The sequence below is a fragment of the Paenibacillus sp. 2TAF8 genome, assembly GCF_052114825.1.
Classification (GTDB): domain Bacteria; phylum Bacillota; class Bacilli; order Paenibacillales; family Paenibacillaceae; genus Paenibacillus.
Map to the genome: position 1 here is coordinate 1 of NZ_JBFRFN010000020.1, position 57,455 is coordinate 57,455.

The 57,455-nt window shown below is 45.6% G+C and carries 57 protein-coding genes, 1 riboswitch and 1 other annotated feature (1 of these 59 running past the window's edge); of the genes, 37 read left to right on the plus strand and 20 right to left on the minus strand.

The window, feature by feature from the left end:
* Positions 1 to 293: 293 nt before the first annotated feature.
* Positions 294 to 614 carry a winged helix-turn-helix transcriptional regulator gene (locus AB4Z30_RS23230; protein WP_441929823.1) on the minus strand — a complete coding sequence of 107 codons (321 nt, stop codon included), beginning with the start codon at positions 612 to 614 and terminating at the stop codon, positions 294 to 296.
* A gap of 425 nt (positions 615 to 1,039) precedes the next feature.
* On the opposite strand from AB4Z30_RS23230, the gene zwf reads away from it, so the two are divergent.
* The 3 genes from zwf to yunB all read left to right on the plus strand — a co-directional run bounded on the left by zwf (position 1,040) and on the right by yunB (position 4,968).
* Positions 1,040 to 2,494, plus strand: a complete 1,455-nt coding sequence (zwf, locus tag AB4Z30_RS23235; RefSeq protein ID WP_441929824.1) for a glucose-6-phosphate dehydrogenase — start codon at positions 1,040 to 1,042, stop codon at positions 2,492 to 2,494.
* A 370-nt stretch (positions 2,495 to 2,864) separates the two neighbouring features.
* Positions 2,865 to 3,758: a phosphogluconate dehydrogenase (NAD(+)-dependent, decarboxylating) gene (gene gnd / locus AB4Z30_RS23240; RefSeq protein WP_441929825.1), complete on the plus strand. Its 894-nt coding sequence runs from the start codon at positions 2,865 to 2,867 to the stop codon at positions 3,756 to 3,758.
* A gap of 250 nt (positions 3,759 to 4,008) precedes the next feature.
* Positions 4,009 to 4,968, plus strand: coding sequence for a sporulation protein YunB (yunB, locus tag AB4Z30_RS23245; RefSeq protein WP_441929826.1), 960 nt, complete (start codon positions 4,009 to 4,011; stop codon positions 4,966 to 4,968).
* A 237-nt stretch (positions 4,969 to 5,205) separates the two neighbouring features.
* On the opposite strand, the gene AB4Z30_RS23250 is transcribed toward yunB, so the two are convergent.
* Complete coding sequence (locus AB4Z30_RS23250; RefSeq protein WP_441929904.1) at positions 5,206 to 6,234, minus strand: M23 family metallopeptidase; 1,029 nt, start codon at positions 6,232 to 6,234, stop codon at positions 5,206 to 5,208.
* 242 nt (positions 6,235 to 6,476) lie between these two features.
* Between AB4Z30_RS23250 and lipA the strand changes: the two genes are divergently transcribed.
* Together lipA and AB4Z30_RS23260 are read left to right on the plus strand one after the other, a co-directional pair.
* A complete protein-coding gene (gene lipA, locus AB4Z30_RS23255) occupies positions 6,477 to 7,376 on the plus strand; it encodes a lipoyl synthase (RefSeq protein ID WP_123064726.1) in 900 nt (299 codons plus the stop codon).
* A gap of 14 nt (positions 7,377 to 7,390) precedes the next feature.
* The gene (locus AB4Z30_RS23260) at positions 7,391 to 7,795 is read left to right on the plus strand and encodes a YutD family protein (protein WP_441929827.1); all 405 of its coding nucleotides are present in this window, start codon (positions 7,391 to 7,393) and stop codon (positions 7,793 to 7,795) included.
* A 53-nt stretch (positions 7,796 to 7,848) separates the two neighbouring features.
* Here AB4Z30_RS23260 and AB4Z30_RS23265 read toward each other — a convergent pair whose 3' ends face one another.
* Both AB4Z30_RS23265 and ylbJ read right to left on the minus strand, forming a co-directional pair.
* Complete coding sequence (locus AB4Z30_RS23265; RefSeq protein WP_090919650.1) at positions 7,849 to 8,652, minus strand: NAD kinase; 804 nt, start codon at positions 8,650 to 8,652, stop codon at positions 7,849 to 7,851.
* A 102-nt stretch (positions 8,653 to 8,754) separates the two neighbouring features.
* Positions 8,755 to 9,996, minus strand: a complete 1,242-nt coding sequence (ylbJ, locus tag AB4Z30_RS23270; protein ID WP_441929828.1) for a sporulation integral membrane protein YlbJ — start codon at positions 9,994 to 9,996, stop codon at positions 8,755 to 8,757.
* Positions 9,997 to 10,553: 557 nt separating this feature from the next.
* On the opposite strand from ylbJ, the gene AB4Z30_RS23275 reads away from it, so the two are divergent.
* Entirely contained in the window at positions 10,554 to 10,931 is a 378-nt protein-coding gene (locus AB4Z30_RS23275) for a globin domain-containing protein (protein WP_441929829.1), read from the plus strand.
* Between the two features lie 42 nt (positions 10,932 to 10,973).
* Entirely contained in the window at positions 10,974 to 11,705 is a 732-nt protein-coding gene (locus tag AB4Z30_RS23280; RefSeq protein WP_441929830.1) for a DUF2225 domain-containing protein, read from the plus strand.
* Between the two features lie 18 nt (positions 11,706 to 11,723).
* Here AB4Z30_RS23280 and AB4Z30_RS23285 read toward each other — a convergent pair whose 3' ends face one another.
* Both AB4Z30_RS23285 and AB4Z30_RS23290 read right to left on the minus strand, forming a co-directional pair.
* Positions 11,724 to 11,954, minus strand: a complete 231-nt coding sequence (locus AB4Z30_RS23285) for a hypothetical protein (protein WP_441929831.1) — start codon at positions 11,952 to 11,954, stop codon at positions 11,724 to 11,726.
* Positions 11,951 to 12,121 (minus strand): YycC family protein, encoded by a 171-nt coding sequence (locus tag AB4Z30_RS23290; protein ID WP_441929832.1) that lies wholly within the window; start codon positions 12,119 to 12,121, stop codon positions 11,951 to 11,953. Before AB4Z30_RS23290 ends, AB4Z30_RS23285 begins: the two co-directional genes overlap by 4 nt.
* A 119-nt stretch (positions 12,122 to 12,240) precedes the next feature.
* Here AB4Z30_RS23290 and AB4Z30_RS23295 point away from each other — a divergent pair, with 119 nt between their 5' ends.
* Both AB4Z30_RS23295 and AB4Z30_RS23300 read left to right on the plus strand, forming a co-directional pair.
* On the plus strand, positions 12,241 to 14,040 hold the full coding sequence (locus tag AB4Z30_RS23295) for a M3 family oligoendopeptidase (RefSeq protein WP_441929833.1): 1,800 nt from the start codon (positions 12,241 to 12,243) through the stop codon (positions 14,038 to 14,040).
* 298 nt (positions 14,041 to 14,338) lie between these two features.
* Positions 14,339 to 14,749 carry an O-methyltransferase gene (locus AB4Z30_RS23300; protein WP_441929834.1) on the plus strand — a complete coding sequence of 137 codons (411 nt, stop codon included), beginning with the start codon at positions 14,339 to 14,341 and terminating at the stop codon, positions 14,747 to 14,749.
* A 120-nt stretch (positions 14,750 to 14,869) separates the two neighbouring features.
* Here the strand turns inward: AB4Z30_RS23300 and AB4Z30_RS23305 are convergent, their stop codons facing one another.
* Together AB4Z30_RS23305 and AB4Z30_RS23310 are read right to left on the minus strand one after the other, a co-directional pair.
* On the minus strand, positions 14,870 to 15,103 hold the full coding sequence (locus AB4Z30_RS23305; RefSeq protein WP_090919627.1) for an alpha/beta-type small acid-soluble spore protein: 234 nt from the start codon (positions 15,101 to 15,103) through the stop codon (positions 14,870 to 14,872).
* A 202-nt stretch (positions 15,104 to 15,305) separates the two neighbouring features.
* A complete protein-coding gene (locus tag AB4Z30_RS23310) occupies positions 15,306 to 16,283 on the minus strand; it encodes an aldose 1-epimerase (protein WP_441929835.1) in 978 nt (325 codons plus the stop codon).
* 249 nt (positions 16,284 to 16,532) lie between these two features.
* Positions 16,533 to 16,796: a binding site (T-box leader), on the plus strand.
* A 202-nt stretch (positions 16,797 to 16,998) separates the two neighbouring features.
* On the opposite strand from AB4Z30_RS23310, the gene trpS reads away from it, so the two are divergent.
* Positions 16,999 to 17,991 carry a tryptophan--tRNA ligase gene (trpS, locus tag AB4Z30_RS23315; protein WP_441929836.1) on the plus strand — a complete coding sequence of 331 codons (993 nt, stop codon included), beginning with the start codon at positions 16,999 to 17,001 and terminating at the stop codon, positions 17,989 to 17,991.
* Between the two features lie 175 nt (positions 17,992 to 18,166).
* Here the strand turns inward: trpS and AB4Z30_RS23320 are convergent, their stop codons facing one another.
* On the minus strand, positions 18,167 to 18,364 hold the full coding sequence (locus tag AB4Z30_RS23320) for a hypothetical protein (protein ID WP_441929837.1): 198 nt from the start codon (positions 18,362 to 18,364) through the stop codon (positions 18,167 to 18,169).
* A 119-nt stretch (positions 18,365 to 18,483) separates the two neighbouring features.
* Here AB4Z30_RS23320 and AB4Z30_RS23325 point away from each other — a divergent pair, with 119 nt between their 5' ends.
* A complete protein-coding gene (locus AB4Z30_RS23325) occupies positions 18,484 to 18,705 on the plus strand; it encodes an alpha/beta-type small acid-soluble spore protein (protein WP_056702318.1) in 222 nt (73 codons plus the stop codon).
* 100 nt (positions 18,706 to 18,805) lie between these two features.
* On the opposite strand, the gene AB4Z30_RS23330 is transcribed toward AB4Z30_RS23325, so the two are convergent.
* Positions 18,806 to 19,786, minus strand: coding sequence for a metal-dependent hydrolase (locus tag AB4Z30_RS23330; protein WP_441929838.1), 981 nt, complete (start codon positions 19,784 to 19,786; stop codon positions 18,806 to 18,808).
* A 469-nt stretch (positions 19,787 to 20,255) separates the two neighbouring features.
* Here AB4Z30_RS23330 and AB4Z30_RS23335 point away from each other — a divergent pair, with 469 nt between their 5' ends.
* Positions 20,256 to 20,864, plus strand: coding sequence for an SCO family protein (locus AB4Z30_RS23335; protein ID WP_441929839.1), 609 nt, complete (start codon positions 20,256 to 20,258; stop codon positions 20,862 to 20,864).
* A 62-nt stretch (positions 20,865 to 20,926) separates the two neighbouring features.
* On the opposite strand, the gene AB4Z30_RS23340 is transcribed toward AB4Z30_RS23335, so the two are convergent.
* Positions 20,927 to 21,274 carry a toprim domain-containing protein gene (locus tag AB4Z30_RS23340; protein ID WP_441929840.1) on the minus strand — a complete coding sequence of 116 codons (348 nt, stop codon included), beginning with the start codon at positions 21,272 to 21,274 and terminating at the stop codon, positions 20,927 to 20,929.
* A 115-nt stretch (positions 21,275 to 21,389) separates the two neighbouring features.
* A complete protein-coding gene (locus AB4Z30_RS23345) occupies positions 21,390 to 22,607 on the minus strand; it encodes an MFS transporter (protein ID WP_441929841.1) in 1,218 nt (405 codons plus the stop codon).
* A gap of 214 nt (positions 22,608 to 22,821) precedes the next feature.
* On the opposite strand from AB4Z30_RS23345, the gene AB4Z30_RS23350 reads away from it, so the two are divergent.
* From AB4Z30_RS23350 to AB4Z30_RS23400, 11 genes are all read left to right on the plus strand, one after another.
* Positions 22,822 to 23,277, plus strand: a complete 456-nt coding sequence (locus AB4Z30_RS23350) for an ATPase (RefSeq protein ID WP_441929842.1) — start codon at positions 22,822 to 22,824, stop codon at positions 23,275 to 23,277.
* A gap of 181 nt (positions 23,278 to 23,458) precedes the next feature.
* Positions 23,459 to 24,604 carry a transglutaminase domain-containing protein gene (locus AB4Z30_RS23355; RefSeq protein ID WP_441929843.1) on the plus strand — a complete coding sequence of 382 codons (1,146 nt, stop codon included), beginning with the start codon at positions 23,459 to 23,461 and terminating at the stop codon, positions 24,602 to 24,604.
* 111 nt (positions 24,605 to 24,715) lie between these two features.
* Positions 24,716 to 26,746, plus strand: a complete 2,031-nt coding sequence (locus AB4Z30_RS23360) for a peptidoglycan D,D-transpeptidase FtsI family protein (protein ID WP_441929844.1) — start codon at positions 24,716 to 24,718, stop codon at positions 26,744 to 26,746.
* A gap of 262 nt (positions 26,747 to 27,008) precedes the next feature.
* Positions 27,009 to 28,985, plus strand: coding sequence for a peptidoglycan D,D-transpeptidase FtsI family protein (locus tag AB4Z30_RS23365; RefSeq protein ID WP_441929845.1), 1,977 nt, complete (start codon positions 27,009 to 27,011; stop codon positions 28,983 to 28,985).
* Between the two features lie 248 nt (positions 28,986 to 29,233).
* Entirely contained in the window at positions 29,234 to 30,178 is a 945-nt protein-coding gene (locus AB4Z30_RS23370) for a metal ABC transporter solute-binding protein, Zn/Mn family (protein ID WP_441929846.1), read from the plus strand.
* A gap of 25 nt (positions 30,179 to 30,203) precedes the next feature.
* Positions 30,204 to 31,034, plus strand: a complete 831-nt coding sequence (locus AB4Z30_RS23375) for a metal ABC transporter ATP-binding protein (protein WP_441929847.1) — start codon at positions 30,204 to 30,206, stop codon at positions 31,032 to 31,034.
* 3 nt (positions 31,035 to 31,037) lie between these two features.
* Complete coding sequence (locus tag AB4Z30_RS23380) at positions 31,038 to 31,997, plus strand: metal ABC transporter permease (RefSeq protein WP_441929848.1); 960 nt, start codon at positions 31,038 to 31,040, stop codon at positions 31,995 to 31,997.
* Positions 31,998 to 32,870 (plus strand): metal ABC transporter permease, encoded by an 873-nt coding sequence (locus tag AB4Z30_RS23385; RefSeq protein ID WP_441929849.1) that lies wholly within the window; start codon positions 31,998 to 32,000, stop codon positions 32,868 to 32,870.
* A 403-nt stretch (positions 32,871 to 33,273) separates the two neighbouring features.
* A complete protein-coding gene (locus AB4Z30_RS23390; protein ID WP_441929850.1) occupies positions 33,274 to 34,023 on the plus strand; it encodes a Cof-type HAD-IIB family hydrolase in 750 nt (249 codons plus the stop codon).
* A 54-nt stretch (positions 34,024 to 34,077) separates the two neighbouring features.
* Positions 34,078 to 34,518, plus strand: a complete 441-nt coding sequence (locus AB4Z30_RS23395) for a DUF456 domain-containing protein (RefSeq protein ID WP_145336354.1) — start codon at positions 34,078 to 34,080, stop codon at positions 34,516 to 34,518.
* A gap of 63 nt (positions 34,519 to 34,581) precedes the next feature.
* Positions 34,582 to 36,210 carry a putative polysaccharide biosynthesis protein gene (locus tag AB4Z30_RS23400; protein ID WP_441929851.1) on the plus strand — a complete coding sequence of 543 codons (1,629 nt, stop codon included), beginning with the start codon at positions 34,582 to 34,584 and terminating at the stop codon, positions 36,208 to 36,210.
* Positions 36,211 to 36,311: 101 nt separating this feature from the next.
* On the opposite strand, the gene AB4Z30_RS23405 is transcribed toward AB4Z30_RS23400, so the two are convergent.
* Positions 36,312 to 37,601, minus strand: coding sequence for a DUF2515 family protein (locus AB4Z30_RS23405; RefSeq protein WP_441929852.1), 1,290 nt, complete (start codon positions 37,599 to 37,601; stop codon positions 36,312 to 36,314).
* A gap of 142 nt (positions 37,602 to 37,743) precedes the next feature.
* Here AB4Z30_RS23405 and AB4Z30_RS23410 point away from each other — a divergent pair, with 142 nt between their 5' ends.
* The 6 genes from AB4Z30_RS23410 to AB4Z30_RS23435 all read left to right on the plus strand — a co-directional run bounded on the left by AB4Z30_RS23410 (position 37,744) and on the right by AB4Z30_RS23435 (position 44,120).
* On the plus strand, positions 37,744 to 38,088 hold the full coding sequence (locus AB4Z30_RS23410; protein WP_111269516.1) for a thioredoxin family protein: 345 nt from the start codon (positions 37,744 to 37,746) through the stop codon (positions 38,086 to 38,088).
* 1,123 nt (positions 38,089 to 39,211) lie between these two features.
* Entirely contained in the window at positions 39,212 to 40,099 is an 888-nt protein-coding gene (locus AB4Z30_RS23415) for a COX15/CtaA family protein (protein WP_441929905.1), read from the plus strand.
* Positions 40,100 to 40,393: 294 nt separating this feature from the next.
* A complete protein-coding gene (locus AB4Z30_RS23420) occupies positions 40,394 to 41,113 on the plus strand; it encodes a Cthe_2314 family HEPN domain-containing protein (protein ID WP_441929853.1) in 720 nt (239 codons plus the stop codon).
* A 177-nt stretch (positions 41,114 to 41,290) separates the two neighbouring features.
* Positions 41,291 to 41,428: riboswitch (SAM riboswitch) on the plus strand.
* A 121-nt stretch (positions 41,429 to 41,549) separates the two neighbouring features.
* Entirely contained in the window at positions 41,550 to 42,584 is a 1,035-nt protein-coding gene (locus AB4Z30_RS23425) for a methionine ABC transporter ATP-binding protein (protein ID WP_441929854.1), read from the plus strand.
* Positions 42,584 to 43,243: a methionine ABC transporter permease gene (locus AB4Z30_RS23430; protein WP_090919566.1), complete on the plus strand. Its 660-nt coding sequence runs from the start codon at positions 42,584 to 42,586 to the stop codon at positions 43,241 to 43,243. The genes AB4Z30_RS23425 and AB4Z30_RS23430 overlap by 1 nt, the downstream gene beginning before the upstream one ends.
* A 40-nt stretch (positions 43,244 to 43,283) precedes the next feature.
* On the plus strand, positions 43,284 to 44,120 hold the full coding sequence (locus AB4Z30_RS23435; protein WP_441929855.1) for a MetQ/NlpA family ABC transporter substrate-binding protein: 837 nt from the start codon (positions 43,284 to 43,286) through the stop codon (positions 44,118 to 44,120).
* 70 nt (positions 44,121 to 44,190) lie between these two features.
* Here AB4Z30_RS23435 and AB4Z30_RS23440 read toward each other — a convergent pair whose 3' ends face one another.
* The gene (locus AB4Z30_RS23440; protein ID WP_441929856.1) at positions 44,191 to 45,063 is read right to left on the minus strand and encodes a DUF2167 domain-containing protein; all 873 of its coding nucleotides are present in this window, start codon (positions 45,061 to 45,063) and stop codon (positions 44,191 to 44,193) included.
* Positions 45,064 to 45,316: 253 nt separating this feature from the next.
* Between AB4Z30_RS23440 and AB4Z30_RS23445 the strand changes: the two genes are divergently transcribed.
* Positions 45,317 to 46,081 (plus strand): SDR family oxidoreductase, encoded by a 765-nt coding sequence (locus AB4Z30_RS23445; protein WP_441929857.1) that lies wholly within the window; start codon positions 45,317 to 45,319, stop codon positions 46,079 to 46,081.
* 75 nt (positions 46,082 to 46,156) lie between these two features.
* On the opposite strand, the gene AB4Z30_RS23450 is transcribed toward AB4Z30_RS23445, so the two are convergent.
* Positions 46,157 to 46,402, minus strand: a complete 246-nt coding sequence (locus tag AB4Z30_RS23450) for a NifU family protein (protein ID WP_053783253.1) — start codon at positions 46,400 to 46,402, stop codon at positions 46,157 to 46,159.
* A gap of 80 nt (positions 46,403 to 46,482) precedes the next feature.
* Here AB4Z30_RS23450 and AB4Z30_RS23455 point away from each other — a divergent pair, with 80 nt between their 5' ends.
* Complete coding sequence (locus tag AB4Z30_RS23455) at positions 46,483 to 46,737, plus strand: YuzB family protein (RefSeq protein ID WP_441929858.1); 255 nt, start codon at positions 46,483 to 46,485, stop codon at positions 46,735 to 46,737.
* A gap of 6 nt (positions 46,738 to 46,743) precedes the next feature.
* On the opposite strand, the gene AB4Z30_RS23460 is transcribed toward AB4Z30_RS23455, so the two are convergent.
* Positions 46,744 to 47,805, minus strand: coding sequence for an NAD(P)/FAD-dependent oxidoreductase (locus AB4Z30_RS23460; RefSeq protein WP_441929859.1), 1,062 nt, complete (start codon positions 47,803 to 47,805; stop codon positions 46,744 to 46,746).
* 264 nt (positions 47,806 to 48,069) lie between these two features.
* Positions 48,070 to 49,176: an aminofutalosine synthase MqnE gene (gene mqnE / locus AB4Z30_RS23465; RefSeq protein WP_441929860.1), complete on the minus strand. Its 1,107-nt coding sequence runs from the start codon at positions 49,174 to 49,176 to the stop codon at positions 48,070 to 48,072.
* 444 nt (positions 49,177 to 49,620) lie between these two features.
* On the opposite strand from mqnE, the gene AB4Z30_RS23470 reads away from it, so the two are divergent.
* On the plus strand, positions 49,621 to 49,977 hold the full coding sequence (locus tag AB4Z30_RS23470) for a HesB/IscA family protein (protein ID WP_434749531.1): 357 nt from the start codon (positions 49,621 to 49,623) through the stop codon (positions 49,975 to 49,977).
* Between the two features lie 222 nt (positions 49,978 to 50,199).
* Here the strand turns inward: AB4Z30_RS23470 and AB4Z30_RS23475 are convergent, their stop codons facing one another.
* The 3 genes from AB4Z30_RS23475 to AB4Z30_RS23485 all read right to left on the minus strand — a co-directional run bounded on the left by AB4Z30_RS23475 (position 50,200) and on the right by AB4Z30_RS23485 (position 52,385).
* Complete coding sequence (locus AB4Z30_RS23475) at positions 50,200 to 50,541, minus strand: nuclear transport factor 2 family protein (protein WP_441929861.1); 342 nt, start codon at positions 50,539 to 50,541, stop codon at positions 50,200 to 50,202.
* A gap of 28 nt (positions 50,542 to 50,569) precedes the next feature.
* The gene (locus AB4Z30_RS23480) at positions 50,570 to 51,373 is read right to left on the minus strand and encodes an SDR family oxidoreductase (protein WP_441929906.1); all 804 of its coding nucleotides are present in this window, start codon (positions 51,371 to 51,373) and stop codon (positions 50,570 to 50,572) included.
* Positions 51,374 to 51,470: 97 nt separating this feature from the next.
* Entirely contained in the window at positions 51,471 to 52,385 is a 915-nt protein-coding gene (locus AB4Z30_RS23485) for a helix-turn-helix transcriptional regulator (protein WP_441929862.1), read from the minus strand.
* A 253-nt stretch (positions 52,386 to 52,638) separates the two neighbouring features.
* On the opposite strand from AB4Z30_RS23485, the gene AB4Z30_RS23490 reads away from it, so the two are divergent.
* The 5 genes from AB4Z30_RS23490 to AB4Z30_RS23510 form a co-directional block, all read left to right on the plus strand.
* Positions 52,639 to 53,280 carry an NAD(P)-dependent oxidoreductase gene (locus AB4Z30_RS23490; RefSeq protein WP_441929863.1) on the plus strand — a complete coding sequence of 214 codons (642 nt, stop codon included), beginning with the start codon at positions 52,639 to 52,641 and terminating at the stop codon, positions 53,278 to 53,280.
* 153 nt (positions 53,281 to 53,433) lie between these two features.
* Positions 53,434 to 54,876 carry a stalk domain-containing protein gene (locus AB4Z30_RS23495; RefSeq protein WP_441929864.1) on the plus strand — a complete coding sequence of 481 codons (1,443 nt, stop codon included), beginning with the start codon at positions 53,434 to 53,436 and terminating at the stop codon, positions 54,874 to 54,876.
* Positions 54,877 to 54,955: 79 nt separating this feature from the next.
* Positions 54,956 to 55,837 (plus strand): EamA family transporter RarD, encoded by an 882-nt coding sequence (rarD, locus tag AB4Z30_RS23500; protein ID WP_441929865.1) that lies wholly within the window; start codon positions 54,956 to 54,958, stop codon positions 55,835 to 55,837.
* Positions 55,838 to 56,007: 170 nt separating this feature from the next.
* Positions 56,008 to 56,460 (plus strand): NUDIX hydrolase, encoded by a 453-nt coding sequence (locus AB4Z30_RS23505; protein ID WP_441929866.1) that lies wholly within the window; start codon positions 56,008 to 56,010, stop codon positions 56,458 to 56,460.
* A gap of 18 nt (positions 56,461 to 56,478) precedes the next feature.
* On the plus strand, positions 56,479 to 57,455 hold the 5' portion of the coding sequence (locus tag AB4Z30_RS23510) for an MFS transporter (protein WP_441929867.1). The gene runs 301 nt beyond the window's last position; 977 of the gene's 1,278 nt are visible here — the first part of the coding sequence; the start codon lies at positions 56,479 to 56,481; the stop codon falls past the right edge of the window.

Here is a 57,455-nt window from a genome sequence, read left to right on the forward strand (position 1 = left end):
TTTCCCCTGCTTGTGGAGGATTTCTAGCTTGCTGCGTTCGATTATGCTAAGATGTGTGTAGCTCATGGTGGATTCTCCTTGTGTGAATGTGGTGTAGGAACCTTCATTCTACACGAATCCGGCCATGGGCCATTTTTTATTTATTTCCATTAGGTGTCGCACTTCATATTACAATCTGTCGTTTTGAAAAGGGGCAACACTTGGATTTTATATTTTTATCATTCGGGTAACATGTATATTAATGCATATACTACAAAATAATAAATTTTATATTAGGGAATATTTTATATCCTTTAAAGCCACTTCTCCGCCCATCGTTCTACCGCGCTTAACGCGCGCCCCAATTCGCTTCCTTTGCGAGACAGCATATATTCAGTCCGAACGGGACGTTCAGTAACGACATGCCGCACGACCAGTCCCTCTTCTTCCAATTCCTTCATACGCTCATTTAATACACGTTTGCTCAGATCGGGAATATAAGCATGAATTTCACTGAAGCGTTTAGGTTCATCCATTAACGCATGGATAATTAAAGCTACCCATTTTCGACCAATGATCTGATAAGATTGTTCCACTTTTGAGCACATTTGCTTAGCATTCTCATCATCGTTCATAACTGTACTCCTTTGATTTAGTATCCCTTGTACTATAATTAGTATACTTATTGTAACCTTCTTGTCCACAGGTTATATGTATAAAATGTCACAATCCAATTGCTATTAAACTTACCACATAAAGCGTTAACATTCAACAAAACCCCTGTAAACACTGGGGTTCACAGGTTAGACATGAATGTTGACGAATTGTGACGACAGGTGTAATATGGGTAACGTTAATTCTTAAGGTTACAATTTATAACCTAATCAAAGATGATTAAGGTTGTGGAGAGAAGGAATGTTCCCATGGTTGGATTGAGGCAACGTTAATAAACGGAGGCAAGGCGGGCGACGTGCCCACTTATTCCGTCTTTTGTCATGCTTGGATTCGACCATTTTGCAACATCATATACTATACTGCACAGATCATAGGAGGCACTCCAATGGATGCAATGACATTTGTCCTGTTCGGGGCAACAGGCGATTTAGCCAAACGTAAAATTTACCCTGCATTATACAATCTGTACGTAGACCAAAAAATGCCGAAGGCATTCTCCGTCATCGGTTTGGGCCGTCGTGAACTGTCGGATGCAAACTTCCAGGCGAATGTGGAAAAGTCACTGCAGGAATTCTCTCGTCAAAAGCCGGAGGAGGCAGCACAAGTACGTGATTTCATCGAAGCCTTCCGTTACTGTTCGCTGAACAATACGAAGCCTGAAGATTACAGCCGTTTGCTTCAACTGGTGCAAGAGCGTGAGCAAGAATTGAATATCCCGGAAAACCGTATGTTCTATATGTCGGTTGCACCAGAATTTTTCGAGCCAATCGCACTAAATATTCAAGAAAGCGGTCTGGGTAACACGAAAGGCTGGAAGAAACTGATTATCGAAAAACCATTTGGACATGATTTGCAATCTGCTCGTGAGCTGAATGAGAAGCTGAGTAATACCTTTGCGGAAGAAGAAATTTATCGAATCGACCACTTCCTAGGAAAACCAATGGTACAAAACATCGAAACACTGACGTATGCCAACCCGGTGATTCAGGCACTCTGGTCTAACCGTTACATTGCGAATGTACAGATCACAGCCAGTGAAATTGTAGGTGTTGAGGAACGTGCTGCGTACTATGATCAAAGTGGTGCTCTTCGCGACATGTTCCAGAACCATATGCTTCAACTGCTGATGATGATTGCATTGCATCTGCCAAAACGCTGCACACCGCAAGAAATTCAGTATAAAAAGAAAAAAATTGCTGAGTCGCTACGCCCATTAAACAAGGAGAATGTAGCATCAGAAGTAGTTCGCGCCCAATATGGTGCAGGCGAGCTTCAAGGCTCCGCAGTCGTTGGTTATTTGGACGAGCCAGGTATCCCTGCTAACTCTCAGAATGAGACCTATGTAGCTGCAAGACTGTGGCTGGATGATCCGTTCTGGGATGAGGTTCCTTTCTATATTCGTACAGGAAAACGCATGGCTGAGAAATCAACCCGAATTGTCGTTGAATTTAAGGCTCCGCTCAAAACAGGCCATGAATCCGAAAATACGATGGCTCCAAACCTGTTGACATTGGAAATTGGTCCCGGAGAAAGTATCTCTCTTCAATTGAATGCGAAAAACCCACTGAATCACGGTGAGGTAGAGCCGATGCATATGACCTTTAACTCAGGAGAACGTAACGTTCCTGAAGCGTACGAGAACTTGATCTTTGACGCGATGCGTGGAGATTCCACTTTCTTTGCACACTGGAACGAAGTTGAACTGGCATGGCAGTGGGTACAACCGATTCAGGAGGCCTTTGCGGCAGGTAGCATTCCTCTGGATACGTACAATGCAGGTTCGAATGGACCTGAATCAGCAGATCGCCTGACTGCGGAGAATGGATTCCGTTGGTGGTAAGAGAGGAAACATTCCTCGAGTATTTTTAATATTTCCATTGCTCTAAATTATACCGTTCCAATTTTGCATAAGCCCTTCTGGCTCATTCAGCCAGAAGGCCGCAAACATTTTATATAGATGGCAGAAGCATCACGGCTTAAGCACACATAATCATTGACCACGTAGTGGAGGGGACGGAATCGATTCTGCAGAAACGAAGTGTTCGCCTTTGTAGTCCAATTTTACCCGTACAGCTAGGAAATTCAAAAAAATTGGAATACAACAGCGATCGAAAGAACGATCCGTAACCGGAACGGTTGGTAGGCAACAGCGGGATGTGTTCTGTATCCTGATTCTACTCAAAACAATCGCAAAACAGGAGGATTTTATCATGAAACTTGGACTTATCGGACTCGGAAAAATGGGCTTGAACCTGGGCAGAAACTTGATTGATCACAAACACGAAGTGGTTGCCTTTGACCTGAATGCAGAAGCGGTTAAAGAAATGAAAGAATACGGCGCTCAAGGCGTTTCCTCATACAAAGAAATGGTTGAATCCCTGGAGTCTCCACGTGTGCTGTGGATCATGGTTCCTCACAACGTTGTGGATGCTGTACTGTCTGAAGTGAGCCCATTGCTGTCCAAAGGTGACATTATCATCGAAGCAGGCAACTCTCACTACAAAGAGTCCATTCGTCGTTATGAACAGTTGAAACCACAAGGCATTCACTATATGGATGCAGGGACTTCAGGCGGTATGGAAGGTGCGCGTAACGGTGCATGTTACATGATCGGTGGAGATCCGGAAGCTTGGGCGATCGTTGAGCCGGCTTTCAAAGATACTTCCGTAGAAAACGGTTATCTGTATGCAGGTAAAGCAGGTAGCGGTCACTTCCTCAAAATGGTACACAACGGAATCGAGTACGGTATGATGGCTTCCATCGGTGAAGGCTTCGACGTATTGGAGAAAAGCGGATTTGACTTTGACTTTGAACAAGTTGCGCGTGTATGGAACAACGGTTCCGTTATCCGGTCTTGGCTGATGGAATTGACAGAGCGTGCGTTCTCCAAAGATGCTAACCTGGATGAAATCAAAGGGGTTATGCACTCTTCCGGCGAAGGCCGCTGGACCGTTGAAACAGCATTTGACCTTCAAACGGCTACGCCGGTTATCGCGCTTTCCTTGTTGATGCGTTATCGTTCCCTGGAAACTGATACGTTCACGGGTAAAGTCGTTGCGGCACTGCGTAACGAATTCGGTGGACATGCGGTGGAGAAAAACTAATTCCCTCATTTGGACAATCCTAAAGATTTCTCTAGTGTGAAAAGTAAACCTTTCGCCTGGGCAGATGGCATATCTGCTTCGGGCGGAAGGTTTTTTTGCGCCTGCCGTAGCCTTATTTGTACATCCTGCGGATTTACCGATCAGGCCACTCCGTCATGCCATGCGGTGTGCTGTCCTTCTTTTTCAGGACAACATTGCATATGCATATCATATAAGCCTATGGCTCATCCCGCAGGGGAGGGACGCTCCGATGATGCGAAAGAGATGGCGAAGCCGAAGACGGCGGCCGCCGAAACAACCTAGTGGCAGGCGCAAAATATGGTTAATTGCTTTGCTCATAGCTATATTTTGTCTGATGCAGGGTTTTGCTTACGTGGACAAAAAGATGAAGCCGCCGATTATGCACTTGGCTAAGATCAGGGTGAAGCAGATTGCAACCGAAGCGATTAATAAAGCCATTACGGCTCAGGTTGCTGAAGGCAAGGCAACGGAAGGTTTGATTGATTGGAAAACCGACATGGCGGGCAAAGTTTCGGGTTTTATGTTGAACTATAACGAACATATGCGCATCACGGCAAGTACGATGAATGTCGTGCAGTCTACCCTTCAGAATGTGCATATGTTGAAAGAAAAAATTCCGCTTGGTCAGGCGCTGGGCAGTCCCGTATTGGCCTCGTTTGGCCCTAGCATACCCGTTCGTATTGAACCGCAGGGGGCGGTCAAGGTTGACCTGAATACCCGTCAGCAGAATGCAGGCATTAACATGATTCTGGTCGAGGTATACATCCACATTATTGCCGAGGTTGCCGTGGTTGTGCCTTTTGACATGGAACCAGAAACCGTTGATACGGAAATCCCGATCTCCTATCTGCTCGTTGTTGGTGACGTACCGATGTATTATTACGATAATCAAGGCAAACCAGTTGGCAGCAATGGCAGTAATGCTCCTGCGATTGCACTACCTTCGGGGCAGGCAGGCGTATCAAATGGCGGTAATGGTCACACAGGGAACGGCGGTGGAGGTACTAGCAGTAACAACGGGAGTGGTACAGGTACGAATCATGGCGGCGAGACATCTGGCAATCAGCCACAGATACAAAGCCCGCAGCAAGCTACGGAAAACCATACACAGCAGAACGGGCTTGAGCTTGAACTGGATCCGCCTGATCTGAACGGAAACTTCCAGTCTGGACAGAGTGGCCATCCTTAAACATAAAACTAATGGCATCACTAGATAAGCGAAATAGCAAATTGCAATTTGCAATAGTAAGGCATGTCCGGTAGAAACGGACAGTAAGAGTATATGAGTTGTGAGTATCAAGCGCATAACTATACAAAAGGGGAACCTCCGCAATTACAGAGGTTCCCCTTATCCTATGCTTAGATATGTCTTGAAACCAGCGGAAGTACATCTTTTACTGGCTTTTCGCTCCCAGCTGCGTGCCCTTTATTTACTCTTTTTCTTTCTCAGGCTGCGCTCTTCCTGCTCCCAATGTCTAAGCAGTGGGTACGGATCGAATGACCATTCATGCAGACCGCTGTCCCGGTAAATGCCGTAATGAAGGTGCGGAGGAAATTTGCCTTGAGTTCCCGGCTTGCCGTAGCCGGAGCTGCCGACCCAGCCTACAACCTGACCAGGAGTAACTACATCACCGATTCGAACCCCTTTATCAAAGCCAGATAAGTGAGCGTAATAATGATAATGATTGTTCAAATCCCGGATACCAATCCGCCATCCACCGAATGGATTCCAGCCTTTAATCTCGACAATGCCGTAACAGGTACTGCGTACCGGCAATCCGTGTGGAGCAAAGATGTCGGTTCCTTCATGAATGCGGTATCCACCCCAGCTGCGTTTTGTTCCCCATGTGCTGCGATAGGAATAATTGGTGCCGAGTGGAACAGGAAAGGCGTGCCCATACAGGTCCAGATTGTCAAAATGCTCATATAGTTTCGCAAATTGCTGGATTCGCTGCACCGCTCTCGAATTGTGGTAGTACTCCCAGAGACCAATGCCAAAATCCTCTGGTTTGTTTCCATACTGCTGTATGAACGACGCCATGCTGTAGAGCACATCCAAATCATTGTTAGAGTCCGCAATCCCGTCTCCTGATCCATCTCGGCCTTTGCCATTGAAGAAAAGAATAGATTGAGGATGCTGGTCTGTCTCATTCGGATTCAGCCAGCCTCTCCAGGCCGGAGAGGTCATGAAAATACCCGTTAAACGATCAGGATGTTTACGATCCTTAGGGTGCGCGCGTGTAATGGTTCGTTCATACTGATCAATCGCGGCCAATCTGTACCATGGTATTTGGGTCATCTGGCCAATACTATCATATAGATGACGGCGTGCAGCGAAAATGTCGGCTGCTTTTGGCTCCACAGTCTGTGCTTGGATATCCTTTTGAAGAGATTCACTGTAAACATCAGCAGGCAGGAATGGGAGAAGCAGAGCGCCTGCGAGTAAGGTTTTAATGCAAAAGCCGTAGGTGTTACGGAGTGACCAGTGCTGTTGCACAGGGAAGCAGCCCCTTTCCATTGAGATGATGCATGTATGCCCGATAAATCAAGCTATACCTTAGCGTTCTTCAAACGTTCTGTTTTTATCCATTTCGTTGTGCATGCACAAGATGTGACAAATGGGGGTTTTTCCAAGCCTTTCATGGTATAATATGTTCCGAGCAACAGCCTAACTTCAGTAGAAAGAAGGTTTATGCATTGGCTAAACGTGTTAAAGAACCGAAACCGGACTGGATTCGGATCAAATTGACAACCGGAGATAACTATCAGGAAATTAAAAACATGATGCGTTCCAAAACATTGCATACGGTATGTGAGGAAGCACGTTGTCCGAATATTTATGAATGCTGGGCGAATCGAACAGCTACTTTTATGATTTTGGGCGATATTTGTACAAGAGCATGCCGATTTTGTGCGGTCAATACCGGTCTGCCAACGGAACTTGATTTACAGGAACCGGAACGCGTAGCAGAAGCAGCAGAGCAGATGAACCTGCAGCATTGCGTAATTACAAGTGTAGCTCGGGATGACTTGAAAGACGGAGGAGCCACAATTTTTGCTGAGACGGTGAAAGCAGTACGCAAGCGTTTGCCGCTATGCAGTGTGGAGGTACTTATTCCGGACTTTATGGGCGATCGGGATTCGCTGCAAATCGTTATGGATGCCAAACCGGATATTTTGAACCATAACATCGAAACGGTTGAACGGTTGTCAGATAAAGTGCGTGCCAAAGCAAAGTATAAACGTTCACTGGAATTGCTTGCTCGTGCCAAAGAGATGCAGCCTAACATCCCAACGAAATCAAGCATTATGCTGGGTGTGGGTGAGGAATATAACGAAATTTTAGCAACGATGGATGATCTTCGCGCGGTGAACTGTGATATTATGACGATTGGTCAATACTTACAGCCATCCGAGAAACATCTCTTTGTTGAGAAGTATTATCCGCCTGAAGAATTTGCAGCATTGAAACAGGAAGGATTGAAGCGTGGATTCAGTCACGTTGAATCCGGCCCGATGGTACGCAGTTCTTATCATGCACATGAACAGGTAAAATCAGCGAACCAGCATACGGAACAGGCGGCAACACACGCGTGATGGAGGAGTCCGGATTGGAACAGGATAAAACTATGGAAGAACAGCAACAAAACGAGCAGCAGATACAAGAAACTGTGCAGGAATCCGTTCAGGAGAAACCCAACGAGCCTGTCATTGTACAGGTCGGTTCTAAAAACTACGAAATTGTTCAAAACCACAAGCAGGCCTGGAACCCTGAAGTGTTTCGTGATCGTTACAGCGAAGTGTTGGAGCGTTACGACTATATTATTGGGGACTGGGGATATAGTCAGTTGAGACTCAAAGGTTTTTATCGGGACAATCACCCCAAAGCAACAAAGGATTCAACCATCTCTTATTTGGTGGATTACATCAATGAATACTGTAACTTTGGCTGTGCATACTTTGTGCTTCAGAAGTGCAAAGAGCAGCCTCAAGCGAAAGCAAAAAGCGGTTCCTAAAAAGGACCGCTTTTTTGGTGTGTATTGCGTTTAGTCAGATGTACTGGCTTGGCCTAGTCAAGAAAGGCAGTGCGTACCCGGTTCCAGAAAGGATAGGGCCGAAAACGCGCAAAGCTGACCTTTTGCTCAGAGACCTGACAGCGAACGGAGATCAGATCCTCTACCATCACATTGACATGATCAATGGTCAGCAGAAGACGCTGATCTTTACGTGAGAAAATATCACAGTGATGATGCTTGGGCAAAATGACGGGTGAACCGAGTGTTCGGTACACACGGTTGTTGATAGAAGCAATCTCGGCAATCTGAATCGCTTCAATCGTTGGATGTACCATGGCCCCGCCAAGCGCCTTGTTGTAAGCCGTACTGCCGGAAGGTGTGGATACACAGATACCATCGCCCCGAAACATCTCAAATGTAACGTCGTTGATGTCCACCTGTGCCACAACTGTACCATCTACCCCTTTTAACGTAAATTCATTCAGAGCGATGTAAGAGGCGTTGCCTGACTTTTTACGAATCTCCAGTTCCAGCAATGGATACTTCACAATACGCGGTTTAAGGAGATCAGGATCGCCTTTACCGCTCATAAGTCTAACCAGTTCCCGTAATTCTTCCTTCTTCCAGTCGGCATAGAAGCCAAGATGGCCTGTATGAACCCCAACAAAAGCAATATCTGGAATGCGATCGATGAAATTGTGAAAAGCTTGAAGCATCGTTCCATCGCCTCCGATGGAGATGACAATCTCCGGCGATTCTGCATCCAGCTTGAATCCTTCTTCCTTTGCCAGCGCATGAAACTGCTGACTAAGATCAATGGATAACTGGTCTCCGCGGTCTTGAACATAGTATCTCAAGATGAAAGCTCCTTTGTGGTCATTATACTACCGATGATAATCAATTCCGCGCCATAACACAATGTCCGATTCAACTTCAGGGCAAACTATTTGCACGAGACTCTATTTTTCACCTCGTTTTGGGATTAGATGCGAATGAATCCAGGCAAGACACAACAGAATGAAGAGTATGCAAACGAACACCATTATTCCTGTTGTCCCGATGAGCATCCATCCTGGTGTATATGTAGAGAGTGAAGGGATATACGTGGTATCCAAAAATGAAGGTAGAGTGATTTTTCCCATGAAAAGTGGCCATAACGCGATAACAAGTAACGGTGCAATTGCGGCATGAATCGCTCGGGCTAGTAAAAACGGACCGTACCGCATTGGGGTGTTACTTAAGACGCTCATAATCTGTGCATGGACGGATAGTCCGCCCCAGGAAAGTACGAAGGAAGCAGCAGCAACTTTGAAAACAAGAGGTACGGTGCTAGCTGCAACTCCGGCTTCCTTGGATCCAAGCGTCACCTCAAACAATCCGCCAACGAGGCTATGGGACAAGGAAGGTGGCAAACCGGCATGTTGAAGTCCTTGTTCCGTCAAGGTATATAATACTCCAAGCCAGCCGGTCTGCACCAATAATTCCATAATGACGGAGAAGAATACAACCAGTCCTCCTACGATAATAATAAGCCTGAGGGAAGAGGATACGGCGTGCCGTAATAATTCACCAAATGCCCGTCCGTCTGCTTGTCTTGCTTCGTGCATTGAATAGATCGCTCGCAGGAAACGACTGCGATGCTCTCCGTGAGCAGGAGAAGGTTCGGAGGACAGATCTGCAGCGGAACGACCATGAAAACGCATGAGCACACCTACAAGAAAAGCAGCCGAATAATGCGATGCCACAAGAATTGGGGCGATGGATGTATTGTGAAAAAAACCAACGGACACGGCTCCAATCATAAAGATTGGATCAGATGACGTGGTGAATGCGACCAGCCGCTCACCTTCCTCTCGTGTGACCAGTTTTTGTTCCCATAATTGTGCCGTCAGTTTAGCGCCGGTGGGATAACCTGAAGCACAGCTTACTGCAAAGACAAACCCTCCGCTTCCAGGAACGCGGAATATCGGACGCATGAGTGGATTAAGCAACGTACCCAGAAAATGCACAATACCAAAACCGAGCAACAACTCGGATAATACCAGAAAGGGAAACAGGGAAGGGAACAGAACATCCCACCAAATCGATAGCCCCCTCACGCTGGCATGCCAGGTCTCGGATGGATACAAAGCCATTAGCACGCAAATGATAAGGAGAGTGAGGATTACCGAAGTTTGCATAATGCGCCGAGGAACGTTCATGAAATTCTCTCCTTTTATGATTAAAATGCATGATCTGCAATCCATGATGTAGCTTTGCCATCAATATATGAAAAACAATGGACAAACAGTACAAAATAATATCTGGAAAGCGCTTGCAAAGGTAGCTGTGTTTTTGAATGATGTATGCTAAAATGGTAAAAACGCCTGAACGTCACCTAATGGTTATAGAGGTGGAATCAATAAGGATGGAGTGATGATCATGAGTCTTGTCGCCGGAGTCTTGGTCTGTGCATTTGTGTATGTGATACGTGCCTCGCTGGTGCGTACTGAAGAGGAAGATTGGCGAAGTTATTAATGAAATATGTGATGCGCCAGCCCTTAAGGTTGGCGCTTTTTTTGTCATCTTCAATCCGAAATTCCTTGGTACATAAGGCTCTGGTCAAATCTGATCTTTCATGTAATATAGGACTTTTTGTTTTTTTTTGATAGAATGAAGATGCTGGCCTTTAGGGTCCAGGTTTGTTGATCTGTTGTTGAGCATGTTCATGTGACATGTACTATATTACAAAATTCGACATATGAAAGGGGGAAGAAGCATGAATCAAAGTTTAAGTATCTATGACAATCTTGGCGGGGAGCAAGGCGTTCGTGCATTGGTGGAGGCTTTTTATCCAATTGTAATGCAAAATGAAAAGCTAGCACCGCTCTTCCCGGAAGATATCAGGCCGGTGATAGACAAGCAATACATGTTTCTGTCTCAATTTTTTGGGGGTCCAGCGCTGTTCTCTGAGGCTTTTGGACATCCGATGATGCGTGCTCGTCATATGCACTTTGAGGTGACGGTGGAGAGAGCAGAGGCGTGGCTTGCCTGTATGAATCAGGCGTTAACACAAGTTGGCGTGGAGGAACCGTTGCATTCGTTTATTTTGCAGCGTTTATCCGGGCCTGCTCACCATTTTGTAAACACACCATAGTTCCAATTATACGACAAGCCTTACGGGAGAGGGATGGAACAAGTGGAATTAGAGCCGTTGTATAAGGTGAAGGTGACATGTAATTACTGCGAGAAAGAGTTTGAAACGTCACGAGTGAGACCAAGTTTGAAACGGCCTTACCGAACGGATTCTGATTTTTGCGCGTATTACAAACAGGAGAATCCGGATTTTTATGTGGTCCGAATTTGCCCTTCATGTGGATTTGCTTCAACCGAAAATTCATCAGTCAATCTGAATGAGATGCAGCGCAAGGCGTTTATCGAACAAATCGGAAACCGCTGGCTTAAGCGGGATTATAGTGGGGCAAGAAATTTGGAGCAGGCACTGGCTACATACAAGTTAGGTTTGCTGTGTGCTCAGGTTATTCAGGAAAAAGATCGTGTTGTTGCTGGTCTGCTTCATCATATTGCCTGGTTATACCGGTATATGGAAGATCATACGCAGGAGCATCGTTTTCTCGAATTCAGCCTGGAGGCTTATGTTAAGGTGTTTGAACGGGAAGGAACAGGTGGCAATGAAGCCAAATTGCTATATCTGCTGGGAGAGTTGAATCGCAGAGTAGGAAGGTTCCATGAAGCGGTCCAGTGGTTCGGCCGGGTCATTCATGACAAGCGGATTACGGATGCAGCGATGATTCGTGCTTCGAGAGAACAATGGGCGCTACTGCGTGAACAGATGATCTCGGGGAAAATGGAATTACCTCAAGAGATGCTGGAAGCAGACAAAGGGGCTGCGAAGCGCAGCCCCTTCTAGACTTAAGTGCTAACATATTTATCGGACAGGGCGACTGGACAACAGGTAATCGTTATCGGTATCAATGACGGTCATGCTGCTATTACAGCACGGAAAGACAAGTAATTTCTTTTTTCCTTCACGGATACGGATGAGTTCCTTGGGCTTGAGGGGGAGGAGTACGTTGTTTGCACTGCAATAAGGGCATTGCTGTACATAAATATCCCCCATAATCACATCATATGGCCAACTATTTTCAAAAGGGATCATTCGGACTTGTCTTCCTGATCAGAAGGTTTAGCTGCCTCTTCCTTGGCCAGTTCTGCAATCTTCTGCATGAGAATATGTTGAGGCATGTGCATTAAATGTTCCAAAGGCATGCCCAGAGATGCTGCTAATTTGACGGCTGTTTCGGCCGATACTTGTAAAGGTTTCATACACTTACCTCCTGAAAAAGTTGCTGCATTATTTCTCTAGTATAGAGATACGTTGCGTATAAAACCAGTTTTTAATTCAATTCTTTATATCGAATCTATAGAAAGAGGTGCCTTATTAGATGAAAATGCCATTACATCCTGTATGGGATCTGGAGTCCATCTTTAGTGGAGGTTCTTCTTCCGAAGCATTCGCTGCATATCTGAATGATCTGGAAACGGATGTAAGAAAGCTGCAAGAAACATTGAATCAGACGGCTGCTCCAACGACATTGGGAGACACGGAGGCTTTTGACTCTATTCTCGAACTGCTACAGAGCTGTTATGTCCGAATTTCTGAAGGTTCTGCATTTGTATCCTGTTTGTCCGCTCAAAACCAGCAGGATAAAAAAGCGGCTCAACTTCAGGGGGCTGTAAGTTCTATTGCAGCGATGCTGAACAGCAGTAAATCCAAATTCGACAATACACTTAGCCTGATGCCAGAGGATGTATGGACTGAATGGCTTGAACGTCCGGAAATCAAACCACTGTCTTTTGTGTTAAACGAGAGTCGTACACAAGCGAAAGAAAAATTGTCACCGGATCTGGAGGGGCTTGCTCTAGATCTGGGTGTGGATGGTTATCATGGTTGGGGCAAATTTTACAACACGATTGTAAGCAAAGTGAATATCCCGTTTGAACAGGATGGAGATACGGTTATGCTGTCCGCAGGACAAGCTGCTAACAAGCTTAGTGACACCGATCGTGGAGTGCGTGAGCAGGTATTTGCGTCATGGGAGCAGGCCTGGACAGATGTGGAGGATTTCTGCGCAGATACATTGAATCATCTCGCAGGTTTCCGCCTGAAGCTGTATGAGAAGCGTGGATGGCATGATATCTTGAAGGAACCTCTCTCGATTAATCGGATGTCACGCCAAACGCTGGATACGATGTGGGAGGTCATCAACGGAGCCAAGCCGGTACTTGTAAAGTATTTGGAGCGAAAAGCCCAATTGCTTGGTGTCGATAAGCTGAGCTGGAGCGATGTAGAAGCACCGGTGGGCAAGTCTGTTGGCAAAGTGACCTATGACGAGGCAGCCCAGACGATCGTGGAGCAATTTGCCAAGTTCAGTACTAAACTGTCGAGCTTTGCAGAGATGGCTTTTGAGAACCGATGGATTGAAGCCGAAGATCGTCCGGGCAAACGTCCAGGTGGATTCTGCACTTCATTGCCACTAAGCAAAGCGACTCGGATCTTTATGACCTTCTCTGGAACGGCGTCGAATGTATCCACACTCGCGCATGAACTTGGTCATGGATACCACCAGCATATCATGGAAGAACTGCCAGCGCTGAATCAGCGTTACGCGATGAATGTGGCTGAGACGGCTTCTACATTTGCAGAGATGATTGTTGCTGATGCATTAGTCCAAACTGCGAGTGATGAGCAGGAGAAGCTGGCGTTGCTTGAAGATAAAATACAACGCAGTGTTGCGTTCTTTATGAACATACATGCTCGTTTCCTGTTTGAGAATCGTTTCTATGAGCAGCGTAAGAAGGGCCTGGTAAGTGCGGATGAGTTGAGCAGATTAATGGTGGAGGCTCAAGAAGAGGCGTATTGCGGTGTTCTTGCGTCAAATCATCCTCATTTCTGGGCATCAAAGCTACATTTCTATCTGACAGGTGTACCTTTCTATAATTTCCCTTATACCTTCGGGTACATGTTTAGTGCGGGAATCTATGCTCGGGCACAGCAAGAAGGTGCCGCTTTTGCGGGGAAATATGATGATTTGCTACGTGATACTGGACGAATGACTGTTGAGGAACTGGCTCAGAAACATCTGGGTACAGATTTGACACAAGCGGACTTCTGGCAAAATGCTGCGAATCTGGTTATTGCCGATATAGAGCAATTTTTAGAGATGACCTCAGACGTGCAATAGCAAAACATTTGAATTCGAATGAACGAGAAAAGAAGCTATCATTGACTGTCTCATACATCAATGGTGGCTTCTTTTTCATTTTCGTATCTCTTTTGTGGTGTATGTATTTTTTGTCGTAAATAACGGAAAAAGCTCACTTTTAGGAAGGGGGGTGGCAATTAATTGTGCAAAACATAGGGATAATTACCCAAAAATGTTTATATTTGTTGAGTAAGCGTATATGATGTCATATAATGAGTCGTAAGTCCTTGTGTTATAGGACTTAAAGCATAAAAAACATAGTAGGAGGAGTGTTAACGTGAAAGCAGAGCAACTTTCATTAGCAAGACAGTTGGATTTGGTGTTCAAAGAACTAGATCAGGAGTTATCAGGATTAGATTCAGGAGTAGTTTTTGTGCAAATACGAAATAACGTTATTGGAAAATTTGGTATTCGACATAATCCGATAACGGGGAGAGAGGGGCGGATCGAGATGGAAAGTGATGGACTTAATCATGCGCAAAGGACTTCCTTTCGCGCCATGGCATTGGAAACGCTGAAATTCAAACGAAATTGGACACATGGTGAAATCAGCTATGACTTCACGGTAAGACAAGGCATGATTATGATTGATGCCACGATGGAATCCAACTACAATATGGCGAACTTGATGATTCGCTACCCAAGAACGAATACATATCTAGACTCGGGTACGGGATCTGGCTCATAATGTACCCAAAACTAGATATTGTTTTGTTTATTAGAAATAGAAATAAAGCGGCACCTCCGAAGAAGGCCGCCATTCATTCAATCCAATTCATCAAGCAACACTTAAGCAATAATTACGAGCTTACGAACGACCCGATAATTGCTGCTCAGCGATTTGTACCAGACGTTTCGTGATGTATCCGCCCAGAGATCCAGTCTCACGGGAAGTATAGTTACCGTAGTAACCATCTTGGGGGATTGTTACACCCAGCTCTTGCGCAGCTTCCATTTTCAATTGTTGCAATGCTGCGTTCGCTTGAGGAACAACCAGATTGTTGGAGCGGCTTCCGCCACCTTGGTTTTGACTTCCGTACATATGTCTCACCTCCTTGTGGGTTGGTGATGTTAGTATGGATCGAGAATGAGGAAATATACATGATATGGCGTAAGGGAATATATGGATGATCAAACGAAGACATGTCAACTCAAAAAGCCGATCCAGTGCGGATCGGCTCGTTTTGTGCAGGGTCCAGAATATCAACGGATGAGATTTTACATATCGTAAAAATAGGGCTTGCCTAGTCGGTTGGTGATACAACCTCGATATGTGTAAAAAGCTCTACAGGTTGCTCGGGTTCGAGTCGGATCAGTCCGGTTACATCGTCGGTCATCGGCAAATTCGGTGCATCCGGCAACCAGGTATAAGGTTCGATACACAAAAACTGATCGGATTCACCTTTGGTATATAAAACCCAGTGCTTAAAAAAAGCTTCATCCACTGAATATTTCAGTGTATATCCATCTTTTCTCCGTAAATGCGCAACAGCAGGTTGGCCTTCCGCAGCACGAAGCAGTGTGTCCCAGTCCCGTCCTTGCATGCTGATTCCTTCGCTAATGGAGGACCATTCGTCATGTAGCGCCTCGATTTCACCCGTAGGCAGTTGCTCTTCATTTTGCGCGTACAATCCAGAAACAGGTAACTGCAATGTCCAGTCAGCAGGTTTACCGTCTAGCAAAAACCATGTATGATATCCCATCCCGAAGGGAGCGGGTGTTGAACTCAGATTAGTGACACGCAGTCGCTGGGTTAATACTGAATTTTGCAAACTGAACGTCATTTCAAGTTTCAGAGGAATAGGGAATTGTTCCATCCAATGCTTTTCATTTTCGGTTAATAATTCAGTCGTGATTGCACATCCGTCTTCGTCTTCTTCAATATCACTGACACACCAGGACTGGCTGCGATGGAGCCCGTGAATATGGTTGCCATTCGCCGTATTCTGATCGAACTGATAACGTACACCTTCATACTCGAATTGTCCCTGATGGATACGTCCTGGCGGTATGAGTAACGGGACTCCAAAGTGATAAGGCTTCTGTAAATAGAAAGCCAGATCGTCTTCGTCGGGACGGCGAACGATATCCCTGTTCTGCGCCAAATCACGAATCGAGATGATGTTATTTCCCAGACGAGGTAGCAGGGTGATTTCCAATTCACGGCTATGTAGGATATACGTGTCGTAACCATTCCATTGACCTTTGGTCACTTGTTTCATATCGATGCTCCTTTTCCCACTTGAAATCTGTCTGCAGGCAGTCAGGCTTGCTGAAGCTGCTACAGGCGTGTCATTGTCATCATGCCAACTTTTTTGTGACTCCTGCAAGCTTCTTCAAAGCCTTCACAGGATAAGCAATACCATCATAACAGATTTTCATGCATCGGGAAAAAAAACTCATTCCATTTTGACATTCAGGCTTGGGCGGATTAAGATGGAATTCTGGAAGTCTTTTATCAACTGAATGATATCAAAGCGATGACGGGGACAAGTAGGCAAAGAGTATTCTCTTCAGAAAGCCAGTGGCTGATGCGAACTGGTGTGAACTCTTTGTTGAATGGACCCTTGAGTGTATAGCTGAACCAATCGAGCTTGTGCAGGCGATTCCAGTAGGTTATACCGGTTATTCCACGTTACGGAACAATGAAGGCTTTTTCTTTTCTGCTTTCCTGCATGTCAGGGTAGCGAAGAGGAGAGCGAATAAGGGTGGCACCACGGTCTCACGTCCCTTGCGGATGTGGGGCTTTTTTGCGTTCGCAGAGCGGGAATATTTCCATGTACAAGCAAGTTTAAAATTCTAAATTCTATATAAGTTGAACGATTCATTTACATCATAACGGAAAGGACAGAAACTAATTCTGTCATTGAAGTGGGTTGTGTAAAATCTGGAGTTCAATGTATATAGGATTCATGTGGATTAGGGAGGCGTATTCGTATGAAAACAGTATTATCAGGTATTCAGCCGAGCGGTAAGCTTACATTGGGCAATTATATCGGTGCAATTAAAAATTTTGTGAAATTACAGCATGACTACAAGTGTCATTTCATGGTTGTAGATCTGCATGCCGTCACGGTGGCACAAGAGCCGGCAGCACTGCGTGAACAATCCGAGGCTGTAGCCGCATTATTTATCGCGGCCGGAATTGATCCAAGCAAGTCAAATGTATTTTTGCAATCGCATGTACCACAACACGCTGAACTTGGCTGGTTGATGACAACGCTGACCTCGATGGGTGAGCTGGAACGGATGACTCAGTTCAAAGACAAGTCTTCAGGCAAAGATTCAGTAGGCGCCGGTTTGTTTGTATATCCATCTCTGATGGCAGCAGATATTTTGCTGTACAATGCAGATCTGGTACCTGTCGGGGAAGATCAGAAGCAGCATCTGGAGCTGACGCGTGATCTGGCAGGGCGCTTTAACCATCGTTACGGAGAATATTTCACCATTCCTGAGCCTTATATTCCACAGGTCGGTGCTCGTGTCATGTCACTGGATGATGCCTCCTCGAAAATGAGTAAAAGTAATCCCAATGCTGGCAGTTATATCGCTCTCTTAGATCCGCCGGATGTCATTCGCAAAAAAATAAGCCGTGCCACAACGGATTCTGGTCGAGAAGTTGTCTATGATCCGGCAAATAAGCCGGAAGTCAGCAATCTGATGAGCATCTATGCGGAATGTGCGGGTATGACATTGAATGAGGTCGCAGAGCGTTATGAAGGAAAAATGTACGGTCCATTCAAAAAGGAACTCGCTGAAGTGGTTGTCTCTGTAATTGAACCGCTTCAGGCAAGATACAACGAAATTCGTGAGTCTGGTGAACTGGCCGATGTATTAGAGACTTCCGCACGTCGTGCTGAAGAGGATGCTGCGAAGACACTGGATGCGGTGAAAGAGCGCATGGGCTTTGTTCCTAGACGCAAATCGTAATGATAAATCCAGTCATGGCTTAGAAACATTTTGTTCTGGCCTGACGTGATCTTGATTGTTGTTTATTTGTTTATGATGAAGCTCGTGAATTGTTCAGGATGTGAACGAAAAAGGAGACGGATGAATGCATCCGTCTCCTCTTTTTTTGAATTTGTAACTATTGCGAATGCACGGCTCAGGAAGTTGATTCGGAAGCCGAGCGGGCTTCCAGACGTTCTTTTTTAGACCGAATGACAAATCCCCAAACGATATTAGCCATGGATAAAACAAACAGCAGGGCGGCAAGCCAGCCATTGTATGAGATCGAGATCGCTGTAATCGTTAACAAAACAATGGAAGAGAATGCAAACCAAAAGGATAAACCTTTGCTCATTGGGAAAAACCTCCATGTACAAATTTAATGAATTCTCGTATAACCTGAAGCGAGCGAGCCATAATAATCTTGCAAGCTTGCAATACATTACAGACACAGATTGAAAGGAGATTTTAAATATGGCTCAAGGATCTCGCTCTTCTAACAACTTGGTGGTACCTCAAGCGACAGCAGCCCTGCAACAATTGAAAATGGAGGCTGCACAAGAACTGGGTGTTACCATTCCACAAGACGGATACTATGGTAACTACACTTCCCGTGAGACTGGATCTTTGGGTGGATATATCACCAAACGTCTGGTACAGATCGCTGAGCAGTCTCTGGCTGGGTCTGGCAAATAATTTATATACCAAAGCAGTGAAAGCCCGGAGCGATAACGCTCCGGGCTTTTTCCCGCGCAATCATTCCTATATCTGATTGTGCCCTCAATCCATACCTGCGTCAAGGGCGAGCAGATAAAAGTTTTTTATCCATTTTCTCGTCACTCAGCCAGCCTACATAGGTATCAATCGTTTTAAAGTTCCGATCCATAACCACGACGGCAACAAACGGATATTGCTTCCGGTGCCGATACCGGACATCGGCCCAGCGAACTTTATATCCGGCGGGAAGTTCCTCTACTTCTGCTACAGCATAAGAAGTGAAGTATAGAAATGCACTAACCTCTGGTGCTTTGCGTGAAGCCACCACAGCTGCATGTGTGGATGATGTGGCATGAAGACTCCATGTCAGATCAGATCCATCCATTTTCCCAAGCTCGTAGCTTCCATCCTTATTCGTTTTGACAACATGCCATCGGCTCCAGGAAATCGTCGGAATGACGATGTATTTGGCTGGTTCCGAACTGTTATCCATACGTCTCACCTTGCAAACCACCATCGCACGAGCAATGGTACGCCATATATAATACATTCCGATCAGGATATACAGGGTCGTAAAGAGTGGGGCCGGTGCAATGAGATCGAAAGCCCATAACAGGATCGCAATGACATGCGTTGTAAACAGGAACGGATCAAAAATATGAATAATGTTCCAGGCAATCCAGCGTTCTGTAAAGGGGCGTGCGGCCTGGGTTCCATACGTATTGAACAAGTCGGTGAATACATGTACGCCTACAGCTACGGCTGTCCATAGAGCGACATGGCCCAGCGAGACTCCCGAAAAAATTAATCCAATCACACCGGTAAGCAGCAGTACCCATAACAGCAGAAACGGCAGCGAGTGGGATAATCCCCGATGATTTCGAATATAGAGCGAATTGCTTTTGAAACGCAGTGCAGTATCAATGTCGGGGGCCTGGGAGCCAGCGATCGTACCCACCATGACTGCGGCTGCGAGCATCGGATCGGCTGCAACGACAGGATCAACATAAGCGAGACCCGCCAAACCAATGCCCATGACAAAATGTGTAGAGGTATCCATAAATGTCTCCTTTGTAAGGTGTATCGTCTTTAAACATTAACCTTCTCTATCTAGGTGATACCCATATCTAGTGTATATTATCCACGTGCATGGATGCAAAACATGCGGAACACTGGTAACAATCTGTCCATTTCCCAACAAATGTACGAACATTGTCAAACTATTCTACGAGTTCCTGTGATAAACTTTATATCGGAAGTGCCGTGAGAAGATTAAATATTTCTCGAAGAGCCTTTTTCTGAAAACATCATACTTGTTATAACCGCAGCAAGTTGGCAATGAAGGCACTATTCTATACATATGTATCACTGAACCAGAGCGATAACGCAAATTGAAGGTAAACTTCAACGGATTTCACTGTGTTTTTTAGAGGCAAGTGATATGCAATCGAAAAGAGGGCTTATATGCATCAAATATGTATGCGTATTCACCAGTATATTGTTGGGGGGATGGAAAAAGGATGCAGGTCATGAAGAAGTATAAATGGACATGGATATTGCTTGGTATAGCACTGATTATGGCAGTATATTTAATGTGGAACACGGTATTTGCCAGCAAGGAGAAATTACCCGAGATTCGTGAGATCCAATCGTTCTCTATGGAAAATGTAGACGGACGTAATGTATCTCTTGAGGATACACAAGGCAAAGTACGATTGTTCTACTTTTATTTTACCAGCTGCCCTGATGTGTGTCCGATTACGACATTTACACTGTCGCAGGTGCAGGACTTGTTGAAAGAGGATGGAACTTTTGCAGATAAAGCCTCCTTTGTATCGATTTCCTTTGACCCGAAGGTGGATACGCGGGAGAAAATCAAAACATTTGCTGATCGCTTCCATGCGGATTATTCCGGCTGGTATTTCCTGCGAGGGGATATGGATAAAACCAAACAATTCGCCAAAGAATCTTTTCAGATTCTGATCGAAGGCGAGAATAAGGATGATTTTGCCCATATGAACATGATTGGTCTGGTAGATGAGAATAATCAGTTGCGTAAGGTGTATAACGCTTTTAATTCCGAAGATGTGCAGCCAGAAGCCATTGCCGAGGATATTCGCAGACTGATTAAAGAATAACTATAAATGAAAGGCTGTCTCCGGTAGATTTAACTGGAAACAGCCTTTATTTTTCCCTCTTTTTAATACGAAGGTTGGTCAGGATACTGGATATACTCCTCCAGTCCGGCCTTTTCCAATTGAGAAATGATGTATTCATCAGGTGTACCTTCAACCCCTGCATAGCCACGTCTCGTATACATTTGTACCGCATCTGGGAAAGCGTCACGCAGTACACCTCTTATTTTTTTGCCTGAGCTGTCATTGTCCATGAATAAATAAACTTCATCATACCCCACTTGCTTGCGCAGCGTCTCCAGTTTGAGGGAGTTCAGCGTTCCAAACGTGCACAGAATATTGATCTCTGGTCCAACCAAACGTTTGAGTTTACTGCGATCATTCTTACCTTCCACAATGACATGAATAGGCATCTTATTCACCCCTGATTCGAGAGCTGATGTCGACATTCCCCGGGAAATGTTACAGCGAAAATCGACTGAATGTACTTATAGTGTATCTGGAAATGGGGGATTGATGCAAAGTTTGTTACCCAAGAACGCTTTTGGCATCGGAAGATGAGAGTGAGGCAGCGTGTCTGGACGTATAATATGGCAGCAGCAGAATTCCAACCATTAGCAAAATAAAAGCAATGAAATAAGGGGAAACGCCGAGCCTCAGTTGTCCCGCCGTAATCGGACCAATGAACGAGCCAATAGAGGTCGCAATCGATTGCAGAGAGAAAATACGTCCAAGCTTGCTGCCGCCACTTAAGTGAATAAAAAGTGTAGCCATCGCTGGGAAAATAATGCCTTTGGACATCCCGAGCACAAATAATACGATGGATATTGAGATTTGTGGTACGGCTGCCATAACGAAAAAGCTCAAGGACATCAGAAGCACACCAGCAACCAGACGTAGTTTGGGTGAATAACGGTTAAGGAACAGCATGCTGAGTGTGAACAATGCACCGATGCTAATGATGGAAAACAGTAAACCCGTAGACATCATGGAAGAATGCCCGCCTCCCCGCAGAGGGAGTTCGAAGAATAGAATCCCTTGAGCGCAGGCAATGACCAAGGGCAGAATAAAATAACGCCAGGACACGGGTAGAAATGTTTTAGACGCTTCTGCTGGAATACGACCGGAATTGGTCGAAGCTTGGTTGGATGATCCCGGCGCAGGCTTCGCTGGTTCTGTCAATGGCTGTGGCTGGGGAGCAAGGCCTCGTGGCATGGTCAGTAGGGCAATGACACCAGTCAGGATAAGCAAATAACCAAGACCCGAGAACGTCGAGGAAAAGCCCATAGCACCAACGATTATCGCACCTGCAGCTGGTGATACAACGGAGGCCAGCGTATGGACAACGCCATGACCCGACATATATTTCCCCTGTTTCACAGGATCACTGGAGAGTTGTGCGAGTAGCGCCAGACATGCGGGAGACAGAAAGGCTAATACGAATCCGCTGATGGAACGTAGTGCGAGCAGCTGCCAAGGAGTATGAATATGAGCCTGCAAGAGAAGGATAATGCCCGCGCCTACCAGACTGAATACGATATATCTGCGGCTGCCATGTTTATCGATCTGTGTCCCGGCAATTAAGTTGCCAGGCAGATGGGTTAAGGAATATATGCCCATCATCCAGCCGATAAAAGTGGGTGCTGCACCGAGCGATATGGCAAACGGCGTCAGGATGGGATATTGAGCATGCAAATCGAATACAGCTAGAAACAAAAACAGGTATAGCCAGATAGCCGTTTTCACTAGAGCCCCTCCTTGTTAGGCGATGCATGTTCATTCACGGGTCTGGAACGTGTCCACGTTCGTTGGATGAAACCTCATGGTACTACTTGTACGCCCCGCTGGACGAACTTAGACCGTTTATTTTTGCCGAAGAGGGCTTAGCTGACAGCAGGATCGGAAATCATGTATAATATTCGGGAAGTCATAAATGAACTCTAATACGGAAGGTGTAATCATGAACATAGAAGTAATCAAAGAGTTTGTGATGCAGAACTGGCTAGTGATCGTCGTTGCATTGATCATTTTGTTCCTTGTTCTGAATGTGGTCAAAACGATGTTAAAATGGGCGATTGCCATCATCATTATTGCGGCTCTGCTGATATACAGCGGCATCTCCATTGAACAGATCAAACAGACCGTCACAGACGTGCAATCCAGCACGATGGACACGCTCAAAAAAGAAGCAACAAGCATCATGCTCAAGGAAGCTTCCAAAGCAACCTATTCGGCTGGACAAAATGGTGAATTTACGATTACCAGTCCTAATGTTGAGCTTAAGGGTAACACGAAGTCGGATAAAGTCGATGTGACGTTCCGCGGTATTTCTGTTGGTGAGTGGAAGCTCGACAACGATACGATCCGTACATTTGTCGAACAGGCACAAAAAAACAAAACAGCACCTGCTTCGTAGGGCATATCTGAAAAATCCGAAGGAAGCAGATTTTGCGGGATTTTCGTTCCAAGCAAGGAAGTTTACCGCAGGCGTGCCGGGGCACGTCAAGGGAAAGTGACGCAGCAGGGGGCGAAAAGACGGTAAAAGATGCACTTCAGCGAGTTTTAAGACAGGCCCTAGTTAAAGGAGGAATAAAGACGTGCTGCAAACTTGGCTGGACAGCCTGAAGGAGTTTAATGGGATTACTATTTTACTGCTGCTGATCGTAGCGGCTTCCTTATTGCAGGGTTGGGCCAGAGGGGCTTCACGTTCTGCGGGGAGACTCTTTGGTTTCCTGATGGATGGTATTATGGCGGTCATTGGTATTTTGTTATCCATCGGTTTAACGTTATGGCTCGCACCATATGTGCAGCAATGGTTGTCTGTACATGCTGGGGCCATGCCTAATCGTGAATTAAACCGGTGGGAGCAATTGTATTATACGTTGGTAACTGCGATTGCGGATTTCCCACTCATGCGGTTCGCTGTATTATTTGTACTGAGTTACGGCGTGATTCGCATGATTCTTGGTTTTGTATCATCCTTCCTATTCAGAAGAAGACACGCAGAAGATGAGCAAGTTGCACCCAAAGGTTTCATTAGCCGCCTAACAGGCGCTGTGATTGGAACCGTGATTGGCTCCGTCCGCGGAATGATTGTGATTGCAGTATTATTCATGATCGTCAGTCTCTATCCGGGCAGCATGTTCAGCAGATATGTGGAGGCTTCCCCGATCTACATGCAGGGGGCCAAATCGGTCATTGAACCTTTGTCTGGTACCTTTATTAAAGACAAGCTTCCCGTATTTACACAGGCCGTACAAAAGGAACTCGGAGGCATTCTGCAGCGGAAATATGAAGTGATTGATCACAATATTCCGGCAGATATTGAGCAAGCTGCGCAGGAGATTGTCAAAGGTAAAACTTCGGATGAAGCAAAAGCCAGAGCTCTGTATGACTGGGTTGGGAGCCGGGTTCAATACGACTATGGGAAAGTGGATGATTATGAACAGAAGGGAATATGGCATGAACAGACCCCACAGAATACGTTTGATACACGCAAAGGGGTATGCATCGATTATGCTCGTCTATATTCGGTGATGGCTCGTTCCCAAGGGCTTGATGTGAAGGTGGTTACAGGTCTGGGATATAACGGTCAGGGAGGCTACGGTCCTCACGCGTGGAATGAAGTCTATTTGAGTGATTCCCAAAGCTGGGTTCCGCTTGATCCAACGTGGGCCATTAGTGGAGACTGGTTTAATCCACCTAACTTTGCCGACACCCATCTGAAAGATCAGTCAGCTTGATTTTACACCGGACACGGACAAGGTTCGGAATATGACGACGTTGCCAGGTTATCATGCCGGGAATCGAATTTTTTCTGCGGTATGCATCAAGTCATGAAAGAGGTAGGATGAATGAAAAAGCATTCCAATGAGAAGGATGAACTTGCGGACAAACGGCGCTTTAGTTACCGGATGAACGTATTTTTCTTCGCTTCCTTTGTTATTTTTAGTGTGATTATTGTGCGTTTGGCCTATTTACAGTTCGTCGAAGGGCCTGAACTTAGCCAGGAAGAAGCGAGTAACATTACGAAGGATGTGCCGCTCGCTCCTGTGAGAGGAACCATCTATGACTCTACAGGCACGGTGAAGCTGGCGTATTCCAAACCGATTCAATCGTTGTATCTTACATTGTACAAAAACTATGGCGATGTGGATGGTAAGCCTAACCCCAAAATTGGGGAAGTCCAGGAGATGGCCGGGCATCTACATGATGTGTTTGAAAAGTATAAAGCCCCCAATTCTGAATCTCTGACCGTGGATCAGATTATGGAGGAAATGGATTTGAATTCACGCAAGGCGAACGGTTTTATGCCGCGTCTGATCAAGAGTGATTTGTCTGAAGGCGAGGTTGCTTATTTTCTCCAGCATAAGGATGAATTCAAAGGTATTCAGATCGTGGAAGAAAGTGTACGTTACTACGATCCGGACACAGTGGCTGTTCAATCCATTGGTTATTTGAAAAAATTCAAAAGCTCCAAAACATTGAACAAGTATAAAGAAGTGGATGAAGCGAACAAAACACAGACTGATCCAGGTTTGGTTTACACGGAGAATGAGTTTGTTGGATTTGATGGGCTGGAGTTACAGTATCAGGATAAGCTGCGAGGCAAAAGTGGTTATACGTCGGTTGACGTTGATCTGCGTAACCTTCCTGAAGGGGTAGCGGGTACAACCCCGCCGCAAAAAGGGTATGACCTGATCTCCAGCATCAACAAAAACGTACAGGTGAAAACCGAACAGGCGATTATGGATCAGCTCAGCTGGTTACATCGCAATCCGGTATCCGGTAAATTGCATCCCAATGCCAAAACAGGCTTTGCCGTAGCGATGGAAGTGGATACAGGCAAAGTTGTAGCTGCAGCCAGTATGCCTGATTATGACACCAATGTGTGGAGAACGGGCAGCATCAGCACAGAGGATTACGATAAAATCAAATATATTTACCAGAACGGTACAATCCGAGGTTTCCTGCCTGGTGAGTCCAGAAAAAGGGCTGAATCCGTCGTGTTGCTCGGCTCAACGATTAAGCCACTGAGTGTGTTGATCGGTTTGAAGGAAGGTTTCTTTACCACCAATTCGGTGTATATCGACCGAGGTTCAACCACATTTGGCGGAGATAACCGCCGCGTACAGAACTCATCGGGGCATGTTTACGGTGCCATGTACCCTCGTGATGCCATTCGTCATTCCTCCAACGTATTTATGATTGACGAGATTGGTAAGAAGCTGTACTCGCGATATGGTGCTAAGGGCGTTGACGTGTGGGATAAGTATATGGAGCAATTTGGTCTTGGTATAAAAACAGGAGTGGACTTGCCGAATGAGTGGCCTGGACGTAAAGAATATATCGAAAGTTCTGAAACCTCATTGACTAAACTAGTCTATGCTTCCTTTGGACAACAAGGAAAATATACAACCATGCAACTGGCGCAGTATACCGTGATGCTTGCCAACAAAGGAAAACGCATGGAACCACAGCTTGTTAAAGAGTTCCGGGATTCGGAAGGCAATGTGGTGGAGAAGGTGAAACCGAAGGTACTCAGCACAGCAGACTTCAGTGATGCATACTGGAATGAGGTACAGCGTGGTATGGCTACCGAGGTTTCTGCCTTTGGCGGGTTCCCTTATGATTTTGCCAGAAAAACAGGTACGTCGACACAGAGTATTGGAGGCAAACCGGTCGATAACGGGGTGTTTATCGCTTATGCCCCACGTAACAATCCAAAGCTGGCTGTTGCTGTCATGATCCCTGAAGGGGGCTTTGGTTCCAACAGTGCCGCTCCGGTTGCACGCGCGATTTTCGATGCTTACGATCAGGAATTCGGTCTCGATGGTATTCCGAAAAAGGATAAAAATAAAGACACAGAAACGAGTACGCCGTAATGCAGTGATGGAGATCTTACACGCCATACACCAAAAGGCCCCGAGAACGGGGCTTTTTTTGTTGTACTTTATGGAACCCAATCATTCCTCTTACGTTATATACAGAGGGAAGAGGGTTAGCCAAGAGCTAGGGAAGGCAATGTTGTATTATTTATGGTTGGATCATATTACGAGAATGTAACCAAAAATAGAAAGACGTTACAGTCAGCTTTTGCTAAAATTAAGAGGTGAAAGTTTGCTAACGAACGGAGAGGGGCATTACATGTTTAAACGACTGAAGAATAAACCGCCGAATGAGGACGAGAGAGCGGTAAATACAGCTTCCAGCGCCAGGCTGAATATATTTTTTTTCGTGGCTTTTGTTATATTCAGCATTCTGATCTTTCGGCTGGCATTTATTCAGTTTGTCGAAGGGCCTGAACTGACTTATATGGAATCGACACGCAATACTAAAGATATTCCGTTAGCCCCTGTGCGCGGACCGATCTATGATGCGACCGGAAAAGTGGCACTTGCTTATTCAGAACCGGTACAGTCACTCTATGTACTGCTTTATGAGGATTATCGTAATGATGACCGCAGACAGGAAGCGGAGGAACTGGCTCGTGAACTGGCGGATATATTCAAACGATTCAATCCGGGAGACGAGAAGCAGCCGGATGCAGAGGAAATCGTTAAACGGCTGGATCTGGATCATCAGAAAACATTCGGTTATGTGCCAAGACTGGTCAAGTCGGATCTGACAACCCAGGAAATTGCTTTTTTTCTAGAGAAAAAAACGGAGTATCCCGGTGTTATGGTGCTGGAAGAGAATGTACGGAGATATGACCCCGATCGTGTTGCTGTGCAGGTTGTTGGTTATACACGGGAATTTAAGGGAGCAGGTGCATTAAGGCAATACAAAACGATCATAGAGCAATCGGCATCGCAGCGTGATCCGGGATTGGTATACTCACAGGATGAGAAGGTTGGTTTCGATGGGTTGGAGTTACAGTACCAGCAGGAGCTTCGAGGACGAAGCGGATATCATTCCATTGATATTGACTCTCGCAATTTACCAACGGGCACAATGGAGCTGACTCCACCAGAGAAGGGTTATAGTCTGATCTCCACCATCGACAAGGAGGTTCAGCTTGCGGCACAAAAGGCCATTACGGATGAATTACGAAAGCTGCCGAAGGCTATTACGGGCTACGCCGTAGCTATGGAAGTGGACACAGGCAATGTGGTAGCTATGGCAAGTATGCCAGATTATGATCCGAATGACTGGGATTATGACAAAATCAAGTATGTTTTCCGTAACGGGACGACAGAGTCTTTTCCGCCTAACGATAATAAGCCAAGCCGCGCAGAGTCCGTTGTGCTTCTTGGGTCGGTCATTAAACCGCTGAGTGTTCTCATCGGTCTGAAAGAGGGACTGTTCACTGCGGGAAGTACTTATCCTGATAAAGGTTACGCTGTATTAGGCAAGGATGGAAGACAAGTAAAGAACTCACATTCGGCCTACAACGGTAATATTACCGCACGGAGAGCGATTGAAAAGTCGTCCAATGCTTTTATGATTGATATGGTGGGCAAGCGTTTGCTGAATAATTATGGTGCCACAAAAGCCCTTGCTAAGTGGGACGAATACATGAAGGATTTTGGTTTGGGTGTCTCTACAGGCATTGATCTGCCCAAAGAATTCCTTGGTCAGTTGGAGTATAAAGCAGACAATAATGAGTCTGCACTGACACGTCTTGCGTTTGCGTCATTTGGTCAGCAAGCCAAATATACGACGATGCAACTTGCCCAGTACACCACTATGCTGGCAAATAAGGGTAAGCGGATGGAGCCACACCTGGTGAAAGAAATCAGGGACGCAGAGGGCAATGTGGTGAAGAAATTCAAGCCAAAGGTGCTTAATGAAGTACAGTTTGCCGATGCACACTGGAACGAAGTGCATAAGGGGATGGTCACCAAGGTGAGTGCCTTTGACGGGTTCCCTTATGATTTTGCCAGAAAGACAGGAACATCCGAGCAAGGAACCGGGCCGAATAAAAAGGAGAACGGTGTCTTTATCGCCTTTGCCCCGCGGGAGAATCCAAAGCTGGCTGTAGCAGTCGTCGTGCCTGAAGGTGGGTTTGGATCGGTGAGTGCTTCGCCTATCGCACGCAAAATTTTTGATGCATACGATCAAGTGTATGGATTAGACGGCGTTCCGAAGGGCAAGAAGGATCAGAATCAGGAGCAAAATTAAATATCGGAGCTTTTAAAACAAGAAGAACAAAGACAGGATCATAGAAACGTTTGATAAACAGCATCATACTGTACTTCATAAACTTTTGGACAGGCGAGGGGAAATATCCCTTGCCTTTTATTTTTTCATCGGATAAAATTTGCACAAKGGAAACATTATTAGACGAACTTAAAAATTAGTACCTTGTACAACTTAATTAGTTATGGACAAATATTTTAGGATAGGGAAAGGGGAAGGTTGAATTGTTAATGGTGAAGATGAGGAGCATTCATCGTGGGTTCATTACGATGGCATGTCTTGTACTTATTATTGTGCTTACCGCTTGTTCTAGTACTCCGGAAACAGATGCTAACGGCAAAGTGCAGGTCACGGCAACAACAGGCATGATTGCGGATGTAGCACGAGAGGTGGGCGGAGCATATGTTGAGGTTACCGGATTGATGGGACCAGGTGTAGACCCGCATTTGTATAAAGCATCCCAAGGAGATATTCGCAAACTGGAACAAGCCAAGGTCATCTTCTATAACGGCCTGCATCTGGAAGGAAAGATGACAACTATATTGGAGAAAATGTCCAAAAGTAAACGGGTCACTGCGGTTGCCGAAAAAATTCCGGTAGAGGAGTTACATTCCGGTCAAGCGACAGGCGGTACGGAGTATGATCCGCATGTGTGGTTTAACGTCAAACACTGGATGCGTGCTACTGAAGCTGTCCGTGACACGCTGATGGAAGCAGACCCGGATCATGCACAGCAGTACAAGACACAGGCGGAAACGTATCTGGAGAAGCTGGGTGCATTAGATAAGGAAGTGCGTGAGAACATTGGACAGATTCCTGAAGCGAGCCGTGTACTGGTGACTGCGCATGATGCATTTGGCTATTTTGGTCAAGCCTACGGTATTAAAGTAATGGGACTTCAAGGCATCAGCACAGCAGCGGAATACGGAGCCAAAGATGTAAGTGAATTACGGGATTTTCTGGTAGGAAATCAGATCAAAGCGGTATTCATTGAATCAAGTGTACCTGCTAAAGCGATGGAAGCGATTATTGCTGGTGCAGCTGAGAAGGGCCATACCGTGAAAATTGGCGGCGAACTATTCTCTGACGCTATGGGGGCTGAGGGAACCGTTGAGGGCACCTATATCGGAATGGTGCGGCACAATGTCGAAACGATCGTGGCAGCTTTAAAGTAATAAATCATTTGGAGAGAGGAGCGCTATGATGATAAACAATACCAATACAACCAAACAAGCATTAGAAAATATAGACAATGAACTGCCCGGACAAGGAGTAGAAACTGCCTCTTCGCCTCTTCGCGTAAGCAATTTGGCGGTGGCTTATCACAAAAAGCCAGTGCTTAGCAATGTATCCTTCGATGTACCCGAAGGACAACTTATTGGCATTTTGGGTCCGAATGGGGCAGGGAAGTCAACCTTGATCAAAGCGGTTCTGGGGCTTGTACCCAAAATGCACGGTGAGGTAGAAATTTTCGGACGATCTTATCGTGAAACACGGCGGCGCATCGGCTATGTTCCGCAGAGAGAGTCCGTCGATTGGGACTTTCCGACCCATGCTTTAGATGTTGTCATGATGGGGAGGTACGGACATCTGGGATGGTTCCGACGTCCAGGCAAAAAGGAAAAGGATCTGGCCGCTCATTGTCTGGAACAGGTTGGCATGGGGGATTACATGTATCGGCAGATCAGCCAGCTATCAGGTGGACAGCAGCAGCGTGTTTTCCTCGCCAGAGCGCTTGTACAGGATGCAGACCTGTATTTCATGGATGAGCCTTTTGCAGGAGTGGATGCTACAACGGAGAAAGCGATCATTTCTCTGCTGGAGCAATTGAAAAGACAGGGCAAGACCGTGCTGGTAGTTCACCATGATTTGGCTACGGTGGAGGAATACTTCGATCATGTACTGCTACTCAATGGACGTTTGGTTGCCGCTGGACCGACAAGCGAAGTGTTTGTCGAAGATACATTACAAGAAACCTACGGAGGCCGGATCGCGATGATCGGCAGCCGAGCGGGGAAAGGCCAGGTGTAGCACATGTGGAACTGGGTTATTTCTATTTTGTCAGACCCGAACACACGTTGGATATTACTTGGCTGCCTATTGCTCGGATTCAGCAGTGGTATTATCGGTTCGTTCACCTTTCTTCGTCGTCAAAGTCTGATGGGCGATACTCTTGCACACGCGGCTTTGCCTGGAATTTGTATCGCGTTTATGTTGACGGAAACCAAATCGATTGCATTGTTCTTATTCGGTGCACTCATCGCGGGCATTGTAGCAACTTTCGGGATTTCGTGGATCACCCGATTTTCCCGGATCAAGCAGGATACAGCGATGGGTATCGTGCTGACGGTGTTTTTCGGTATCGGTGTGGTGATGTTGACACGTATCCAACATAGCGCCAGTGGAAGCCAGAGCGGACTTGACAAGTACCTGTTCGGGCAAGCGGCATCGATGGTGTTAACGGATGTGTATGTGATGGGCGGGGTGTGTCTTGTACTATTGGTCGCCTGCCTAATTTGGTTTAAGGAATTCAAGCTCGTGAGCTTCGACCCTGGCTTTGCGAGAGGTATGGGGCTGCCAGTTGGGGTATTGGAGCAGCTTATTCTGTTACTGACTGTCATTGCCGTTGTAGCCGGAATTCAGGCGGTCGGTGTGGTGCTCGTTGCGGCATTACTGGTGACCCCGGCAGCGGCGGCAAGGTGCTGGACCGATTCGCTCGCTCTTATGGTGCTACTGGCTGGATTGTTCGGCGCATTAAGCGGTGCCGCAGGAACGATTTTCAGCACGTTTGTTCCTAACCTGCCGACAGGGCCAGTAACGGTGCTTGCAGCTACGGTGTTGTTTGCCATATCTACTCTGTTTGCACCGAGACGTGGATTGCTGGCTCGTAAGTTGCGGAGCATCCAAGCAAAATCGACTTATATGCGTGAAGAACAGGCTACGTTACAGTTAAGCTCCACACAGCCCCAAACACAGAAACGGGGGGAGATGTAAATGGCTACATTCTGGATTATTTTAACGGCAATATTAGTCTCCTCTGCTTGCGCCATTCTTGGTTGCTTTCTGATTCTGCGCCGTATGGCTCTGGTCGGAGATGCGATTAGCCATGCGGTGTTGCCCGGGATTGCGATTGCTTTTCTGTGGAGTGGCTCCAGAGACTCTCTGTGGATGTTGCTTGGTGCAACAGTGTTTGGGTTGTTGACGGTGTTCTTCATTCAGAGCCTCCAGGCTGGAGGCCTGTCTTCGGATGCTTCGATTGGCATTGTATTTACAGCACTCTTTGCTGTAGGAGTCATCCTTATCAGTCTGAATGCGCAGCATATCGATCTGGATCTGGACTGTGTATTGTTCGGTGAAATTGCCTATGTACAATGGGATACGTTAACGTTGTGGGGCGCGGATGTAGGGCCAAGAGCGGTTTGGATGCTGGGGATTACGTTACTTGTCATTCTTGTCGTTGTCGGGCTGTTCTACAAGCAGTTCAAGTTATGTGCTTTCGATCCGGCACTGGCGGCAGCTTGCGGCATCCCGGTGGTTTTGTTCCACTATGCGCTCATGGGACTAGTTTCCATGACATCGGTTGCTTCTTTTGAAAGTGTAGGCTCCATTCTTGTTGTAGGCATGTTGATTGTACCTGCGGCTGCAGCTTATCTGCTCACGGATCAGCTTGGCAAAATGATTCTGTACGCTGTACTGATCGGTGCAGCCTCCTCTGTTGGCGGTTACCTGATGGCTTACGCGATGGATGCTTCTATTGCAGGATGCATGGTGGCTGTGGCTGGTATTTTATTTGTACTCGCGCTGCTCCTGTCACCAAAACATGGAATTGTGCTGCGGTATGTCCGCCGTAAATATGCGGCACGGTGACCACTGGTAATAAGGATCATGCATGGCATATCATATTAGGCATGATTTGTACTTTTGAATTTGAACAAATCAGTTGATTAACCAGACCGCCTGCTCTGAACTGCACCCCAATTGGCACAACTACCAATTGGAGGTGCAGTTCACTCTGCCGGCGGTTTTTGTATTTCCGATTTCTAATAATATCTGATATACAGCGTCAAAGATTCAAATACAGGTTACTTTGTTGCATATGCGTGATCTGTGGTAAAATGTCGTTAGTTGTGACGTCCGGGGCGTCCGCGATTTCGCGGATACCGGGCGATCTTGTTGTTTAAGTAGAGAGAGCTTGGAAAAAGTGGATGTGGAAGTCGTTTAATGCAAGAGGGTTTATAGGAGAGAGAAATACTGGAGGAGGATTTACAGCATGAGTGAACTGAAATATAAACTGCTGGCCTTGGATATGGACGGCACGTTGCTGAATGATAATCATGAAATTACACAGGAGACGGCCAAGTGGATACAGATTGCAATTCGCCGAGGGGTACATGTGTGCTTGTCTACGGGGAGAGCGGTATACCATGCTATGCCTTATGCGGTACAGCTCGGTCTGGAAACGCCAATGGTTACAGTTAATGGTAGCGAGGTTTGGAAAGCGCCACATGAGCTTCACTTACGCCATCTGATGGACCCGGCTTTGATTCGCAAGATGCATGAGATTGGGGAGAAATATAACAGTTGGTACTGGGCATACTCCGTGGAAGAGTTGTATAACCGGGATCGCTGGACGGGTAACATTGAAGGAGTGGAATGGCTGAAATTTGGATTCACCACTGAGGATGATGAGGTTCGCCATCAGATCATGATAGAGCTGCAGGAAATGGGTGGTCTGCAAATGACCAATTCCTCTCCTGTAAACATTGAAGTAAACCCGGAGAACGTATCCAAAGCTACCGGTGTAGCCGAAGTATGCCAGTTGCTGGGCATCAACATGTCCGAAGTGGTCGCTGTTGGCGACAGTCTGAATGATCTGGCTGTCATTGAAGCTGTCGGTCTGGGTGTTGCGATGGGTAATGCACAGGAGCAGGTAAAAGAAGCGGCAGATTTAATTATTGGAAGCAATAATGAGGATGGCATTGCTCATCTGATTCGTGAACATATTTTGAAGGGGGAGTAACCTTTGCTCGCAACCGTTGGCTGGATTTTAATTGTACTGCTGTTTGCAGTTGGTATGGCAGGTACGGTATATCCGATTCTGCCGGGTGCAATCGCGATTTTCTTCGCGTTTCTGGTCTACGGCTGGTTTTTCAGCTTTGATCCGTTTGGTGTCTGGTTCTGGATTATTCAGATTCTGATCGTAGTGGTACTGTTTGTGGCGGATTATGTGGTGAGTGCTTGGGGAGTCAAAAAGTTCGGCGGCTCCAAGCTATCTACAACGCTGAGTACCATCGGTGTAATCATTGGCCCGTTTGTGATTCCTGCCTTTGGACTTGTCCTGGGGCCATTCATCGGTGCGTTTATCGGAGAGCTGATCGGCGGTTCCTCGCCTTCCAAAGCATCCAAAGTTGGTTTTGGCTCTGTCGTCGGGCTGTTTACCAGCACGGTGATGAAAATTATTTTGCAACTCGTGATGATTGTTCTATTCATTATTTGGGTGGTTCGATTCGCCTAGATTGTCAGGTTAGCTAGCTTAGGGCCGAAGAGGTCCGGTGTGGGGAAAGAAGGGGAATTCGTTTTGTCTAAGAAGGAAACATTTATTAAAGGTACGCTCATATTGGCGGCTGCCGCATTGATTGCAAGGGTACTAGGTCTGGTGCAGCGCGTGCCGCTGGAGCACATCCTCGGGGATATCGGTAACGCATCGTTCACGATCTCCAATACGGTGTATTTAATGCTATTAACTGTGGCAACGGCGGGCATACCGAGTACGCTGAGTAAAATGGTTTCGGAACGCTACGCGCTCGGACGCGCAGGGGAAGCGCAGCAGATATACCGTGCAGCCTTAATATTTGCAGCCGTGGCCGGTGTGGTCATGTCTGTTCTGTTATGGTTCGCGGCACCATTCTATGCCACCCATATTTCCAAAGTACCGGAATCTGTGAGTGCTATCCGGGCCCTTGCTCCGGCTCTGCTGCTCTTCCCGGCGATCGCGATGATGCGTGGGTATTTCCAGGGACGCGGGAATATGACGGCAGGCGGTATCTCGCAGATCGTAGAGCAGTTTGCGCGTGTAGGCGTAGCGATTATTGTGGCCTATGTGATGTTGCAATGGAATTACGATGATCAGACAATTGCAGCCGGGGCATCCTTCGGTGGTGTGTTTGGTAGCATCGGCGCATTTGCGGTGATGCTGTACTTCACTTTGAAGCTCCGCAAAAGTGATCGTGCGGCTCAGCTTCATTATGAGCGTGCAGAGCAACTGCCGATGCGCGGTATTTACACGGATATTTTTAAACTTTCAATTCCGATTGTGTTATCTTCACTTGCTGTTCCGGCAATCAACTTTATTGACTCTTCTCTCGTCGTTCCCCTGCTTAGTGGACGAATCGGTCTGGAAGAAGCGACAGGTGTACTGGCGATTCTTGGCGCCAAAGCCCAGAGTATAGCCGGTATTCCGCCAATTCTCGCAATTGCGCTCAGTCAGTCCCTTGTGCCTGTCATATCAGCGGCTTTTGCCCGTAAAGATGAGTTGCATCTGAAAAATCAGGTAACGCTGGCGCTGCGGATTTCCATTCTGACGGGAATGCCGATTGTGATTACTTTGTGTGCGGCGGCTTATTCGGTAAACGGCTTGCTGTTCACAAGTCCAGATGGCACGCCGATTATAGCATTACTGACGTTCGGCACCATTTTCCAGATTACAATGATGACAACGAACTCGATGCTTCTCGGGGTGGGTAAACCACGAATCACGATGATTAGCGTAGCGGCAGGTATTATCGTTAAGCTGATTGCGAGCCTTATCCTAGCGCCGATCTTTGGCATTTACGGGATCATTATTGCAACAGGACTATGTTTCTTGGTCATCACATATCTGAATCTGCGTGTACTGCGTAAAATCGTTGATTTCTCGATTATGGGGGATCGCTGGATTGGATTTATCATCACGGTACTTCTCGCAGCAGCTGTCGGCTTTGCAGCCAATTGGAGTGGAAACCAGATCTTTGGTGCGTTCTTACCTGCACGAGTATCTTTCCTGTTAACCTGTATGGTCGTGGGTGTGCTGGTCGTTGTGGTATATCTCGTGCTGATGGTGGTTCTTCGTGTGTTGCGTAAGGACGAGCTGGGGAGTTACCCGCGAATTCTGCAAAAAATTCTTCGTCCCCTTATGCGTCTGCAACGCGGCGCCGGACAACGGGGATAAATTTAGGTAAAAAAAGCGCGGTCTGCTCTTTAGCGGACGGCGCCTTTTTTATTGTTATTGCATAGGGAGATGGCTTCGGATTCTATTTTTTCTCCTGCCAATTAGTGAGTGATGGCCTGTACATCATGAGCGAGAGCTGTTTTTAACATGCCGTACCGATGCTCATGACTCATTTCAAACAGCCAAGGTCTGCGTGGCGCGGTCAGGTATCCAAGGCAATCTCTTGTCTCAAGCCAGTCATGTCTTGTAATCGGTTCATAAGGAGTGTCACCCCAGACAGCGAGCAGCTCAGGTGAATAAAGACGCTGACCTTTCGGCAGCCATTCCTCATTCATTAAAACTTGCGTGTACAGATTATGGTCTGCTGGCCCCTCGTGATGCTTGGTAAACAGGCCCGGCCAATATTCCGCCCGTGAGCCGCCGTGAGGAACGGTGCGTGCGAACTCCAAAACTTGCTGGAGCACTTGCTCCACACCGAATAGTAGGGCATACAGTCCTTTGCCGAACTGGATCCGCTCATTTAGTTTGCCAAAATGTTCAATAACCCGTCCGGTGAGGCCACCTCCTTGTCCAAGAGGAAAGACAATGTGGTTCAGCCCGGCCAGATTATGCAGATGAAAAGCAGGTTTGGAGAGCACTTCTTTTTGAAAATAAGGATGCTGCACCACTCTGGTCTCAATATAGTTCTGCTCATTAATAATTAATGCCACACTCAGTATGGAACTGCACCGTTCCAGCCAAAAGCGCTCCCAGAACGGCGTCATAAATGCCGATACGTGAAAATGAGACAACAGATGGAAGCAGCTTCGGCCAAGCCGCCGACTGTGCATATACAGCTGCAACTGAGGGTACGCATCTTGGAAAATAAGAGCATTGCACCGCTCCAGCAGGCGATACATATGTTCACGATCCACCTGGTTTTGCAAATTATGCATCAGGTCACTGTGCAGGTCGGTCATATGATATCCGCCGTTGCGGGATACCATGTGCGCCAGCAGAGCCCAGTGCAGTTCGGGGTACTGTTCATAACATTCCAGATAAGCAGCCGTGCGGGTCACATTACTGCGATTCTGCTGCTGCGTTAAGGTTTTGATTTCTTCAAGAATGATACAATCCTCCTCACAAACCAATGCACTTTGTGCTTGAATGTTGCGTGTAGGAGATGATTTGCCAGCTATAGGTATTAACCGTTCTACCTCAGCCTGCAGAGCAGCAGCAGTATCTGCATTCCAGTTCAGGTTACGCGAAGGGTGTCTGAGCTGGGAGGAAGCATGCCAGGCAGCCTGTTTACCGCGCCATACTTCCAGGGCTGCTCCGGGAATGGAGCGAACGATCTGCATAATGGAACCTGTGTGATGCGTTTCCGAAGAGTCGCTTCTGGTGGAAGTCATGAATGGAACATCCTTTCATGAAAAACTGTGTTTGATAAGCCAGAACTTGTGGTTATTCTAAGTATGCGCCGAACATTTGACTTCCAATCACCAATTTGCTTCACTTAGATGTAGACAAGGTGCAGAAAAGGAGATGTGACAAATGGAACAAATTACATCCAAACCGGAATTTGATGTGGCGATTCAATCTCCACGTTTGACGGTAGCCGTATTCAAGGCAGATTGGTGTGGAGACTGCAAGTACATCGATCCGTTTATGCCTGAGGTCGAAACCAAGTATTCACGTGATTTAACTTTGATTGAAGTGGATGTTGACCAGGTAGGCCCGGTGAGTCAGGAACAAAATATTTTGGGTATCCCAAGTTTTGTAGCCTATACGGACGGACGGGAATTAGTGCGATATGTGAATAAGCTGCGTAAGTCTAGAGAAGAGATCGAGCAGTTTTTGGATCGCGCAGTTGAGGTGTATAACACGATTCACAAGTAAGGTGAGATGAGTTGCGCGGAGACGGAACTGTGGAGCAGCGGTAAGTTTAGATGAGTTGTGCAGAGAACGCAGCTGTGGAGCAGCGAGATGTAGTAAGGGTTACACCGTTGCAATTGACAGATCATTCGATATGCTTTGATCGACATCGCTAAGAACGAATTCCGGCATGTATGCAAAAGTGTGAGGTACGGGAGCATATACCGAAGCAATAAGGGTGAGCAAGTACCGCACAGCATAGCAGGAATGAATTATCTCAAGATAGGGAAGACTGTGGACTAAGTATGCAAACACAAGGCTGTCGGTAGAGCCACATTTTGGCTTAAGACGGCCTTGTTTTTATTTTGGTTGAGGTGAAAAGAACTAGAGGCTAAAGATCGGAGTCGGGATTTTTCTGCGTCAATGTTGCGGTGATATGCTACATACCAACTCAGGTCCTTTCGCAGACACTGCACGGTAACTCAATGCTCTAACGATCACCAGGAACGTTATTTGCTCGAATGTAACTCATAAAAAAATCTAACGATCTCCAGAGACGCTATTGGGGACTAAAAGGCGTATTTGCAGCAATTATTGCCGTGTTACTTAGAAATAAGCTCCATGGTGATCGTTAGGTTCAGAAAAGGGGCTATATTTGCAAAATAAGCTCCATGGTGATCGTTAGAATCGGAAGTGAGGAGTCGGTGATTTGAAAATGTTGAAAATGTTGAAAATGATAAACGATTAATGATAAATGCGGAGTTCTAGGTACCGAGCTTGTTGATGGCTTACATAATTAGATTTAAGAATAATAATGACTCACTGGTCAAATTTTTATTAGACGTTAACATTTTGTCACAAAGCGCGGCGTCAATGATGATTTTATCCGGTATAATGAATTTAGTTGTGAAATTAGTGTCAAAGTTAAAAACAAGCGCTTTAATGAGCTATGAGCTCTTATGAAAGCAAAGTTGGAAGGTAAGGCAATTACATCGTTTTAAAGTAACAAAAGAACAATGGCACCAATTATGAAGTTAGCATGATTATCAAGCGAAGACTTCTTCGCCATCTTAAACCAACAGCGGGTGAGAAAAAATTGAAGCACTTAACATTATTTAAATGGTTAACCGTATTAACCTGTCTTGTCATGTTTCTGGCTACCTTTGGGGGCGGAGTCGTGACCAAAACCGAATCCGGCCTTGGCTGTGGAACCGAATGGCCTTTGTGTAACGGAAAGCTCGTGCCGGCACATACTGTTGCCTCACTAATTGAATACTCCCACCGTGCCGTCAGTGCACTGGCAGGGCTGCTATCCATTGCTTCGTTTGTTGCTTTCTTACGATTTGGCAAACAGCGTCGTGATCTGCAATTGTTCTCGTTGCTAACTCTTATATTTGTAATCATTCAAGGAATCATGGGTGCATTTGCCGTTGTCTTCTCGCAGTCTTCAGCGGTTATGGCACTTCACTTTGGGTTTGCGCTCATTGCCTTCGCCAGCTCGTTGATGATGGCTCTAGGCATTCGGCAGGAAGCGAAACATGGCGGTTTGGAACGTCTGAATCAATATCCTCGCGTCAGCAAAGGATTCCGCAACCTGGTTTGGTTCTCAACCGTCTATACGTATCTGGTCGTGTACACAGGGGCATTTGTAAGCCATACGAATTCTGCTGGCGGTTGTTCCGGATTTCCGCTCTGTAACGGGCAGATTGTGCCTGAACTCTCTGGCGGGGTAGCTATTGCCTTTGCCCATCGTCTGGCAGCTGTGTCGCTCGTGATCGTAATTGCGATCTTGGGGCATTTTGCCTATCGCAAACACCCGGATAACCGTGAATTGCGGACACTCGGTGTGTTATCCGTCGTTTTAATTCTGTTGCAAGTGGTTATCGGTATGTTCATGATGTGGACGATTAGCCGTCCAGAAGTTTACATGTTTGTAGCGCTGGCACATATGTTGGATATCGCTGTACTGTTTGGTATCTTGACCTATATGAGCTTCCTCGTGTACAAGCTACACCGCCCGGTGAACCGTTTCTAACAGATCACGAGTTATGTATTTACAAAGGAAGGTTAGTGCATTGGCCTGAGGCTGCGCTGTCCATGTTGGAAAGTCCACCATCCGGTGATGTAGATCATTGGAGAGGTGGACTTTTGTTTGATGTGAGAGGTAGCAGGGCAACCTAAATCAAGTTGTTATGATTAACAAATGACCAATGAATGATGAACGCTATTTCGAAACTCTCGCTTCAGTTTAGGCTTAAGCTGCATCTTCAGCTGTTAACAGCTGTGATAATATATATTTGCCGTCATCAGTGGAAAGAGGAGGCCATCTATGCTGCGTACTTTATTAGGGGAAAAGCCACGAGTGAATCAGGGGAAATTGAAAGAGGCTATGGATACCATGGCGTTTACCCTGGATTCTTTTGAGAAACAGATGTATGTCGACCATGATCCGAATCATGATTATCGGAAGTTGTATATATGGACACAGGGACTAATTTCCTCGTTGGATGAACTGGAGCAGAGTTATTTTGCAGCCGCGCATTTCCGTAGAAGAGTAGTTGCTGGTTCAACGGGGGATATGAGTTCTGCTGAAAAGGCAGAGTATGCGCGCTATGTTTATTTCTACAAAGATGCATTTATTCGGTGCTTCGCTATTCTGGATAAATTGGGTACGGTTTTAAATGAAATCTTCCAATTAAACACCTCTAAAACGAAAGTACATTTCTCCTATTATACCGTTCTAAGACAATTTGATTATTATCGGGACCATCATGAACTCGCACAGCAATTAATTAAAATCAAGGAAGCTTATAGGGAACCGATGAGCAAACTGCGCAAGCGGCGGAATATGGAGATCCATTATATGAATTCAGAAATGCAGGATGACCTGTGGCAGTTACATCAGACGATGCGTGGAAAAGTAAAGCTAGAGGATCTGGATCAGCATCTTCTGGAGATGCAGCAGGGTGTGGATATGGTCTGTGAAACGCTGCATATGGCGTATCGATACATCAATCGAATCTGGCGTAAACAGATTATGAAACGTTAAACGAATCCGTGTATTTGAAAAAAATAATACCATTTGACAAATCGGAATACTTTGAATTATACTGAGTTCCAGATCGAAGCTTACAAGGAATCGTGTCTATAATACAGCATTTGATGCAGTTTGGTCATTATACATGATGAACTACATGAAACTATATAAACCTACAATTTTATATTTCTCTTATCGAGAGTGGCGGAGGGACAGGCCCGATGAAGCCCGGCAACCGATCTGCGATGATGGCATAACGTCATCATCGCAGGTGTTAGGTGCTAATTCCTACAGAATCATGTATGGCATGATTTTGGCAGATGAGAAGGTCATTTCACGTGAAGAGCCGTCTTTGTATCTGCAAAGGGGCTCTTTTTTGCATAGAAAGGGGAGTTTTCTCTTCCTTCGGGTAAAGATATATGTAGGTGATGGGGAAGGAGCAGTACTATTGATTGAACTGGTTGGATTAACCAAAACATACGGCAAACGCGCCAAAACAACGACGGCTTTGTCACACCTTGATCTGAAGATTCAGAAGGGTGAGATTTTCGGCGTGATTGGTCACTCGGGTGCAGGGAAAAGTACATTGATCCGATGTATTAATTTGCTTGAGCGCCCAACGGAGGGTGAGGTCTGGGTTGATGGCATTAACCTGACCGAACTTAGCAAAAGTGAACTACAGCAGCAACGACGCAAGATCGGTATGATTTTTCAGCATTTTAATCTGTTGTCTTCGGCAACGGTATACGACAATGTGGCATTCCCGTTAAAACTGGTCAACACACCTAAGGATGCGATAGATCGCAAGGTGAAGGAAATGCTCGCTCTGGTTGGATTAGAGCAGCACAGCAGTAAATATCCGGCTCAGTTGTCCGGTGGACAGAAGCAACGGGTAGGGATAGCGAGAGCTCTGGCAAGTGATCCGAGTGTACTTCTTTGTGATGAGGCAACTTCGGCACTTGATCCGCAAACAACCAATTCGATTCTGAAGCTATTGCTGGATATTAATGAGAAGTATAATCTGACCATTGTGCTGATTACCCACGAGATGCATGTCATTCAGAACATCTGTGACAGGGTAGCCGTTATCCATCAAGGTGGCATTGTGGAGCAAGGGCCAGTGACAGAGGTATTCATGAAACCGCAGCATGCGATTACGCGGGATTTTGTTTCACGGGACAGCGAAGGTGGACTCGCACTGGAGGAAACGGTTATGGCGAACGCAGGAACGGAGTTGGCAGCAGGTGTTTCTTCCAAGTTGGTGAAGGTTTCATTTCTTGGAAATAAAACCTATGAAGCGATTCTGTCGAGAACGGTTCGCAAAACAGGTGTGGATTTTGCTATTCTGCAAGGTACAATCTCTACAATCAAGCAGGTTCCTTATGGTCAATTGACGGTGCGTTTCGAAGGTGACTCCGCTGCGATTGAACAGACCTTGTCTGAACTAACCGCAGAAGGACTTGATGTGGAGGTGCTGCGATAATGGATTTTTCCAAAGTACGCTGGGAAGAGGTCGGTACGGCCTCCATTGAAACATTGCAAATTCTTGCTGTATCCGGTTTGTTTACTGTTCTCTTGGGTTTGCCGCTTGGTGTCATTCTGTTTATGACAGGCCGCTCGGCTTCACCTAGTTCCAAACTAACCTACATCATATTATCTGTTATTGTTAATATTTTACGTTCGGTACCTTTCATCATATTAATTGTTGCTCTTATTCCGTTTACGCGTACGCTGGTGGGCACCGCTACAGGTGTGCTGGGTGTTATCCCACCACTGGTCATCTCGGCTGCTCCGTATTTTGCACGTCTGGTGGAGAATACTTTACGTGAAGTGGACCGCGGTGTCATTGAAGCAGCCCAGGCAATGGGGGCATCTACAGCTCAGATTGTCAGACGGGTGTTGTTACCTGAGGCTTTACCTGGCTTGCTTGCCGGAATTACGATTACCATCGTTACGCTGGTGTCCTATACGGCCATGGCGGGTATGGTTGGCGGTGGAGGTCTGGGTACTCTAGCCATTAACTATGGATACTATCGATATCAGAATGAGATCATGATTATTTCTGTTGTATCCATGATTATTTTGGTTCAGCTTCTGCAGATGATTGGTGATCGTCTAGTCATTTATTTCACCCGGAAATAACAGATAGATTGAAAAATAAAAATGCGAAGGGGTTTTACAGATGAAAAAATGGTCTATTATTTTACTCAGCTTGATGATGATTGCCGTACTCGCAGCTTGCGGCAACAACAAGAAATCCGACAGTGGTGCGGATAATGCAGCAGGTGCTCCGCGTACCGTTGAATTGAAAGTCGGTGCTTCGCCTACACCACATGCTGAAATTCTGGAAAGCATCAAACCTGAACTTGAAGCACAAGGCATTCGTTTGCAAGTGGTGACGTTTAACGACTATGTGCAACCTAACCAACAGCTGGCAGATAAGAAACTGGACGCAAACTTCTTCCAGCATCAGCCTTACCTTGACACAGAGAACAAAGAGCGTGGTTTTAACCTTGTTGCTGTGACTCCAGTCCATGTAGAACCTTTCGGTGGTTACTCCAAAAAGATTAAATCCTTGGATGAACTGAAAGATGGCGCTAAAGTTGCTATTCCAAACGACCCATCCAATGGTGGACGTGCACTCTTGTTGCTTGCGAAAAAAGGTCTGATTACGCTCAAAGATAATACAAACATTGCATCCACTAAACAGGACATTACAGCGAATCCGAAAAACCTGGAAATCATCGAACTGGATGCAGCCATGATGCCTCGTCAGCTGGATGAAGCCGATCTGGTATTTATCAATGCAAACTATGCGCTTGAAGCAAACCTCAATCCATCTAAAGATGCGTTGTTGATCGAAGATTTGCAAGGCAATCCATATGCAAACATTCTGGTGTCCCGTGAAGATAACAAAGATGCAGACGCCATCAAAAAACTGGCAGAAGCTCTCCACTCCGAAACGGTGAAAAAATTCATCAAAGAACGTTACCAAGGTGCAGTTGAACCTGCATTTTAAGTTGATAAAACGCAAAATCTAAATAACTGAAAGCCCCGCACGATCTCTTAAAGAGGTCTGCGGGGCTTTACTATTTCTGAGTCCTCAGTTTCCGCCGAAGCTTTATGAAGAGGAATACAGTAACAGACGCAGTAACAATGAGAATCACGCCTTTTTTGATTAAAGTCTGCCGTTCCTCTTTTTTGGTAGCTACCCCTTCACCGCCCGGAATAAGATGGATGAGACCAAGCTCTGATTTTTTATCAAAGGAAGCATTAAATTCCTCGTATGTATGACTTTTATTGACTTTAACATTTTGGAGCACCATTTCTTCAAACTGCTTTCGACTTTCTTCAAAATAATAACTTGGAGTAACGAGTATGACGCTAATATAACCTTCACGTGTTAAAAAGTTTACTTTATAATTTACTATCCCGTTCTGCAAGAGAGGATCACGCAATCCTAAGGAATAGCGTAATTGATGTTTACTTTCCTCATACACAGGCTCAACATCCCAGCGTAGCACGGAGGATTGATTTTCTGCGCTCGCTTTCTCATGCTGCCCTTCCGGACTCTGCTTGTAACTTTCCAGCAGTTCATTGGCATGTATTTCATTTTTGTCACGATCGTCGACATATCCTATGTTGTGGTATTCAAAAATGACGTTCCAATACAACTGCATGTTCATGTTATAAAGAGAACCAATTTCAGTACCGTTCGGAGGAGGAGGATTTTCTTTCATAAACCTCTTGGTATTTTCTTCATCAAAAAAAGCGAGATTTTCCGGTACGTTTACTGAAGCTATATCTTCCAAAAATACTGTTGCAGGGCCACTCTGCCATTCAAATCCATCGGCTGAACCAAAATTTTCTGCAGCAACTTTCATGGTTGAAAATGGAAGTGAGATAAGGAAAAGTAAAGCAAAGGCGGGGAGAAACCATTTCTTGTTTATTTTCTTGTTCATTTAAGTAATCCTTTCATACGATGTAAGCAGCGATTTACACGTTGATATGTATTTTGTTTTTATCACGATAAGATCATATGGCTAACCGAGAGTATCATAGTATTTGGCTTTTAGACAAGATATTTTTGGGAATGAAGGGCATATTAACTTCCATTAAGTCAACTGGAACAGATTGTGAACACATGCAAGTTGTGAGGGAAGGCTAAATCTTTTATACTGGATGAGTGACTGCTCTTTGAAGAGGGGGATGAACGTGAAGGGAAAGATTGCCCTCATAACGGGAAGTGCCAAAGGTCTTGGTAAAATGACAGCCCTCAGTCTGGCGGATCAGGGATGCCACATTGCCCTTAATTATGTGCATAGCAGAACAGAAGCCGAATCGTTGCAAGCTCAGATTACCGCCAAAGGCGTACGTTGCATTGCCGTTCAGGCGGATATATCCAAAGTAGAAGAAATACACGCACTCGTTACAGAGGTAGAGACACAGCTGGGGCATGTAGACATTCTGGTGAATAATGCTGGTCCATTTGTACGAGAGCGTCGGGTGTTCGCAGATTATTCTGAAGCTGAAGTGCAGATGTTAGTGCAGGGCAACCTGCTCGGGCCAATGATTCTGGATCAGCTTGTTTTGCCGGAAATGCGCCGCAAGCAGTGGGGACGTATTATTCATTTTGGCTTCAGTCACGCGGGTGAAGCAAGATCCTGGCCTCATCGTGCAGTCTATGCTGCTGCCAAGGTAGGTCTGGTTTCATTTACGAAAACTCTTGCCGTGGAAGAAGCGCCTTATGGGATAACGGTGAACATGGTATGTCCCGGAGATATTCGTGGTGCGAACAAAGAGAAAACGATTGATGACATTGCAGGGATAATTGATAAGGAAACGCCGAGAGGGCGGCCTGGCAGTGGAGAAGATATTGCGCGAGTGATCACGTACCTGTGTCTGGATCATTCGGATTTTATAACAGGCAACATTATGGATGTATCTGGAGGGCTTGATCCGATCCGGCCTACAATCTGATGGAATTTTAAAAAAAGAGCCTCTCGCTTCTTGCGAAGCGAAGGGCTCTCTGAGGTTTATTTCGTGAAGGATTGATTAGAATACTTGTACAACTTCTTGTACACCCTCAACTTCTTCAAGAAGGGCGCGTTCAATCCCGGCTTTTAAGGTAATGGTGGAGCTTGGGCAACTGCCGCAGGCACCGACCAGTTTCAGCTTAATGATGCCGTCCTCCACGTCGACCAGTTCCACGTCACCGCCATCGCGTTGCAGGAACGGACGAAGTTTATCAAGCACATCAGATACCTCATCATACATGGTGCTTTGTGCGTTTTCGCTCATATTGTTCAACTCCTTTCCTTCCTATATTATATTACAAATGACCATAAATTAAAATGGTCAAACAAAGCAGGTGAACTGAAATGAGACCAATTATTGAATTTTGTGCTAACAATATGCATTTTGGCACCGATGAAATCATGGATCAGTTGGATGAAAATCCAGACTACGATGTGATCGAGTACGGATGTCTGACCAATTGTGGCCAATGTTATATGACACCTTTTGCTCTGGTCAATGGTGAAGTCGTCACCACAGATAAAGTAGAAGATCTATATAATGCCATTCTAGCCAAAATTGCCGAAGCTGACGCCTGGGATGCGCTGGATCTCGATTAACCTCAATTAACCGAGATGACGCTTGGACATCCAGAGCACGCCGCTTTTCAAAATACGAGGCACTCGTCCCATCATGGACGTTTTGCCCATCAGCCCAAATCCAGCTTTCTTGCCAAGCGCGCCCAGTGTGCCGCGAAGCTTAAGAGGCTGCGGATTGGGCTTTTCGCCTTTCCAAAGGGCATGCTGAATATGAGCGATCTGTTCACCCTGAACCTCCGCAGCCTGACCACTTGGTGCATAAGGGATGCTTGCACAGTCACCTACCACATAAACGTCGGTATACTCCGGAATTTGATAGTACTCATTTAATACGACACGACCTTGGGGATCTTTCGTTACATCGAGATCTTGAACTACTTTTACCGGTTGAATTCCTGCCGTCCACACGACAGCATCGGTTTGTATCTGTTCATCGCGGTTGTAGATCGCGTTTGGCTCCACACGTGAAATGGCGATATGTCCTCGTGCTTCAACCTGATGTTCGCCGAACCATTCATGAACATAAGAGGAGAGACGTTGAGGGAATGCGGATAATACACGTTCACCACGATCCAGAATGCTGATATTCAGKTCGGGTCTACTTTCGCGTAATTCGGCAGCCATTTCAACACCACTTAAGCCACCGCCCACAATGTGAACATGACCATAAGCTTTAACTTCATTAAGACGCAGATACGTCTCGCGTGTTTTGCTGAAACTTTGAATGGTACAGCTGTATTCTTCGGCACCAGGTGTATTGTGAAAACGATCCGTACAACCTAGTCCAATGACTAGCTTGTCATATTCAAGCGGTTCCTGACCTTCGAATTCAATCTGACGTTGCTCCAGATTAATGGCAGTTACTTCACCGAAACGGTGTGTCACTTTCTCATTCACCGGAAAATGGATACGCAAGTCGTAGTCCGATACCGTTCCTGCTGCGAGCGCGTAATATTCGGTCTTTAATCCCTGAAAAGGGCTCCGGTCCACCAGTACAATTTGGGTATCTGCCGGAATTTTCCCTTCCAAAAGTTCCTTAATAATTGTGAGGCCGCCATAACCGCCTCCAAGAATGACGAAATTTTTCATGACTTGGCTTCCTTTCTGCATCAGTCCCACTGCTGGGTCTGCAACCTGTAGAGCAGCCATGTACTCACATCGCTGCTCCGCTTGTTGTTTTTATTCAAGATGGATTGTCATTTGTATAATTTAAAAATAGGAAATCTGAATTTGAGATATATAGTCACAGATAGGCATCACTCATTGCAAAACGTTCTCTTGGTTCAAGCAAGTTTCGTTCGAAAGAGTGATGCCGCTGCTATTTTATGATGAATACTCTGGATGTAGGCAGGTCTATTCGTAAATCTGAATTTCATTGTAGAACGTGTCACGTTCTACAGGGATACGGCCTGCACCTTTGACAAGCCAGATCAACTCTTTGCGTGTCAAACCTTCCGGTGTCAGTGCACCTGCAGCGTGGCTAATTTTTTCACGCACAATTGTACCATGCACGTCAGATGCACCAAAGCTCAATGCGACCTGTGTCAGCTGTGGACCGATGTTAATGAAGTATGCTTTTACATGTTGGATGTTATCCAGCATCAGGCGGCTAATCGCAATCGTTTTGAGATCCTCATAAGCCGAGTTGCGGCGCATAATGCTTGCGGATTTGCTTTTTGGCTGCATGGACAGCGGAATGAACACCATAAATCCGTTGGTCTCGTCTTGCAGTTCACGAATCTGCACCATATGGTTGACGCGGTCCTCATAGGATTCGATCGATCCATACAACATCGTCGTATGTGTACGCATGCCGAGCTCGTGAGCTGTGCGGTGCACCTCAAGATAACGATCCACGTTGGCTTTGTCGACACGCATTTTTTTGCGATATTCATCCGAGAGAATCTCAGCGCCGCCACCAGTCAATGTTTTCAGACCTGCTTTTTGCAACTCCTGCAGAACTTCCTTGATGCTCAGGCCGCTGATGCGGGTGAAGAAATCAATCTCTGCCGCAGTGTAAGCTTTCAGCGTAACATCCGGATATTTCTCGTTTAAAGCACGGAGGGAATCGACATAATATTGAAAAGGAACATGATTGTTATGTCCACCTACGATATGGAACTCACGCACGCCTGGATGAATATGCTGTTCCACATAATCGATCATTTCGGGACCAGATAATGTATAAGAGCCTTCCTCACCCTGGTCTTTGCGGAAATTACAAAATGCGCAGCGAGCTTCGCATACGTTGGTGAAATAAAGGCTCATATTTTCAATGAAATATACTTTCTTGCCGTTTTTCCGCAGATTGGCCTCATTGGCCAGCTGGCCCAAAGTCAGCAAATCATCTGTTTCATACAGATATACGCCGTCTTCTACGCTCAGCCTTACGCCGTTCTGCACTTTCTCAACGATTTCAGCCATTCTTTTGTCTGTGAACGGTGTTACCAATGTAGACATGCTGTTTCCTCCTGTTCTTTACCGGAATTCGAGTTGTGTTGTGTAGAACTTACAAGCAGAACTACATAGCAAAGATGCGGTCAACTGCCGCCTTCCTGTGAAAGACTAACTCTTATTACCCGGTGCAGCGTGTGCTGCAATCGAAAAGTTTATTTTTTCAAAAGGAGTCAAATGACTCTATATGCATTGGGGACTGAGAATCAGTCTCGAAATGTGAAAAAAATTACAACTCTATATATGACCATCATCCGATTAAGTCATGGCAAAATATTGACAATTTCAGAGTGACCACCTATCCATTATAAACCTCGTGTCCCGGGGGTTCAATACACTGGGAAGAAAAAGGAGTTTAGGAGGAACGCGGAAACAGGCAAACATGACTTGACCCCTTGACGGGGTAGAGTATAATTTAGGGAAGAGTGATGAAAAGGAGAGTGACCTGGCATGATTAATATCAGCGAAACGGCTGCTGACCGATTGAAAGAGATGCTTGCACAGCAAGAGACTCCTGGAATGTTCCTTCGTCTTGGCGTAGCACCGGGCGGTTGTACCGGATTTTCGTACGCCATGGGCTTTGATGATAAAGAGTCCGATGAGGATATATATATGGACATTCAGGACATGAAAGTCGTTGTGGAGAAAGAAAATGTGAAATATTTGAACGGACTCGAAATTGACTTCGAAGAATCCGGCATGTCCGGCGGGTTCACCATTCACAATCCGAACGCAGTAGCCACTTGCGGTTGCGGTTCATCCTTCCGTACGCGTGAAGAAGCGGGAGTGCCGGATAAAGATTGTTAATCGGGTGATGAATGTTAACCAGCCTTGAATGAGTATTTCGAGGTTGTGATGAAGGCCTCTATAGCGTGTTAGTCTCGTACTGACAACGTTATGGAGGCTTTTTTGTTATGGCGTTAAAGAAGCGAAGAACCGGCGTGCTCCAGTTGGTGCGCATGATGTGCGGTGACTTGGTTAAAAAATAAGAGCTTAAATACCTTAGTATTTATGTTAATTTACAGATGTTTAACCTATACCAGCCATGACAATGTTCAACGTGGAGATTTTCTGATTCTCCATGGTGAAATGATAATCAAGTGCTACGGGGCTTCCATCAAAGTTTCCAGAAATTGTAGCGGTGACAACCGTTTCTTCATTTTTTTCTGTAGCATCTGTAACAACCGTTTTAATCAGTAAATTTTTATTTGCTTCTACAATATGCTTTACTACTGCATTAGAGCCAGGATACGTCAGTCCTTCATCATACAGTATGGCATCTTCTGTAAAGCACTTGCCAAGCAGATCGCTATCATAAGAATTGGATGCCTGAAAGTAAGCTTCTACAACCTCTGGTAATTGTATATTCATAGTTATTCTCCTTCGTTTTTATAAGTGTTTAGATTGTTCGGATTATACCACCGTCAATCGTATGTTCCGCTCCGATAATATAAGATGACCGATCAGATACCAAGAAAGCGACAAGTTCAGCTATTTCCTCCGGTCGAGCGGTTCTTCCGATGGGAATACCGCCAAGAGCATCCATTAACTCCTGACGAGCATTTGCATAGTTGGTTCCAGATCTTTGAGCAATTAGACTAATCTGATCTTTTGCTCCCTCCGTTTCAGTAAAACCTGGAGCAACGGTGTTTACGCGAATCCCTTTTGATGCAAATTCAGTTGCAAGGTTTTTACTGTAATTAGTCAGCGCCGCTTTTGCTGCTGAATATACCATTGTATTAAGACCTGGAAGCCGCCGCTGGATAGAGGAGATATGTACGATAACTCCATATCCTTGTTTAAGCATAGATGGCACCAACCCTCGATCCAACCGTACAGCGGCAAATAAATTCGTTTCGAATACTGACTGCCAATCCGTGTCGCTTTGCATGAGTGTGCCGCCAATTGGGGCGGAAGAGCCACCAACATTGTTTACTAAAATATCAATGCCACCAAACTTTTCAAGAATCTCATGTACAATTTTTGATGTGCCCTCGGGTGTGCTGATATCCGCCTGAATAAATAAACCCGATGTTTTCAATTCTCCTGGTGTGCTCCGTGCAGTAGTAATAACGGTTGCTCCTGCATCAGCGAGACGTCTTGCAGTTGCTTCGCCAATTCCTCCCTTTGTTCCCCCTGTGACGAGGACACGCTTACCCTTTAGTTCCTGATCATAAACTGATTTCTCCCTTAAAGTTGTCATCATTACCTCCTGGTTGTATTGTTTTATGTTTTTCTTTTTGGCACCCTAAGACATTTCCAATATACCAGTGATAACTTGACGACATCGGGTCAAGTTATCATTTTAATTTTTTGTGTTTTCGAACCATTTCTTCTAATTTTCCTTGGATGATTTCACGTATATTTTGTGGAGCTAGGATTTCAATATCGGTCCCGAAGGAGAGGAGGTAGTGAAATAGCCATTTGCTTTCTGGTAAAGAGGTCGTGACTGTATAAGAGCCATCTTGGTTTCTGGTTATTTCTTTTTCCTTGAACTCATCGAACACTCGATAAGCGCCTTGAGGTGCAATCTGCAATCGCATGTCAATCCACTTTTGGGAGTCCTCGTCCTTATGATCTGTTAATGGTTCTTCCAGTGTTCGATCTGTAAAGAAATCTTGTGTTATATCTATATTGGACATACGTGAGCTTTTGAAAGTTCGATATTCGTTTTTGCCTAGACAGAACCCTTGAAGATACCATGCGTTAACTTTAAAAATTAGCTTTAGGGGTTCAACCCTTCGAGTGCTTCTTGCACCAGATGAATTAAAATAAGTAAACTCAATAATTTGATGATTCAGAATAGCGTTTTTGAGGATTGTGAATTCAGATGTTTTATGTTTATTGCTTCCCCAGGGTGATAAATCCACTTCAATCCAGCTGGTTTTGTTTTTATTAAACAAACTGCTTAATTTGGATAGAACTCGATCAGTTTCAGGATTTTGGGCGAGGCCCAAGCTTTGTAGGGCAAATAATATTTCATTTTGTTCATCTTCTGAGAGCACGGATTTATTTAGCACATAATCATCCAACAAGGATATGCCGCCGCCTTTTCCTTGAATCGCATAAACGGGGATACCTGCTGAAGATAATATATCTATATCTCGATAAATAGTTCGTACAGATACCTCAAATCGGTGGGCCAGTTCTTTAGCTGTAGTCATTTTTTTATTTAATAGGATGTGCACAATTTCAAAAAGCCTATTTATTTGCACAGTGATCACCTCAAATACAGTATAAATTATATAACTTGACAACGGCATGGCATGTTATATACAACTCCATACAACCCTTTTGTTAGATGCAAGTTACAGGGCGGGTGCACATGGAGACTATGTAAAAAGATCACCATCTAAAATAAAACGTGTTGACAAGCCTAGTTGTAACTTATATAGTTACATTATAAAGTTAAATACATGACCTAAATACAAAATAAACCCAACACAGATTTCGAAGGAGAGATTTATAATGAAGATCGCAATTATTGGTGCAACAGGCAAAGCAGGTAATGTTATTTCGAAAGAAGCAACAGACCGTGGACATGAAGTTACCGCAATCGTGCGTAATGCATCCAAATTAGAAGATAAAGGTCTGAATGTACTGGAAAAAGACGTATTTGATCTGACTGCTTCAGATGTACAAGCCTTTGATGTAGTTGTGAATGCGTTTGGAGCTCCAGCGGGCAAAGAAAATCTGCATGTAGAAGTAGGACAAGCGCTTATCAACATTTTTAAAGATGCTCCTAACACTCGTCTGATCGTTGTGGGTGGTGCAGGAAGCTTGTTCACGGACGAGTCCAAAACGCTGCGTGTTGTCGATTCCCCTGGGTTCCCTGATGCATACAAAGCAACGGCAACGAGCCAAGGCCAAAACCTGCAAGATTTGCAAGCATCCTCCGGCATTCAATGGACCTTCCTTAGTCCGGCTGGTTTCTTCAATCCGGAAGGCGTGCGTACTGGAAAATACCAGTCTGGCAAAGATGTAATTATGGTGAACAGTGAAGGTAACAGCTATATCAGCTACGCCGATTACGCGATTGCACTTGTGGATGAAATTGAGAATCCACAGCATAAAAATGCACGCTTTACTGTAGTTGGCGAAGCGAAGTAAACTGAAAATTACGTTTCTATACTAGGATAGATGTTAAGCTTTCCAATAAAGAACGCTGGTCAAAACAGATCAGCGTTTTTTTGTTGTAACTAAATTCCATTCTCTAACGTTTAATTTAAAGAATGCCAATTTTATCGAAAAGGGTGATAAAGGATGCAGAGAGGAATATTTAAACGCTTTAAATTAGCCCGAGTGGGCTTAATACTTGCCGTCAGTATCTTCTGTCTTCCTCATGTGCAGGCAGAAGGATCTACGAGTGAACAAGTAAAACGCTTGTCTGATGTTGCTGTCGTTACTGCAGGTGAACGATCCGTTTATGCAGTTAAAAAAGATGGAACAGTATGGGCTTGGGGTGGATCGCAGAGAAGCGGCTTGTTGGGTAATGGTTATCCTGTGCAATCAGAGTCTCCGGTTCAAATGAAAATTGACAATGTATCCGATGCTGCTGGCGGGACACGACATGCACTTCTTTTAAAAAAGGACGGCACGGTATGGGCAGTGGGATCGAACGAGGACGGGCAGTTGGGACTCGGGACGGCTYCTAATGATCTCGTTTTAGCACCTGTGCAAATAGAAAGTTTGAGTGATGTTACAGCAATCGCTGCTGAAGGTAATCAGAGTCTGGCCTTGAAATCAGACGGGACAGTATGGCAGTGGGGACGGACGGATCGAGTAAGTATGCCCTCATATAAGCCGGTAAAGGTAGAAGGGCTTCCAGTAGGCGCATCCATAGCGGCGGGTTATGGGTCAGCCATGATGCTGGATACCGGAGGGAATGTGTATGTGTGGGGCACAGTGCTTACAGAGACGAATCCTGACAAGTTAAGGAAACCTACAATGATAAGTGGGTTAAACAAGAAAGTTACAGCCATTGCGGCATCGGGGAATAGAGCTGCTGCGTTAGCGGAAGACGGAACCGTATGGACATGGAATAACTCCAAAATGTATCCCACACCTGGACAGTTACTGCATCCAACGAAGGTGCTTCAGGCAGAAGACGTGCAGCACATTGCTGGGGGAAATGGAACTTCCTTTGGTCTGACTAAAAAGGATGGCACGGTATGGATGTGGTACAGTTACTGGGATCAGCCTACCTACACGGCTGTTCAGATTTTAGGAATTAACGATGCATTACATATGGCGAGCAGCCGATTTTGGGGAAATTATGCACTGCTCAAAAACGGTACGCTGATGGAATGGAAAACGGATACGCTGGGGGGATTTTCAAAGCCTAAGCCTGTACAAGCACCAATTCAGATCAAATTGAATGGTGAGATTGTCCCTTTAGTCATCCCGCCCGTTATTATAAATAATGTCAGCTACGTGCCACTGAGAGGTGTGTTTGAACCTATCGGTGCGAAAATCGAGTGGAATCAAGGTAACTTCACAGGTGTTGTTAAAAAGGGGAAAACAGTCATTGAAATATTTGCTGCATCAGAGAAGCTTCGATTAAATGGTCAGATTGTACCAGATAAGTTCAACCCCAAAATGCTGAATGGTGTTACGATGGTACCTCTTCGTTTTATCTCTGAATCATTGGGGGCAGAAGTAAGATGGAATGGTGCCGATAATATCATTCATATCAATATTCCCTAGAAGTGCTCCTTTACTTATGTAAGGAACGAGGCGTATAATCCGTTTACACAACAGAGATGAAAAAGAGAGGGCACGTTTGATGAATAACGGATTAATCAATGCCATTATTGCGTATGTCATGTGGGGAATTCTCCCGCTTTATTGGAAGCTTTTTAACGACGTACCTGCTGGCGAAATTTTGTCACATCGTGTGGTGTGGTCATTTGTATTTATGGGGATTTTAGTAGCCATTCAGCGCCGCTGGAGTGATGTAAAACGAATCTGGACCAGTCGCTCGACACTATTGTCGCTCACAGCAAGTGGACTGCTTATCGCGATCAACTGGCTGATCTTTATCTGGGCAGTAAACAACGGCCATGTGGTGGAGACTAGCCTTGGGTATTACTTAAATCCCTTGCTCAACGTGTTGCTTGCCGTTGTTTTCCTGCACGAGAAACCCAACCGGGGTCAATGGCTCGCGATTGCAATTGCAGCGGTTGCGGTGTTGATCATTGCAATTGACTACGGACGTTTTCCGTGGATCTCCATTTCGCTGGCTGTTTCCTTTGGTTTATATGGCCTGGCGAAGAAAAAGATCAAGCAAGACGCGTCAGTGGGTTTGCTGTCCGAGACAGCAGTTGTCCTACCTGTTGCATTAGGTTACTGGATTTATCTTGGTATTGTGGGTAAAACAACGGCCTGGACGTTGCCTGCGCCCATGTTTTTGGAATTGCTGCTTTCCGGCGTTGTAACCGCATTGCCGCTACTGTTCTTCGCACGGGCCGCTGCTCGCATGTCGCTGTCTACGCTCGGATTTGTTCAATACATTGGCCCAACCATTATGTTAATACTGAGCATATTTGTGTTTAAGGAGTCCGTTTCACCTGTGTTACTGGGTGGCTTTGCCTTGATATGGACAGCGCTTGTCGTCTATGCTGTTTCCTCCATACGAGCTACTAAACTGGCGAAGTCAATGTCATAACAGAAGTCAATGTCATACTAGTCCTTTCCATCCATGGGGATGGGAGGGCTGTTTTTTTACCACCATTTAAGATGAAGAGGGAAACTTGATTGATTCTTTTATTTACAAATTAAGGAACTGATGTTCTAATTATAGAAGTAGACTTTTTGAACAGTGGTGAAGTTGGGAGGATGGAGCAGCATGGAATTGTACTCGTTGTGAGCGTTTCGATCTTACATAAGGGCAAATTGCTTATTATCCAAGAGAACAAAGCATCTGTAAGAAATACATGGAATTTCCCTTCAGGTCGAGTGAAGTACGGGGAAGATATACTGGATGCGGCACGTCGGGAAACCAAAGAAGAGACGGGATATGACGTCAGATTAACAGCCTCAACAGGAGTTTACAATTTCAGAAGCAGTGCTGGGAAGCAGGTGGTTCTGTTCCATTTTATAGGTGATATAACGGGTGGGTCGCTGCAACTGGATGCAGAAGAAATTTTAGATGCGAAGTGGGTCAGACCCGAAGAATTGTCTAACTCAAATGCACTGAATTTACGTGATCGGGAAGTGATGATGCAGATTACGGATAATGTAATGTCTAAAAAAGAGTATCCTTTAATGATTTTTCACAGCAAGCTATAGAAATGGAGAAAGATGTTCATGAAGTCCTCGTATTTAACACGTGCCTTTTATTATCTCTGGACAACTCAAACGGCAGCCAATGCTGCGGATGTTTTATATATTATGGCTCTTACAGTAATGGTACTGGATCGTACGAATTCGCTAGTGTCTGCTGCGCTTTTACCATTGATCCGCAGTGGAGCCCAACTATTAAGCAGCCTTGTTGCACCGCTCTTAATCCAGCGTTTTAAGTTGTCTAGCCTACTCTTTTTGTCACAAACCGGGCAGTTTCTTTTGTTTATCTGTCTGGCTATGTACATACAACTTAACGGAATAGAGGCTTCATTGCTGCTTGTGTTTTCGCTTATATTTGTGATGTCTTTTCTCGATGGATGGACAACGCCAGCTCGTAATGCACTGATTCCGCGACTGGTTACTCATGAACAAGGTTTACTTAAAGCCAATGGACTTATGAGTATCAGCGATCAAGTTGTACAATTTGCAGGTTGGGGCCTAAGCGGCGTAATTGTTGCATTAATTGGATCAAGTTCTACCTTGTTAGTTACAGCCGTTATTTATGGTTTGGCTGCGGTTTTTACACTAGGCGTCAAGGAGCAAGCCCATACGGAGATGTCGGAGAGGCATCTCAATGCGTCATCTGACATTACACCTGACCTTGCCATAAACAGATGGCATACGTTAACAGAAGGCTGGAAAATGATATGGAAGACACCCCGTCTGCGGGTACTTACATTCATGGATATGATTGATATGCTTGGCGGCTCCATTTGGGTAGGGGCCTTCACATTGGCCTTTGTTCAAGTCGCGCTTGGTCAAGGAGAAGAATGGTGGGGCTTTATCAATGCAGCTTATTTTGCTGGAACCATTGGTGGTGGTTTGCTGGTGCTTGCCCTAGCTAGAATCATTGGACAGCGTTATTTTACAGTTATGATGATAGGGATGGCAGGGTATGGAATATTAACCGCGGTTTATGCGTTAAACTCACAGCCTTTTGT

What these genes read in the sequence shown, in the direction of transcription:
- AB4Z30_RS23475 (WP_441929861.1), bottom strand. Translation starts at nt 50,541, where the DNA reads ATGAATATACAATTACCAGAGGTTGTAGAAGCTTACTTTCAGGCATCC.
- AB4Z30_RS23370 (WP_441929846.1), top strand. Translation starts at nt 29,234, where the DNA reads ATGGTGAAGATGAGGAGCATTCATCGTGGGTTCATTACGATGGCATGT.
- AB4Z30_RS23380 (WP_441929848.1), top strand. Translation starts at nt 31,038, where the DNA reads ATGTGGAACTGGGTTATTTCTATTTTGTCAGACCCGAACACACGTTGG.
- rarD (WP_441929865.1), top strand. Translation starts at nt 54,956, where the DNA reads ATGAATAACGGATTAATCAATGCCATTATTGCGTATGTCATGTGGGGA.
- AB4Z30_RS23340 (WP_441929840.1), bottom strand. Translation starts at nt 21,274, where the DNA reads ATGCCTATTCATGTCATTGTGGAAGGTAAGAATGATCGCAGTAAACTC.
- AB4Z30_RS23285 (WP_441929831.1), bottom strand. Translation starts at nt 11,954, where the DNA reads ATGATCCCTTTTGAAAATAGTTGGCCATATGATGTGATTATGGGGGAT.
- AB4Z30_RS23385 (WP_441929849.1), top strand. Translation starts at nt 31,998, where the DNA reads ATGGCTACATTCTGGATTATTTTAACGGCAATATTAGTCTCCTCTGCT.
- AB4Z30_RS23350 (WP_441929842.1), top strand. Translation starts at nt 22,822, where the DNA reads ATGAACATAGAAGTAATCAAAGAGTTTGTGATGCAGAACTGGCTAGTG.
- yunB (WP_441929826.1), top strand. Translation starts at nt 4,009, where the DNA reads ATGATGCGAAAGAGATGGCGAAGCCGAAGACGGCGGCCGCCGAAACAA.
- AB4Z30_RS23415 (WP_441929905.1), top strand. Translation starts at nt 39,212, where the DNA reads ATGTTTCTGGCTACCTTTGGGGGCGGAGTCGTGACCAAAACCGAATCC.
- zwf (WP_441929824.1), top strand. Translation starts at nt 1,040, where the DNA reads ATGGATGCAATGACATTTGTCCTGTTCGGGGCAACAGGCGATTTAGCC.
- AB4Z30_RS23330 (WP_441929838.1), bottom strand. Translation starts at nt 19,786, where the DNA reads ATGGATACCTCTACACATTTTGTCATGGGCATTGGTTTGGCGGGTCTC.
- gnd (WP_441929825.1), top strand. Translation starts at nt 2,865, where the DNA reads ATGAAACTTGGACTTATCGGACTCGGAAAAATGGGCTTGAACCTGGGC.
- AB4Z30_RS23230 (WP_441929823.1), bottom strand. Translation starts at nt 614, where the DNA reads ATGAACGATGATGAGAATGCTAAGCAAATGTGCTCAAAAGTGGAACAA.
- AB4Z30_RS23450 (WP_053783253.1), bottom strand. Translation starts at nt 46,402, where the DNA reads ATGAGCGAAAACGCACAAAGCACCATGTATGATGAGGTATCTGATGTG.
- AB4Z30_RS23390 (WP_441929850.1), top strand. Translation starts at nt 33,274, where the DNA reads ATGAGTGAACTGAAATATAAACTGCTGGCCTTGGATATGGACGGCACG.
- AB4Z30_RS23405 (WP_441929852.1), bottom strand. Translation starts at nt 37,601, where the DNA reads ATGACTTCCACCAGAAGCGACTCTTCGGAAACGCATCACACAGGTTCC.
- AB4Z30_RS23365 (WP_441929845.1), top strand. Translation starts at nt 27,009, where the DNA reads ATGTTTAAACGACTGAAGAATAAACCGCCGAATGAGGACGAGAGAGCG.
- AB4Z30_RS23455 (WP_441929858.1), top strand. Translation starts at nt 46,483, where the DNA reads ATGAGACCAATTATTGAATTTTGTGCTAACAATATGCATTTTGGCACC.
- AB4Z30_RS23290 (WP_441929832.1), bottom strand. Translation starts at nt 12,121, where the DNA reads ATGAAACCTTTACAAGTATCGGCCGAAACAGCCGTCAAATTAGCAGCA.
- AB4Z30_RS23320 (WP_441929837.1), bottom strand. Translation starts at nt 18,364, where the DNA reads ATGAGCAAAGGTTTATCCTTTTGGTTTGCATTCTCTTCCATTGTTTTG.
- AB4Z30_RS23310 (WP_441929835.1), bottom strand. Translation starts at nt 16,283, where the DNA reads ATGAAACAAGTGACCAAAGGTCAATGGAATGGTTACGACACGTATATC.
- AB4Z30_RS23395 (WP_145336354.1), top strand. Translation starts at nt 34,078, where the DNA reads ATGGCAGGTACGGTATATCCGATTCTGCCGGGTGCAATCGCGATTTTC.
- ylbJ (WP_441929828.1), bottom strand. Translation starts at nt 9,996, where the DNA reads ATGAACGTTCCTCGGCGCATTATGCAAACTTCGGTAATCCTCACTCTC.
- AB4Z30_RS23305 (WP_090919627.1), bottom strand. Translation starts at nt 15,103, where the DNA reads ATGTACGGAAGTCAAAACCAAGGTGGCGGAAGCCGCTCCAACAATCTG.
- AB4Z30_RS23325 (WP_056702318.1), top strand. Translation starts at nt 18,484, where the DNA reads ATGGCTCAAGGATCTCGCTCTTCTAACAACTTGGTGGTACCTCAAGCG.
- AB4Z30_RS23295 (WP_441929833.1), top strand. Translation starts at nt 12,241, where the DNA reads ATGAAAATGCCATTACATCCTGTATGGGATCTGGAGTCCATCTTTAGT.
- AB4Z30_RS23430 (WP_090919566.1), top strand. Translation starts at nt 42,584, where the DNA reads ATGGATTTTTCCAAAGTACGCTGGGAAGAGGTCGGTACGGCCTCCATT.
- AB4Z30_RS23480 (WP_441929906.1), bottom strand. Translation starts at nt 51,373, where the DNA reads ATGACAACTTTAAGGGAGAAATCAGTTTATGATCAGGAACTAAAGGGT.
- AB4Z30_RS23410 (WP_111269516.1), top strand. Translation starts at nt 37,744, where the DNA reads ATGGAACAAATTACATCCAAACCGGAATTTGATGTGGCGATTCAATCT.
- AB4Z30_RS23440 (WP_441929856.1), bottom strand. Translation starts at nt 45,063, where the DNA reads ATGAACAAGAAAATAAACAAGAAATGGTTTCTCCCCGCCTTTGCTTTA.
- AB4Z30_RS23375 (WP_441929847.1), top strand. Translation starts at nt 30,204, where the DNA reads ATGATGATAAACAATACCAATACAACCAAACAAGCATTAGAAAATATA.
- AB4Z30_RS23435 (WP_441929855.1), top strand. Translation starts at nt 43,284, where the DNA reads ATGAAAAAATGGTCTATTATTTTACTCAGCTTGATGATGATTGCCGTA.
- AB4Z30_RS23275 (WP_441929829.1), top strand. Translation starts at nt 10,554, where the DNA reads ATGAATCAAAGTTTAAGTATCTATGACAATCTTGGCGGGGAGCAAGGC.
- trpS (WP_441929836.1), top strand. Translation starts at nt 16,999, where the DNA reads ATGAAAACAGTATTATCAGGTATTCAGCCGAGCGGTAAGCTTACATTG.
- mqnE (WP_441929860.1), bottom strand. Translation starts at nt 49,176, where the DNA reads ATGTCTACATTGGTAACACCGTTCACAGACAAAAGAATGGCTGAAATC.
- AB4Z30_RS23505 (WP_441929866.1), top strand. Translation starts at nt 56,008, where the DNA reads ATGGAGCAGCATGGAATTGTACTCGTTGTGAGCGTTTCGATCTTACAT.
- AB4Z30_RS23470 (WP_434749531.1), top strand. Translation starts at nt 49,621, where the DNA reads ATGATTAATATCAGCGAAACGGCTGCTGACCGATTGAAAGAGATGCTT.
- AB4Z30_RS23360 (WP_441929844.1), top strand. Translation starts at nt 24,716, where the DNA reads ATGAAAAAGCATTCCAATGAGAAGGATGAACTTGCGGACAAACGGCGC.
- AB4Z30_RS23420 (WP_441929853.1), top strand. Translation starts at nt 40,394, where the DNA reads ATGCTGCGTACTTTATTAGGGGAAAAGCCACGAGTGAATCAGGGGAAA.
- AB4Z30_RS23335 (WP_441929839.1), top strand. Translation starts at nt 20,256, where the DNA reads ATGAAGAAGTATAAATGGACATGGATATTGCTTGGTATAGCACTGATT.
- AB4Z30_RS23490 (WP_441929863.1), top strand. Translation starts at nt 52,639, where the DNA reads ATGAAGATCGCAATTATTGGTGCAACAGGCAAAGCAGGTAATGTTATT.